This window comes from Marinococcus sp. LNHM3E3-2.2, from assembly GCF_056034385.1.
The window spans coordinates 57,672-115,342 of record NZ_JBQLIC010000007.1; the positions used below are offsets into that span (position 1 = coordinate 57,672).

55 protein-coding genes and 1 other annotated feature (2 of these 56 cut by a window edge) are annotated in these 57,671 nt (G+C 46.6%); of the genes, 12 read left to right on the forward strand and 43 right to left on the reverse strand.

The genetic code is table 11. The annotated features are described in order from the left end of the window. From ACTRXF_RS10675 to ACTRXF_RS10715, 9 genes are all read right to left on the reverse strand, one after another. A protein-coding gene (locus ACTRXF_RS10675) for an acetate/propionate family kinase (RefSeq protein ID WP_474261894.1) crosses the window boundary here: on the reverse strand, window positions 1-417 show its start. The gene continues 777 nt to the left of window position 1, outside the view; only the first 417 of its 1,194 coding nucleotides appear in the window; its start codon is at window positions 415-417; its stop codon lies beyond the left edge, outside the window. A gap of 29 nt (window positions 418-446) precedes the next feature. Continuing rightward, window positions 447-1,445 (reverse strand): class I SAM-dependent methyltransferase, encoded by a 999-nt coding sequence (locus tag ACTRXF_RS10680; protein WP_474261893.1) that lies wholly within the window; start codon window positions 1,443-1,445, stop codon window positions 447-449. Window positions 1,446-1,610: 165 nt separating this feature from the next. Next, on the reverse strand, window positions 1,611-2,111 hold the full coding sequence (gene tpx, locus ACTRXF_RS10685; protein ID WP_474261892.1) for a thiol peroxidase: 501 nt from the start codon (window positions 2,109-2,111) through the stop codon (window positions 1,611-1,613). Between the two features lie 31 nt (window positions 2,112-2,142). Then, complete coding sequence (locus tag ACTRXF_RS10690) at window positions 2,143-2,700, reverse strand: RDD family protein (RefSeq protein ID WP_474261891.1); 558 nt, start codon at window positions 2,698-2,700, stop codon at window positions 2,143-2,145. An 8-nt stretch (window positions 2,701-2,708) separates the two neighbouring features. Next, on the reverse strand, window positions 2,709-3,704 hold the full coding sequence (sppA, locus tag ACTRXF_RS10695; RefSeq protein ID WP_474261890.1) for a signal peptide peptidase SppA: 996 nt from the start codon (window positions 3,702-3,704) through the stop codon (window positions 2,709-2,711). Beyond that, complete coding sequence (locus ACTRXF_RS10700; protein WP_474261889.1) at window positions 3,704-5,332, reverse strand: amidohydrolase; 1,629 nt, start codon at window positions 5,330-5,332, stop codon at window positions 3,704-3,706. The genes sppA and ACTRXF_RS10700 overlap by 1 nt, the downstream gene beginning before the upstream one ends. 98 nt (window positions 5,333-5,430) lie before the next feature. Then, complete coding sequence (thiI, locus tag ACTRXF_RS10705; protein ID WP_474261888.1) at window positions 5,431-6,636, reverse strand: tRNA uracil 4-sulfurtransferase ThiI; 1,206 nt, start codon at window positions 6,634-6,636, stop codon at window positions 5,431-5,433. Continuing rightward, window positions 6,633-7,778, reverse strand: coding sequence for a cysteine desulfurase family protein (locus tag ACTRXF_RS10710; RefSeq protein WP_474261887.1), 1,146 nt, complete (start codon window positions 7,776-7,778; stop codon window positions 6,633-6,635). Before ACTRXF_RS10710 ends, thiI begins: the two co-directional genes overlap by 4 nt. A 78-nt stretch (window positions 7,779-7,856) precedes the next feature. Then, window positions 7,857-9,566, reverse strand: coding sequence for a septation ring formation regulator EzrA (locus tag ACTRXF_RS10715; protein WP_474261886.1), 1,710 nt, complete (start codon window positions 9,564-9,566; stop codon window positions 7,857-7,859). A gap of 267 nt (window positions 9,567-9,833) precedes the next feature. Here ACTRXF_RS10715 and hisJ point away from each other — a divergent pair, with 267 nt between their 5' ends. The 3 genes from hisJ to rpsD all read left to right on the forward strand — a co-directional run bounded on the left by hisJ (window position 9,834) and on the right by rpsD (window position 12,111). After that, window positions 9,834-10,652, forward strand: a complete 819-nt coding sequence (gene hisJ / locus ACTRXF_RS10720) for a histidinol-phosphatase HisJ (protein WP_474261885.1) — start codon at window positions 9,834-9,836, stop codon at window positions 10,650-10,652. A gap of 16 nt (window positions 10,653-10,668) precedes the next feature. Beyond that, window positions 10,669-11,175: a GAF domain-containing protein gene (locus ACTRXF_RS10725; protein ID WP_474261884.1), complete on the forward strand. Its 507-nt coding sequence runs from the start codon at window positions 10,669-10,671 to the stop codon at window positions 11,173-11,175. A 333-nt stretch (window positions 11,176-11,508) separates the two neighbouring features. Next, window positions 11,509-12,111 (forward strand): 30S ribosomal protein S4, encoded by a 603-nt coding sequence (rpsD, locus tag ACTRXF_RS10730; protein ID WP_022793076.1) that lies wholly within the window; start codon window positions 11,509-11,511, stop codon window positions 12,109-12,111. 70 nt (window positions 12,112-12,181) lie between these two features. Here rpsD and tyrS read toward each other — a convergent pair whose 3' ends face one another. After that, window positions 12,182-13,459, reverse strand: a complete 1,278-nt coding sequence (tyrS, locus tag ACTRXF_RS10735; protein ID WP_474261883.1) for a tyrosine--tRNA ligase — start codon at window positions 13,457-13,459, stop codon at window positions 12,182-12,184. A gap of 88 nt (window positions 13,460-13,547) precedes the next feature. Beyond that, window positions 13,548-13,770 (reverse strand) — a binding site (T-box leader). A 113-nt stretch (window positions 13,771-13,883) separates the two neighbouring features. Here tyrS and ACTRXF_RS10740 point away from each other — a divergent pair. Beyond that, on the forward strand, window positions 13,884-17,480 hold the full coding sequence (locus ACTRXF_RS10740; RefSeq protein WP_474279101.1) for a transglycosylase domain-containing protein: 3,597 nt from the start codon (window positions 13,884-13,886) through the stop codon (window positions 17,478-17,480). A gap of 35 nt (window positions 17,481-17,515) precedes the next feature. Here ACTRXF_RS10740 and ACTRXF_RS10745 read toward each other — a convergent pair whose 3' ends face one another. Beyond that, on the reverse strand, window positions 17,516-17,674 hold the full coding sequence (locus tag ACTRXF_RS10745) for a hypothetical protein (RefSeq protein ID WP_176967740.1): 159 nt from the start codon (window positions 17,672-17,674) through the stop codon (window positions 17,516-17,518). A gap of 110 nt (window positions 17,675-17,784) precedes the next feature. After that, window positions 17,785-19,503 carry an acetate--CoA ligase gene (acsA, locus tag ACTRXF_RS10750; protein WP_319631057.1) on the reverse strand — a complete coding sequence of 573 codons (1,719 nt, stop codon included), beginning with the start codon at window positions 19,501-19,503 and terminating at the stop codon, window positions 17,785-17,787. 173 nt (window positions 19,504-19,676) lie between these two features. Here acsA and ACTRXF_RS10755 point away from each other — a divergent pair, with 173 nt between their 5' ends. Genes ACTRXF_RS10755 through ACTRXF_RS10765 form a run of 3 tightly spaced genes read left to right on the forward strand, consistent with a single transcriptional unit; the run spans window position 19,677 to window position 22,147 of the window. Beyond that, the gene (locus ACTRXF_RS10755; protein WP_322526385.1) at window positions 19,677-20,309 is read left to right on the forward strand and encodes a GNAT family N-acetyltransferase; all 633 of its coding nucleotides are present in this window, start codon (window positions 19,677-19,679) and stop codon (window positions 20,307-20,309) included. A gap of 33 nt (window positions 20,310-20,342) precedes the next feature. Then, complete coding sequence (locus ACTRXF_RS10760) at window positions 20,343-20,984, forward strand: acetoin utilization AcuB family protein (RefSeq protein WP_474263003.1); 642 nt, start codon at window positions 20,343-20,345, stop codon at window positions 20,982-20,984. Beyond that, the gene (locus ACTRXF_RS10765) at window positions 20,981-22,147 is read left to right on the forward strand and encodes an acetoin utilization protein AcuC (protein WP_474262997.1); all 1,167 of its coding nucleotides are present in this window, start codon (window positions 20,981-20,983) and stop codon (window positions 22,145-22,147) included. The genes ACTRXF_RS10760 and ACTRXF_RS10765 overlap by 4 nt, the downstream gene beginning before the upstream one ends. A 38-nt stretch (window positions 22,148-22,185) precedes the next feature. On the opposite strand, the gene ccpA is transcribed toward ACTRXF_RS10765, so the two are convergent. The 14 genes from ccpA to ACTRXF_RS10835 all read right to left on the reverse strand — a co-directional run bounded on the left by ccpA (window position 22,186) and on the right by ACTRXF_RS10835 (window position 36,598). Further along, window positions 22,186-23,196: a catabolite control protein A gene (ccpA, locus tag ACTRXF_RS10770; RefSeq protein WP_474262995.1), complete on the reverse strand. Its 1,011-nt coding sequence runs from the start codon at window positions 23,194-23,196 to the stop codon at window positions 22,186-22,188. A gap of 338 nt (window positions 23,197-23,534) precedes the next feature. Continuing rightward, the gene (locus ACTRXF_RS10775) at window positions 23,535-24,611 is read right to left on the reverse strand and encodes a bifunctional 3-deoxy-7-phosphoheptulonate synthase/chorismate mutase (RefSeq protein WP_022795222.1); all 1,077 of its coding nucleotides are present in this window, start codon (window positions 24,609-24,611) and stop codon (window positions 23,535-23,537) included. 205 nt (window positions 24,612-24,816) lie between these two features. Continuing rightward, window positions 24,817-25,248, reverse strand: a complete 432-nt coding sequence (locus ACTRXF_RS10780) for a YtxH domain-containing protein (protein WP_474262993.1) — start codon at window positions 25,246-25,248, stop codon at window positions 24,817-24,819. Between the two features lie 16 nt (window positions 25,249-25,264). Then, window positions 25,265-25,678 (reverse strand): DUF948 domain-containing protein, encoded by a 414-nt coding sequence (locus tag ACTRXF_RS10785; RefSeq protein ID WP_022795220.1) that lies wholly within the window; start codon window positions 25,676-25,678, stop codon window positions 25,265-25,267. A 210-nt stretch (window positions 25,679-25,888) separates the two neighbouring features. Continuing rightward, window positions 25,889-27,199, reverse strand: coding sequence for a UDP-N-acetylmuramate--L-alanine ligase (gene murC, locus ACTRXF_RS10790; RefSeq protein WP_474262991.1), 1,311 nt, complete (start codon window positions 27,197-27,199; stop codon window positions 25,889-25,891). 180 nt (window positions 27,200-27,379) lie between these two features. Then, on the reverse strand, window positions 27,380-28,021 hold the full coding sequence (locus tag ACTRXF_RS10795) for a hypothetical protein (protein WP_474262989.1): 642 nt from the start codon (window positions 28,019-28,021) through the stop codon (window positions 27,380-27,382). Window positions 28,022-28,046: 25 nt separating this feature from the next. Next, window positions 28,047-29,147, reverse strand: a complete 1,101-nt coding sequence (locus tag ACTRXF_RS10800) for a nicotinate phosphoribosyltransferase (RefSeq protein WP_474262987.1) — start codon at window positions 29,145-29,147, stop codon at window positions 28,047-28,049. 106 nt (window positions 29,148-29,253) lie between these two features. Then, window positions 29,254-31,842 carry a DNA translocase FtsK gene (locus ACTRXF_RS10805; RefSeq protein WP_474262985.1) on the reverse strand — a complete coding sequence of 863 codons (2,589 nt, stop codon included), beginning with the start codon at window positions 31,840-31,842 and terminating at the stop codon, window positions 29,254-29,256. 99 nt (window positions 31,843-31,941) lie between these two features. After that, window positions 31,942-32,580 carry a YtpR family tRNA-binding protein gene (ytpR, locus tag ACTRXF_RS10810; protein WP_474262982.1) on the reverse strand — a complete coding sequence of 213 codons (639 nt, stop codon included), beginning with the start codon at window positions 32,578-32,580 and terminating at the stop codon, window positions 31,942-31,944. Window positions 32,581-32,643: 63 nt separating this feature from the next. After that, on the reverse strand, window positions 32,644-33,444 hold the full coding sequence (locus ACTRXF_RS10815) for a DUF1444 family protein (protein ID WP_474262980.1): 801 nt from the start codon (window positions 33,442-33,444) through the stop codon (window positions 32,644-32,646). Window positions 33,445-33,566: 122 nt separating this feature from the next. Then, window positions 33,567-33,902: a thioredoxin family protein gene (locus tag ACTRXF_RS10820; RefSeq protein ID WP_091616835.1), complete on the reverse strand. Its 336-nt coding sequence runs from the start codon at window positions 33,900-33,902 to the stop codon at window positions 33,567-33,569. 37 nt (window positions 33,903-33,939) lie between these two features. After that, window positions 33,940-34,950, reverse strand: coding sequence for a PTS sugar transporter subunit IIC (locus tag ACTRXF_RS10825; protein ID WP_474262978.1), 1,011 nt, complete (start codon window positions 34,948-34,950; stop codon window positions 33,940-33,942). 197 nt (window positions 34,951-35,147) lie between these two features. Further along, window positions 35,148-35,522: a DUF84 family protein gene (locus ACTRXF_RS10830; RefSeq protein WP_474279103.1), complete on the reverse strand. Its 375-nt coding sequence runs from the start codon at window positions 35,520-35,522 to the stop codon at window positions 35,148-35,150. 2 nt (window positions 35,523-35,524) lie between these two features. Continuing rightward, entirely contained in the window at window positions 35,525-36,598 is a 1,074-nt protein-coding gene (locus ACTRXF_RS10835; RefSeq protein WP_474262974.1) for a M42 family metallopeptidase, read from the reverse strand. 153 nt (window positions 36,599-36,751) lie between these two features. Here ACTRXF_RS10835 and ACTRXF_RS10840 point away from each other — a divergent pair, with 153 nt between their 5' ends. Further along, window positions 36,752-37,057: a PepSY domain-containing protein gene (locus ACTRXF_RS10840; protein ID WP_298785361.1), complete on the forward strand. Its 306-nt coding sequence runs from the start codon at window positions 36,752-36,754 to the stop codon at window positions 37,055-37,057. A gap of 101 nt (window positions 37,058-37,158) precedes the next feature. On the opposite strand, the gene ACTRXF_RS10845 is transcribed toward ACTRXF_RS10840, so the two are convergent. The 6 genes from ACTRXF_RS10845 to ACTRXF_RS10870 all read right to left on the reverse strand — a co-directional run bounded on the left by ACTRXF_RS10845 (window position 37,159) and on the right by ACTRXF_RS10870 (window position 43,603). Then, window positions 37,159-39,171, reverse strand: coding sequence for a PTS fructose transporter subunit IIABC (locus ACTRXF_RS10845; protein ID WP_474279105.1), 2,013 nt, complete (start codon window positions 39,169-39,171; stop codon window positions 37,159-37,161). Between the two features lie 13 nt (window positions 39,172-39,184). Continuing rightward, window positions 39,185-40,123 (reverse strand): 1-phosphofructokinase, encoded by a 939-nt coding sequence (gene pfkB, locus ACTRXF_RS10850; protein WP_474262970.1) that lies wholly within the window; start codon window positions 40,121-40,123, stop codon window positions 39,185-39,187. Beyond that, entirely contained in the window at window positions 40,120-40,875 is a 756-nt protein-coding gene (locus ACTRXF_RS10855) for a DeoR/GlpR family DNA-binding transcription regulator (protein ID WP_474262968.1), read from the reverse strand. Before ACTRXF_RS10855 ends, pfkB begins: the two co-directional genes overlap by 4 nt. Before the next feature lie 260 nt (window positions 40,876-41,135). Then, complete coding sequence (locus ACTRXF_RS10860; protein ID WP_474262966.1) at window positions 41,136-41,993, reverse strand: YtnP family quorum-quenching lactonase; 858 nt, start codon at window positions 41,991-41,993, stop codon at window positions 41,136-41,138. A gap of 46 nt (window positions 41,994-42,039) precedes the next feature. After that, window positions 42,040-42,681, reverse strand: coding sequence for a tRNA (guanosine(46)-N7)-methyltransferase TrmB (gene trmB, locus ACTRXF_RS10865; protein WP_474262964.1), 642 nt, complete (start codon window positions 42,679-42,681; stop codon window positions 42,040-42,042). 85 nt (window positions 42,682-42,766) lie between these two features. Then, on the reverse strand, window positions 42,767-43,603 hold the full coding sequence (locus ACTRXF_RS10870; RefSeq protein ID WP_474262962.1) for a phosphotransferase: 837 nt from the start codon (window positions 43,601-43,603) through the stop codon (window positions 42,767-42,769). A gap of 345 nt (window positions 43,604-43,948) precedes the next feature. Here ACTRXF_RS10870 and purU point away from each other — a divergent pair, with 345 nt between their 5' ends. Then, window positions 43,949-44,818 carry a formyltetrahydrofolate deformylase gene (gene purU / locus ACTRXF_RS10875; protein ID WP_322526208.1) on the forward strand — a complete coding sequence of 290 codons (870 nt, stop codon included), beginning with the start codon at window positions 43,949-43,951 and terminating at the stop codon, window positions 44,816-44,818. A 7-nt stretch (window positions 44,819-44,825) separates the two neighbouring features. On the opposite strand, the gene ACTRXF_RS10880 is transcribed toward purU, so the two are convergent. The 4 genes from ACTRXF_RS10880 to thpR all read right to left on the reverse strand — a co-directional run bounded on the left by ACTRXF_RS10880 (window position 44,826) and on the right by thpR (window position 47,464). Further along, complete coding sequence (locus ACTRXF_RS10880) at window positions 44,826-45,749, reverse strand: hypothetical protein (RefSeq protein ID WP_474262960.1); 924 nt, start codon at window positions 45,747-45,749, stop codon at window positions 44,826-44,828. Window positions 45,750-45,854: 105 nt separating this feature from the next. Next, window positions 45,855-46,544, reverse strand: coding sequence for an LrgB family protein (locus ACTRXF_RS10885; protein ID WP_474262958.1), 690 nt, complete (start codon window positions 46,542-46,544; stop codon window positions 45,855-45,857). Continuing rightward, on the reverse strand, window positions 46,537-46,905 hold the full coding sequence (locus ACTRXF_RS10890; RefSeq protein ID WP_474262956.1) for a CidA/LrgA family protein: 369 nt from the start codon (window positions 46,903-46,905) through the stop codon (window positions 46,537-46,539). Before ACTRXF_RS10890 ends, ACTRXF_RS10885 begins: the two co-directional genes overlap by 8 nt. 16 nt (window positions 46,906-46,921) lie before the next feature. Continuing rightward, complete coding sequence (thpR, locus tag ACTRXF_RS10895; RefSeq protein ID WP_474262954.1) at window positions 46,922-47,464, reverse strand: RNA 2',3'-cyclic phosphodiesterase; 543 nt, start codon at window positions 47,462-47,464, stop codon at window positions 46,922-46,924. 103 nt (window positions 47,465-47,567) lie between these two features. Between thpR and cysK the strand changes: the two genes are divergently transcribed. Together cysK and ACTRXF_RS10905 are read left to right on the forward strand one after the other, a co-directional pair. Continuing rightward, entirely contained in the window at window positions 47,568-48,503 is a 936-nt protein-coding gene (gene cysK, locus ACTRXF_RS10900; protein ID WP_474262952.1) for a cysteine synthase A, read from the forward strand. Window positions 48,504-48,931: 428 nt separating this feature from the next. Further along, a complete protein-coding gene (locus ACTRXF_RS10905) occupies window positions 48,932-49,150 on the forward strand; it encodes a DeoR family transcriptional regulator (RefSeq protein ID WP_091616630.1) in 219 nt (72 codons plus the stop codon). Between the two features lie 48 nt (window positions 49,151-49,198). Here the strand turns inward: ACTRXF_RS10905 and ACTRXF_RS10910 are convergent, their stop codons facing one another. The 6 genes from ACTRXF_RS10910 to ACTRXF_RS10935 all read right to left on the reverse strand — a co-directional run bounded on the left by ACTRXF_RS10910 (window position 49,199) and on the right by ACTRXF_RS10935 (window position 55,586). Beyond that, window positions 49,199-50,650: a xylulokinase gene (locus ACTRXF_RS10910; protein WP_474262950.1), complete on the reverse strand. Its 1,452-nt coding sequence runs from the start codon at window positions 50,648-50,650 to the stop codon at window positions 49,199-49,201. After that, a complete protein-coding gene (locus ACTRXF_RS10915) occupies window positions 50,640-51,386 on the reverse strand; it encodes a pseudouridine synthase (protein WP_474262948.1) in 747 nt (248 codons plus the stop codon). Before ACTRXF_RS10915 ends, ACTRXF_RS10910 begins: the two co-directional genes overlap by 11 nt. Then, window positions 51,373-52,050: a hypothetical protein gene (locus ACTRXF_RS10920; protein WP_474262946.1), complete on the reverse strand. Its 678-nt coding sequence runs from the start codon at window positions 52,048-52,050 to the stop codon at window positions 51,373-51,375. The genes ACTRXF_RS10915 and ACTRXF_RS10920 overlap by 14 nt, the downstream gene beginning before the upstream one ends. Before the next feature lie 106 nt (window positions 52,051-52,156). After that, window positions 52,157-53,308, reverse strand: coding sequence for a putative lipid II flippase FtsW (gene ftsW, locus ACTRXF_RS10925; protein ID WP_474262944.1), 1,152 nt, complete (start codon window positions 53,306-53,308; stop codon window positions 52,157-52,159). A gap of 121 nt (window positions 53,309-53,429) precedes the next feature. After that, complete coding sequence (locus ACTRXF_RS10930) at window positions 53,430-55,034, reverse strand: putative polysaccharide biosynthesis protein (protein ID WP_474262942.1); 1,605 nt, start codon at window positions 55,032-55,034, stop codon at window positions 53,430-53,432. 147 nt (window positions 55,035-55,181) lie between these two features. Further along, window positions 55,182-55,586 carry a secondary thiamine-phosphate synthase enzyme YjbQ gene (locus ACTRXF_RS10935; protein WP_474262940.1) on the reverse strand — a complete coding sequence of 135 codons (405 nt, stop codon included), beginning with the start codon at window positions 55,584-55,586 and terminating at the stop codon, window positions 55,182-55,184. A 131-nt stretch (window positions 55,587-55,717) separates the two neighbouring features. Here ACTRXF_RS10935 and ACTRXF_RS10940 point away from each other — a divergent pair, with 131 nt between their 5' ends. Then, window positions 55,718-57,013 carry a BaiN/RdsA family NAD(P)/FAD-dependent oxidoreductase gene (locus tag ACTRXF_RS10940; protein WP_474262938.1) on the forward strand — a complete coding sequence of 432 codons (1,296 nt, stop codon included), beginning with the start codon at window positions 55,718-55,720 and terminating at the stop codon, window positions 57,011-57,013. A gap of 22 nt (window positions 57,014-57,035) precedes the next feature. Here the strand turns inward: ACTRXF_RS10940 and leuS are convergent, their stop codons facing one another. Then, on the reverse strand, window positions 57,036-57,671 hold the final stretch of the coding sequence (gene leuS / locus ACTRXF_RS10945; RefSeq protein WP_474262936.1) for a leucine--tRNA ligase. The gene runs 1,785 nt beyond the window's last position; the window shows 636 of its 2,421 coding nt (coding positions 1,786-2,421); its start codon lies beyond the right edge, outside the window; it ends in the stop codon at window positions 57,036-57,038.

The following is a 57,671-nucleotide window of genomic DNA, read 5'->3' on the forward strand; positions in this document are numbered from 1 at the left end:
AACATCCGGGAGAATATCACGAAACGCTTTAATGCCGACAATGTTAGCTGGGTTATGCAGCGGAGCAAGCTCGCTTACATTTTCCAGTTCGCTGAGTACCTGGTCTGTAATCAATACAGAATCAGAGAATGCTTCGCCCCCGTGAACTACCCGGTGGCCTACTCCTTCAATGTCATTAACATCGGTAATGACATTGTACTTTGTTAACGAATCCAACAGGGCTTTTACAGCCTCTTCGTGGTTTTGCAGCGAAGGATATTCTGTTTTCTTTTCTCCCTGTACCTCTACGGTAATAAAAGGAGTCTCCAGACCGATCCGTTCCACGACCCCTTTAGTAATAATTGTTTCTTCAGGCATTTGCAGCAGTTGGAATTTCAGCGAGGAGCTCCCCGCATTAATAGCAATAATGGTAGACATTCGTTCTCCACTCCTAATAATTACTCTCTTTATTTATTGATAAACCCTTCTTGCACAAACCAGTCGTTGATCCGCTTCATCATATCCTGGAGCGCTTCCTGGCGGCTGAATGATGGCAGCTCTGCCAATAGCGCCTGCCCCGGCTGTTTTACATCAGGACTTTTCTTTTGGAGCATCCATATGCTTTTCGATGCTTCTTTGGCCTGAAACATCGTTTCCGGCAGCTGAAGAAGACCGAGCGTATGCGCATGTCTTTTTACATATGCCTGAAGCTCCGCTGCTTTTTCATCTTCAAACAGGTTGTTTGGAATGAGAAGCACCATAAAACCACCCGGTTTCAGCCGGTTCATCATGCCCTCCACAAGCAAATGATGCACATAGGATTGTCCGTCCGTGCTTCCGAGCTGGTACAATTCGGCAATTTGATTTTTCGGATAGTAGCCGACCGGAAGATCGCTCATGACCACATCCGGATCTGCCGCACCGAATTGTTCGATACTGTCCTGATGGAACAGCTGAACAGCATGCTCCTGCAGATTCGCCAGCGTATAGGCAATTTTAATTAACGTTTCGTCAACCTCCGAACCGTACGCCTCGATATTTTTTTCTGACAGCTGGTTTAATACGGCTGATAAAAGATTACCTGTTCCTACAGCCGGATCCGCAATAACAAATTCATTACGGCCATTCATCAGCTTGTCTACTAAATAACCCATGAAAATAGCAACAGCGTCCGGTGTAATAGCGTGATGCTGCTGCACGGACTGCTTCATTCCTTTAATCAGGGCGAGCTGAAACGCTTTGCGAATATCCTCCTGCTCCATCGCTTCAGGCATCTTTTCTTCCAGGCTTTGCTCCAAACGGTCTTTTTCTTCTGCAGATATGCGCTGCACCACCGTCCCCTGAAAGATATCCTCCCCGGCTTCGGCTATCGCTTCCAAATACGTTATACTCAGTTCCTGCTGTATCGTTTTCGTAAGGTCATCCAGCAATTCAAAAAGCTGTTCAACCGGTGTCGTTTCGTCCATGACACGCCCTCCTTCTGCAGCGTAATGCTTCACCACTCTCACTTTACAATACGTCAGTATAGCAGATGTGCTCTTTAAAGAGAAGTAATGAAAACGGAAAAACCCGATTACTTTCCAGCCTTGCACACACAATAAATGACGCCTTTGCAGGCGCCATTTTCTTCATTAGTGTGTATTGTTGGCTGCGTTGATTGCCGCTTCATAATCAGGATGGTTCGTTCCTTCTGAAACAATTTCCTTATAGGAAACCTTTCCTTCGCTGTCTACGACGATCACTGAACGGGCAAGCAGTCTCATTTCATCCATTACCAGACCAAACTGTTTGCCAAAGTCCAGGTCTTTATGGTCGGAAAGTACATGGACATTTTCAATTCCTTCTGCTGCACACCAGCGCCGCTGTGCAAAAGGAAGATCGCAGCTGATAGTCCATACTTCCACATTTTCAAGCGAAGCAGCTTCTTCGTTGAATTTCCGTGTCTGCTGTGAGCAGACACCTGTATCAATAGATGGCACTACACTGATTAGCCTTACTTTGCCTGAGGCATCACTTAGTGATACCGGGCTCATATCATTTGCAAGTACAGTGAAATCGGGAGCGTATTCTCCGGATTCGACTTTGTCTCCCACGAGTGTCACCGGTTTTTCTTTAAACGTTACTGCTGTCATCTTACTCCTCCTTCACTTTTTGTTCCGGGCATCATTTTCTTGTATGAATGACCCTCGTATCCGCAATCATATCATGAATACCAGCCTTTTGTGGTGTAAAGGCTACTACGATATATGCCAGATTTGTAATAACCAGGCTGCGGTAGGCAAACCGTAGAACGATTTCCCTGAAAATGATATCGGACCATTTTAGCTTTTCCCGGTTCACCCGGACTACTCTCAAACCGAAAATCATTTTACCAAGCGTCTGCCCATAAAATTTTGTCATCAGTAAAAAATATCCATAGGTGATCACTGCGTTAAAGACGGCATACAATGTGATGAATCCCCAGATTTCTCCTTGTCCCGTAAAATAGAAAGGAGAGAGAAGGAGCCCGTTTAAGGAAAAAAGTATAATCAGATCAGTAAGGTACGCCCAAAAGCGCATCCAAAACCCTGCGAATAGTTCTTCCTTCGTTTCATTTCTTTCATTGGCATTTTGCTTATCTGCTGAGCCGGACAGAGAGCCAGCATTCTCGTTGTTTCCTTCCGGCACTGTTTGTTCCACTTTCTTAGGGTCTTCCGGATAGCCGCCATTTGTGGTCATCATTATCCCTCCTATCCTTCATACAAATACATTGGCCGCGGACTGTCGCTTCCGACTGACTTCAGCAGTTCCTGGAGTCCCAGCAGCTTCTCATCAGAAATGAACAATCCCTGGACGGAATTTTGCAGAAGCGACTGCCAGCTAAATCCCTCCGAAGTGTAGCGCTCTACAGTAGCGTCTCCGAGTTCAAGATCTTCTTCCATCATTGCAATAGTGTCTTCTGAAGTCCCAAGTTCATCGATCAGTCCATTTTCTTCCGCCTGCTCACCCGTATAAATACGGCCATCAGCTAAATCCCTTGCCTCGTCTTCACTAAATCCTCTTCCATCTATTACAACCTGCAGAAAATCTTCATACATGTCGTCGACGATGCCCTGCATGATTTCCCGATCTTCTTCTGTCATTTCTTCCGTAGGAGATCCCATGTCTTTAAACTCTCCGCTCGTTATGTTCACGCCTTCAATGCCCAGGTTTTCAGCCAGCTCGGAGTAGTTCAGGGAAGACATAATCACGCCTATCGAACCGGTAATAGTCGCTGAATGGGCAACTATTTTATCCGCTGGGGCTGCGAGGTAGTAGCCGCCGGAAGCAGCCGTATTACCCATCGAAACATATACAGGTTTATTCTCTTCCTCCTGTACTTCGACGACGGCGTCGTGGATTTCATCACTTTCAACCACACCTCCACCAGGGCTGTTTACATTAATAATAATACCGTCTACATCTGCGCTCGACCCGGCTTCTTCGAGATTACTCAGAAATTCATCATGGTTGTAGCCTTCCCCGGAGAAAGCACCGGAGCCGCCCGAGGATTGAATGGTGCCTTCTACATCAAGCATTGCTATCCGGCTGTCTGAAGAGCCCTCTTTCACTATGTCCTCCTGATTCTGCTGATTTTGCGCTTGGTTCGAAACTGTATTCCACAAGGAAAAAGCTGTCTGGGCGCCAAGCGAAACGATAAGAAGCACCGCTGCCGCTAATAAAGCAAACCACCTTTTTGCATTCATCATAATTCCTCCGCTTCAATATTAATTTTGATTCTGCTCTCCTCGGGCATGAACACGACTTCTTCCCCTACCACGGTCGCTTCCACCTCGGCTGTTAAAATCTCTTCCGGCTTTATTTGAAAAAGATCCTTCCTGAGCACCGTGAAGTCCGCTTTATACCCGGGAGCAATTCTCCCCAGATCGTGTTCACGGCTGATCGCTCTGGCACTGCCTCCAGTATAAAGCTCCACGGCTTCAAAAGGAGTTAGTTTTTCTTCCGGCATATAGCCGTTGTGCATCTCCCCCGGGTTTTTCCGGGCGACAGCCGCATAAATTCCGGTTCTCGGGTCTACAGATTCAATAGGAGCGTCTGAGCTCCCCGCGCAGATGATTCCCTGATCGAGGAGTGTTTTCCAGGCGAAGGAATAACGAAGCCTTTCTCTGCCGAGACGCTCTTCGACCCACGGGAAATCCGAAAGCACAAACCGGGGCTGCAGATCGAGTGCTACCGGCAGCGCCTTCAGCCGTTCCACCAAATCTTCCCTCGCAATTTGGACGTGAATAATCCGGTCCCGCACCCCTTCTGGCACCGGCCAGGCTTCTAAAGCATCTATCACATATTCCAAAGCTAAATCGCCAATAGCGTGAACAGCCACCGGCATATTTTCTTTTCTGGCTTCTGCCACGAGCTGTTTCAGTTCTTCTCTCGAATGGATAGCAACACCCGCTGTTTCAGGGGCATCATTGTAGGGATGGCTGAGAAGGGCGGTACGTCCCCCCAGTGCTCCATCTGCAAATATTTTCATAGCGCCGAGTTCCAGACCTTCATCAAGAAGACCGTACGTATGACCCTGCTGTATAAAGTCCGGAAACACTTCATGATGCACGAGAAGATGCGCCCGAAATGAAGTGGCGGCCAAAATATTTCTGAATGTGTTCAATGTCCTCGTAAACCCGCCGTAGTAATTAAGATCTTCCGTATGTCCGCCAGTCAGTCCGCATTGATGCATATGACTCACCGCTTTTCCAAGTGCCTCCTGTAGATACTCCTCGGACACCTCTGGAATTTCATTTTTTACTAAGTCGGCAGCCTGGTCGAGCAAATAGCCTGTAGGCTCCCCATTCCTTGATTTAACAATGATGCCGCCCTCCGGGTCCGGAGTATCTTTATCGATACCTGCAGCATCGAGGGCACGTGTGTTAACCAATGCGGCGTGTCGGCATATCCGTGTCAGCAGCAATGGATGAGCGGGCACTAAATCATCAAGCTCCTCCCGGTGGAAAATTTTCCGGTCCGGGAAATTGTTTTCGTTCCATCCTTCCCCAATGACCCATTCACCTGCGGGCACTTCTTTTGTTTTCTCTTTAATCAGTGCAGCCATTTCTTCTGCAGAGGTGCACTCTGACAGATCCAGCTGGATCATCGTTTCCCCCAGCCCGATCATATGTAAATGACTGTCTGTAAAACCAGGGTACATCGCGCTTCCGTTTAAATCCACCCGGCGGACAGCAGCATTTTGCAGTTCTTTTTCTATCTCTGCGAGCACTCCTGCTTTTTCAATCGTCCCCTCCGAGGTTAAAACTGCCTCGACCTTTTCTTTTTCTTTTTTCATCGTATAAATATTTCCGTTATACCAAAGTGTTTTCACAGCATTAACCGCCTCTCCTTTTTACGGACGACTTCCCGTTTTGTTTCAACTCTTCCGAAATTCCATTTTATACCACTTGCACAAATGAAAAAAGCTCTTTAGAGAAGGTCTTCAAACTCTTCATTTCCACTTTTTGCATTAGATACAGAAATCACTTTCGTTTCAGCTATCGCTTCTTTAAACAATTCCTCTTTATCCAGACGTTTTTCATATTTATAGACTAAACCAATTTTGGGTTTAGTGGCAGGACTGGCCGGTTGAAACACAGTACAGCAATCTTCATACGGTCGCACAGAAATATCATAGGTGCCTATACGCTTAGCGATGCTGATAATTTCTTCTTTGTCCATGGCAATCAGCGGCCGAAGCACCGGTACACTCGTGACTTCGTTGATAACGTTCATACTTTCAAGCGTCTGGGAAGCTACCTGTCCCAGGCTTTCGCCATTTACTACTGCCTTGGCGTCTTCCTTCTCCGCTATTTTGGTTACTATTTCAAGCATCGCTCTTCGTGTAATCGTCATCGTATGGTCATCGGGCACCCTGTTTCGGATAGCTTCCTGAACACGGGTAAATGGTACCACATGAAGATTGATACTCCCTCCAAACTGACTGAGAACCCGGGCGATATCTTCCACTTTTTGTTTCGCCCGCTCATTTGTATAAGGCGGGCTGTGAAAGTGAACTGCCTCAATCGTTACTCCACGCTTCATGGCTAAATATGCAGCGGTCGGACTGTCTATGCCTCCGGAAAGCATACTGACTACTTTTCCGCCAGTGCCTGTCGGCAGTCCCCCCGCCCCGTTAATACGTCCGCAGCTTACATAGGCCCCCTGCTCGCGAACATCAATTTCCACGGTTACTTCTGGATTCTTCACGTCCACCCCGACGCCTTCGGTATGATGGAGAATATAACTTCCGACGCTTGGAGCGAGCTTCGTGGAATGAATAGGAAAGTCTTTATTGGACCTTCTTGCTTCCACCTTAAACGTAGTTTTTCTATCCTTATATTCCGAAAACATTTGATAGGCCGTCTGCTGGATCTCCTCTTCCGATAAATCCGCTTTTCTCGCATAGCTGATGGAGGAAATTCCAAACACCGGCTTCACCGCTTTAATGACTTCTTCAGCAGGTTCCCCCAGCAGATTAATCGCAATACGTCCATAGGTGCGCCGTACTTCACAGTGAGGGAAATCCTTTACCGCGTGATCAATGTTTTCTCTTAACTGCCGTTCGAATTCTTTTCGGTTTTTTCCTTTTAAAGCAAGTTCACCAAAGCGAATTAATAAATATTCTTCTCTCATTGCTGTTCCTCCATAACCTTTTTCAACTGTGGCAGCACTTCTTCACAGATGCTGCATAAATGAGCGGCTTCCTCTTTCATTGTATCTGCAGAGAAACTTACCCTCACAGCACTTTCTGCAAGTTTCCGCTCTCCCGTAGCAGCTAAAACGACGGCAGATGGCTCCGAGTTTTTAGAAGCACATGCTGTTTTAGTGGAAATTGAAACTCCCCTCTCCGCGAGCGCTTCAACGAGTACTTCCGGTTTTATTCCGGGGAAGGAAATATTTAATATGAACGGAGATCCCCCGGAAAAAGGAGAGTTAATCACTCCACCGCTTTCCTGCAGCCGTGACGCGGTCCACAATTTGATTTCTTCAATTCTGCTGCTGTTTGCAGCATAGCTTTCTTTTGCCAGACGAAGTGCTTTGGCCATAGCTGCAGCACCTGCTGTATTCTCTGTTCCTGAACGGACCCCGCTTTCCTGACCGCCCCCGTGTATTAAAGGCTCAAGCACCGTTCTTGGATGCTTATACAACAGTCCCGCACCTTTCAATCCATGGAATTTATGAGCGGATACCGTAACAAAATCCAGGCCCGCTTTTTCAATATTTAATGGAATTTTGGCCGCACCCTGTACGTAATCCGTATGAAAATAAATATCAGTGCGGGAAGAGAGTATTTCTCCAATCGCCTCAACAGGCTGTATTGCACCGGTTTCACTGTTTGTATGACCGATCGTAACAAGGATAGTATCCGGCTCCAATGCCTTAGTCAAATCCTCTGTAACTATACGGCCGTCCCTGCCAACCGGCAGATATGTTACCCGATACCCTTTTTCTTCTAAGTGGACACAGGTTTCCATTACTGATGGATGTTCCACAGCCGTTGTTATAATATGACGACCAAGATTTTTTCTCGCCTCTGCGACTCCTTTTAATACCATATTATTTCCTTCCGTACCACCGCTCGTAAAAAAGCAGCGCTCCGGTTCCACGTTTAACTCCCGGGCGATCTGGCTTCTCGCAGATTCAAGCAGGCGTTCAGCTTCACCGCCCTTATGGTGAAATGAAGAAGGGTTGGCAAAATAACTTTCGGACGCTTTCCTGTATGCACTCAGCACTTCCTCGTATGGCTGGGTGGTCGCGCTGTTATCAAAATACATTTTCAAATTCCTCCCAGCATTCACTAATATCATAAAAAAGAAGCCTGAGTTCAGGCTTCTTAACTATTTGCTTGTCGATTATGCTTCTGTCAGCTGCATGTCAGACTCCTGCAGAACTTCTGTTACAAAACGGTCATCCATTTTCCGCACAGATGATGAAGCCACCTGCAGGGCATGCTCATACTGGCCTTTGCGAAAAGCACTTTCTGCTTCTTTCAGGCTTTGATCGAGTTCAGCCTCTTTGCTCCGGTATAAATTTCCTCGCTGGATGATACGTTCAGTCATCAACGCCTGCTCTTCCATACGCCGAAGCATTGTGGAAACAGTGCGCACACTCTCTTCTGCCTGAGCTACCGTTTCACGCACCTGCGACATTTCAAGTGGCGTTTCAGAAAGGGCCGCAGCGGCATGGGCAATTTTATCATCCGCTGATTCTTTTTCATTCAAAAGTATTGGCGGAAGCTTAGGCAGCCTTGTACGCTGCATTCTCATTTCTTCGATGCGGTTCTGGCGTTTCAGCTCTTCGAGCGTTTCCATTGCCTGTGTTTCATCTTTTCGGAGTACGCCGAGCTGGTTCTCAGCTTCCAGAATTCCCGACTCAACTTCTTCCTGTTTCTCAAGAATTTGCTTTAGTTCCATTTCAATATGCGTAAAGGAATGTTCTTTGTTTTCTTTTTGCTCCTGCAATTGTAATACGCTCTTTCTAATTCCATCAACCTGTCGTTTTGATGAAGCAATCAAATGGTCTGTTTCCGATGGAATCCGATAGTTGGCTTCGATAAATTCTTTTTCCACTAACAGCGTCTGCATCCTCGTGGATAACTGTTCTCTGCCTTCATGAACCTGAGGCAGCAGACGTTCGACCTCGGCACGGGCTTCCACTTCTTCTTCAAGAATGCGGTACACTTCTTCATTGTAGGCATCCATTTCAGTAAGGCGTTCTGCAACCCCGTCAAGGTCCAGATTTTCAATCCGCGTCTGCAGTTGTTCAGCTTCTGCTTCGTTTTCGTTCAGTCGTTGTTCAAATGCAAAAGCATCCATGGGGTATCCCTGCTCTTCCATTTCATACAGCCCGGCGCGCAGGGATTTCCATTCTTCCGGCAGACGCCGCCGTACTTTTGCAAGCATATCAGGGACGGCATAGAGCGATGCTTCTTCACGTTCCAAATCTTCATCGAGCTTCTCTCTGAGCTGTTTGGCTTCAGATTGATTCCCCTGCTCCACCGCTTCATAAAAAGCTTCAAAAGAAGACTGGAGGTCACGCATGTGCTGGTCAAAAAGCGGGGCTGTCTTGCCGAGCGTGTGCCAGTTCTGAGAAACAAACCGTTTTATATCTTCATATTTCTGTTCCGACTCTTCAATGCCGCGACGGTTATCAGATTCATTATGTACCAGCTCTTCTATTTCCAGAAATATATTGCTGATCTCCTCTTCGATACTGGCGAGCTGCGTATCTACAGCAGCAGCGATTTCTGAAGCCTGACTAAACTTGTACTTGTCTGCTTTTTCTTCCGCATCATAAAGAGCCTTTTCAATATCAGGCAGATGCTTGCCCACAATTTCGTCCCAGTCCTTGCGCCATGATTCAAACTTTTCTTCTGTTTCTCCCGACATTGTCATGCCCTTGACCCGCGCAATCTCTTCAGCTACAGGCTGGTCCGCCATATTTGCCCTTGCATCCTCCAGGCGGTCTACTTCCCGGTAAATGCGTCTGCGTCCCCATGCTCCGTATATGACAAACGCGGCGATAATGATAACCAGAACTATAATTACAATTGTTGTCGCCAAATTCCTCACTCCAGTTTTCCCCGCTGTGCATCCTTGTTTTCAATAATTTACACGTTATGGGTTACTTATACTTATCTCATACTTTATGTGCACGAATGTACTCAAAATATTTTTTCAACTATGTTTGCTCTAACTTATGATAACATGTAAACGCAGTGATTGTTATATGACGATAAAGAAAATTTCGAGAAAATCCATTTTCCTTATTTCTTAATTTCGTCAACCGTATTTTAATAATATTTTCCACAAAACAAGGAGTTTATACCTATGACAATTACTCGTGACGGCCATATTCACTCCCCCTTCTGTCCGCATGGAAGCAGAGACTCGTTTCACGACTATATTGAGGCTTGTATCAAAAACGGAATAAAAACGATCAGTTTCACCGAGCACGCTCCTCTTCCTAAGGGTTTTACAGATCCTGTGCCGGATAAAGACAGTGCCATGCCGCTTGCGCAGCTCGATCAGTATCTCCATGATTTAAATGACCTTCAGTCAGAATACCATAGCGATATTTCCATTAAAAAAGGACTCGAAGTGGATTTTATTGAAGGATTTGAGAAAAATACAGAACAGTTTATGAACACGTACGGTCCTGAGCTCGAGGATTGCATTCTTTCCTCTCACTTCATTAAAATAAACAGTGAATATATATGTATAGATTTTTCACCTGATCACTTTGACCGCTACGTCCGTCTAAGCGGATCACCGCAAAAAGCGGCGGAATTGTACTATAGTGCCGTTCTCCGCTCTGCTCAGACTCACCTTGGAAAATACGCACCGAACAGGATCGGGCATATGACGCTTATTCGAAAGTTTCATAAAAATTACGAATATGATTTTCTTGATCAAAATGCTATTGAAGCTATTTTGCAGGAGGTTAAATCCAGAGGGTTTGAACTTGATGTGAACGGTGCCGGTACAATCAAAGAACGGTGCCTCGAGCCGTACCCGCATCCCTCGGTAATACAATCAGCATTAAAGATGGGGATACCGCTTGTATACGGCTCCGATGCCCACGCCTCTTCGGGACTGCTCGCAGGCAGTAACGATATTTCAGCTCTTGCAGGGGAGCAACTACGATAATGAAAGAGGGATCTTCATGTCTTTTCAACCAGTTTCTTATGACTCATCTTTAGAGAAAAGCTACCATACATTATGTCAGCAGGCGAAAGCATTATTTTCAGACGAAAACAGCCAAACCGCCAACTTGGCCAACGCCTCCGCTTTGCTTAATCAATTTTTGACCGACGTAAACTGGGTCGGCTTCTATATTTGGAACGATACAGAAAATGAACTGGTTCTCGGTCCATTCCAGGGGCTGCCTGCCTGTAACCGCATCACCCCTGGCAAAGGGGTCTGCGGTACGGCTTATGAGAAAAAGCAGACGGTTCGCGTGGAGGATGTGCACGCCTTTCCGGGCCATATCGCATGTGATGCTGCCAGCCAGTCAGAAATAGTTGTTCCGTTGTTCACCCCTGAGGGGAAGGTGTACGGCGTGCTCGACATTGACAGCCCTGTACTGAACCGCTTTTCTGAACAGGAAGAGTCTTTCCTTCGTCAGTTTGCCGATGAAATTGAACACGGGCTGTTTTCAGCTAAAACGTAACCTTCTCCAGTTCGCTGTCCTGCCAGGCAAGCTTAAATTATGCTTGCCTGGCTTCTTTATTTCCTCCGGAAATTTTCCATTAATTTTATTTAAATCTTACCGGTCTAAACATATTGACTTGCCATCAGCCAGAAGTTATAATGACGGTTGTGTAAAAGACAGCCTGGGCAAGCCTTGCATGTGCTTTCCATTTTGCTCCTTGCTTTCAGCAAGGTGTGTTGCGTAACCCCTAGCTGTCGGGGCGAAGACATACGAGGGCAAAATGAGCATGACGGGAGATTCGCCAACAGTGTTTTTATACCAAAATTTGTTTTAATAGAGGAGGATGCCATTATGGCACGCTATACAGGTCCAACCTGGAAAAAGTCCCGCCGCTTCGGCATCTCTCTCAGTGGTACAGGAAAAGAACTCGAAAAACGTCCTTATCCGCCGGGAGAGCATGGTCCAACGCAGCGCAGAAAATTATCCGAATACGGTGTTCAGCTGCAGGAAAAACAGAAGCTTCGTTTCATGTACAACTTAAATGAGCGCCAATTCCTGCGCACATTTAACATCGCCGGCAAATTGCCTGGTGTACACGGCGAAAACTTCCTGATTCTGCTTGAATCCCGTCTCGATAACCTTGTTTATCGTCTCGGTCTTTCCCGCACCCGCCGCGGTGCACGCCAGCTGGTCAACCATGGCCACATCACTGTAGACGGTAATCGTGTAGATATCCCGTCTTACCGCGTAGAGCCAGGAAAAACCATCAGTGTTCGTGAAAAATCCCGCAACATGAGCGCTATCCAGGACGCACTTGAAGCTAATTCTTTCGTTCCGGAATATCTCACGTTTGATGCTGACAACCTTCAGGGCACGTACAGTCGTTACCCTGAACGTTCTGAGCTTCCTGCGGAAATTTCCGAAGCACTAATCGTTGAGTACTACTCTCGTTAATAGTAAAAATCCCGTGCAGATATCGATCTGCACGGGATTTTTATGTTTGTCCGGCTTTTTTCAGCCGGTTTTATCCATTGTTTTTTAAAATCAGAAAATATTTCTTTTTACCTCTGCGCATAATGATAAATTGATCGTCAATTAAATCATTGTTCCCTACAGTTTTGTCTGTACTCTGTTCTCTTTCACCATTAATATACACAGCACCGTTCTGTACATCTTCCCTGGCCTGTCGTTTTGAACCTGCTATTCCCGCTTGAACTAAAAGATCCACCAGGTTTTGTTCTTCTGCTTCCATCGTGTACGATGGTACATCTTTGAAACCCTGGGCTATTTCATCTGCTGTCAGTGCTGTCAGCTCGCCTCCGCCAAAAAGAGCTTTCGTAATGTTTTCAGCCTGATTCAGTGCTTCCCCGCCGTGGACAAACGAAGTGATTTCCTGTGCCAGCCTCCGGTGGGCTTCTCTTTTTTCAGGCACTGTTTGCATCTTTTCTTCAAGCTCTTTCATTTCTTCATGATCAATAAACGTGAAGTAGCGTATAAACTTTAATACATCACGATCATCCGTATTAAGCAGGAATTGATACATTTCGTATGGAGATGTTTTCTCAGGATCGAGCCATATCGCGTAGCCGGCTGTTTTTCCAAATTTCGTGCCGTCGGCTTTGGTTACTAACGGGATTGTCATACCGTAAGCAGGGGATTTTTCCTCGTCTTCATATTCAAGACGACGAATCAGCTCTAAACCGGCAGTAATATTGCCCCATTGATCGCTGCCGCCGATTTGAAGCGTACACTGGTGATTTTTGTAGAGGTAGTAAAAATCAATTGACTGCATTATCTGGTAGCTGAATTCCGTAAAAGAAATGCCTTCCTGAATACGGGATTCCACCGATTCTTTCGCAAGCATATAATTGACACTGAAATGCTTCCCAAAGTCTCTAAGGAAGCTGATGAGAGTCATGCTTCCAAGCCAGTCATGGTTGTTTACTATTTCTGCACCATACGCCCCGTCAAAATCGAGATATTTTTCAAGCTGAGTGCGGATTTTTTGTGAAAAACCTTCCACAATCTCTGGTTCATTCAGGGAGCGTTCTGCGTTTCTCCCGCTCGGATCCCCAATCATTCCTGTGCCACCGCCTACAAGAGCAATTGGCTGATGCCCGTGCAGCTGCATCCGGCGCATTAAAATAATAGTCAGCAGATGACCAATATGAAGACTGTCTCCCGTAGGATCGAATCCACAGTAAAAACGGAGCTGACCGTTGTTTAACTGATTCTTAAGTCCCTCTCTTTCTGTTACCTGATTCACAAGTCCTCTTTCTTCTAATTCCTCCCAAATGCCCATAACTTTCCCCTTTCTGGTTTAAAAACGCACTAAACTTGGATATATAAGTGTAGGTACATAAAAAAGTCCCTCTTCGCTTCGAAAAACGAAAAGGGACGATGATGACCGCGGTACCACCCTTGTTGGAAGCATGAGCTTCCCGGCTTCATGTTGATAACGATGCATTACACCGTTTCAGACCTTTTTTAATCAAAGATCTGAAAGGAGCTCTGGATGTGTAATTCGCCAAAGGCTGCAGTTCGACTTTCAGCTAACGTCGACTCTCTGTGACTGTAGGTCCTATGGTTACTTTCATCCTTCATAGCTGTATGTTATAGTTTGTTTTCAAGTTTGCACTTCTTTTATTTTTAGCACAAGACTTTCAACACTGTCAATGTATGAATCCAAAGACAAAGCTACATAGAGAAGGGAGATCGTAATAATTATGGGGCGTCACGACCAAACAAGCTCTAGAAACACCTTACGCGTTGTTGGTCTTTCATTTCTCACCCTGTTTATTGTTTTTATTTTAGCTTTTTTATTTATTGGGTCAATCGGTGCAGGCTTTTTCGCTTCCTTGGTTAAAGGACAGGAAGCTTACACGGAGGAAGAAATGCAGGAATCAATATATAGCTATGCCGAGAACAGCACCGTCCATTTTGCCAGCGGAGAGGAACTGGGAGAGCTGCCTTCAGAATTGGAGAGACAGCGTGTAGAACTCGATAACGTTTCAACCAACCTGCAGGACGCATTTTTGTCAACAGAGGATAGGGCTTTTTATGATCACAACGGAATTAATCCCCAGTCATTAATGCGCGCTACATACCAGGAGGTAACGAACTCTTCCACTCAAACGGGAGGGTCAACTTTAACCCAGCAGATCGTTAAAAACCAGCTGTTGACCAGAGAAGTATCCTTTGAAAGAAAAGCGAAAGAAGTCGCTTTGGCGATGAGAATGGAAACGTACTTTTCGAAAGATGAAATATTTCAGGCTTATATGAATATCGTTCCATTCGGCCGTAATGCCAATGGGGAAAATATCGCAGGGGCCCAGGCAGCCGCCCAGGGAATATTTGGCGTTGACGCCTCTGAACTGAACGTGGCCCAGTCCGCCTACATTGCCGGACTCCCGCAAAACCCTTACACCTACACTCCATTTGAAAGTAACGGGGAAATAAAAGACGACCTCTCTCAAGGGCTGAACAGGAAAGATGAAGTCTTAAACAATATGCTCGAAGTAGAGTCCATTTCCCAGGAAGAATATGATGAAGCAATGGATTACGATATTCGCGACAACCTTGCTGAACCAAAAGAAGAAGTAGCACAGGAATACCCTTATTTGATTAATGAAGCTCAGCGCAGAGCTACAAGGATTATGCGCGAAGAAATGCTTGCCGAAGACGACGTTCAATTAGAAAATTTATCAGACGAAGAGCGTCAGGAAACCATTCAGCAATATAACCAGGAAGCAGGCCGGGAAGTTGCTGAAGGCGGGTATGATATTGAACTGACGGTTCACAAAGACACCTATGACGCTATGCAGGAAGCTGTAGATGGCAACGACTACTTTGGCCCCGATAAAGAGGGCGAAGCAGAGCAGGTCGGCGGTATGATGATTGAAAATAACAGCGGTGCTATTTTAAGCTTCGTCGGAGGTCGTGATTTTGAAACAAGTTCATTAAACTACGCTACCCAGACGCGCAGGCAGAACGGCTCAACCATGAAACCGCTGCTTGATTATGGCCCCGCCATTGAAGAAGGCCTTCTGCATCCCGGACAGACGCTGCTCGATATTCCTACCGAATACGGAGGAGACGATGACGAGCTCAATAACTTTGACGGAGAGTATGAAGGCTTTATCGACGCCAGAAGTGCTTTAGCCGAATCACGAAACATACCGGCAGTACGGGTGTTTGACATGCTGGACGAATCGACCAGAGAAGAAGCTCTTAATGATCTTGGTATGGGCAATGTGGTCGAAAACGGCATTTCTTCTTCCACTGCCATCGGCGGACTCAGCCGCGGCGTAAGTGTAGAACAAAATACAAGCGCGTTTACGACCTTTCCTGCCGGAGGAGAACATCATGAACCTTACATGGTAGCTTCTATTACCGACAGTACAGACGAAGCTGTTTTCGAACATGAAGAAGAATCCACCAATCCTTTTTCGGAGCAGACCAGCTTCCTTATTACAGATATTCTTCGTGACGTATTAGGATCAGACGGTACTGCAAGCTCTCTTCCCGATCGTCTGAATATTGACGGTGACTGGGCCGGAAAGACAGGTACGACAAATAATCAGATCGACTCCTGGTTCGTCGGCTATAATCCCAACGTAACCTTCGGCCTGTGGCTTGGGTATAATGAACAGATTGGCATTGAAGATGCGCAGGGGCTCTCTTATTCGCAGAGAACTCAGCAGATTTGGGCCGATATTATGAATGCCGCTTCCGACACGGAGGACGATTTAATCGGGACTGGGGACACATTCTCTGAACCGGATGGCATATCTACAGAAGAAATATGCGGCCTCTCCGGTCAACAGCCTACCGATTTGTGTGAAGAAGCAGATCTGGTGAATGAAGATATTCTCAATGAAGAATTCGCTCCTACTGAAGAGGATGACAGTCTCGAAGAAATTGAATATGTAACCATCGACGGAGATCGTTACCCTGGGTACGATGATACTCCTTCTGAATTTATGGAAGATGGCATTTCTTTAAATGACGAATACCTTTTGGACGGCGATGAAGAAGAGATTCAGGAGTATCTGCCGGACGATTGGGATAATATTGTTCCAGATGAAGATGCTCCTGAAAATAACAGGGACCCTTCCCGTGTGACTGGAGTCTCTAATGATGGCGGAACCCTCACCTGGTCAGCCTCCGATGATAATGATGTGATCGGCTATCGTATCTTTAATGACGGCGACGAAGTTGACAATGTAATCGACCGGGAAACCACAGAATTTGATACTGATGGAAACGGCGAGTATACTGTCCGCGCCGTAGATACTCACGGCAGGGAATCAAATGATTCCAGCGGAGCTGACGTCAGCGGTTCGAATGGCGATGGCGACAATAACAGCAATGATAATTCTGACGACAACAATGACTCCGGCAATAACAATTCTGGAAGCAACGAAGACTCAGACAGCAGCGACTCAGAAAACAACAATAATGACTCGGGCAATGATGACGCTGAAGAAAATACCGGCAGTAATGGTTCTTCAAACAACGATAATGAAAATCAAAACTCTGAAGACCAGGACACAAGCGACAACTCCGGCAGTGATAATGAAGAAAACAGCACAGATGAAAATAACGAAAACGAAGGCGGGGATAATTCCTCTTCTGAAGATTCTTCCGGCGACAGCCCGGGGGAATCTGAGGATAACTCTTCGGAGCCATCAGGCAATGACAGCAATGATAGCTCCGATGAAAACACAAACGAATCGAATACGGCGGATGAAGCAGAAAATGACGGAAGTTCAACAGACGAAGAAGAATCCACTGAAGATAGCAGCAATGAAGACTCTTCCGCTCCTTCCGGAGACGGGGACGCTGAGGAAACCGAAGACTCCGGCGCCTCCACTGATGAAGAGGATTCCACTGAGGACTCCTCTTCTGCTCCTTCCGGGGACAGTGGCTCTGACGAAACCGAAGACTCCGGCGCTTCCACTGATGAAGAGGATTCCACTGAGGACTCCTCTTCTGCTCCTTCCGGGGACGGTGGCTCTGACGAAACCGAGGATTCCGGCGCCTCCACTGACGAAGAGGATTCCGCTGAGGACTCCTCTTCTGCTCCTTCCGGGGATGGTGGCTCTGACGAGACTGAAGACTCCGGCGCTTCCACTGACGAAGAGGATTCCGCTGAGGACTCCTCTTCTGCTCCTTCCGGGGACGGGGGTGCTGAGGATACCGGAGAGTCTGAGGCCTCGTCTACAAATGAAGAAGCCCCTGGCGAAAATTCTTCGCCAGAGACTTCAAGTGATACTGAAAATGAAACAGATGAAAGCAGTTCTTCCGAACAAGAAGAGTAGGGAAGTAAAAAGCCATTATGTATTGAAATTAAGAATTAAGCCATCTGGGCCAGTCCAATCCACACCAGTAATATTGCAATAGGCACTGAAACCATTCCTGCTGTCCGCAGAAAACGTCGATTTTCTTTACTTCCTTTAAATATTAAATAGAAACTTTCCAGTAAAATAATAATACCGATAATTAAAGCAACCAAGACCGCCTCGCCCCCTTTCTATTCTTTCTGTATATCATACCTGAAGGGTCATTAGAAATAAAGAAGCCTCCGTACATGATAAGTACGGAGGCTTCTTACATTTTCACACTCTAGTCTTCCATAGTAGAAAGATCACCAGTAGGTAGATCAAGCTCCCATGCTTTCAAGACACGGCGCATAATCTTACCACTTCTTGTTTTCGGAAGTGATTTACGGAATTCAATTTCTTTCGGCGCAACGTGACCAGCAAGTTCTTTTTTCACGAAGTTTTGAATTTCTTCCTTCAACTCGTCTGAAGCTTCATATCCTTCCCGCAGGGCTACAAATGCTTTAATGATTTCCCCGCGTACCGGGTCCGGCTTACCAATAACCCCTGCTTCACCTACAGCCGGGTGTTCAACCAGTTTGCTTTCTACTTCAAATGGTCCGACTCTTTCACCAGCAGTCATGATGACATCATCTACACGACCCTGGAACCAGAAGTAGCCATCTTCGTCCATATAAGCAGAGTCACCGGATACGTACCAGCCGTTCAATTCAAAATAGCTGTCAAATTTTTCTTTTCTATTCCAAATAGCTCTCATCATTGCCGGCCAGGTTGGCTTGATAGCCAGATTACCCATTCGGTTCGGCGGAAGCTCATTTCCCTGATCATCGACAATTGCACCGTAGACTCCTGGGATTGGTTTCCCCATGGACCCGGCTTTAATTGTCATTGCCGGGTAGTTACATATCATCATTGCACCTGTCTCTGTCATCCACCATGTGTCATGAATGCGGAGATTAAATGCTTTTTCACCCCAGCGTACCACTTCTGGATTTAACGGCTCCCCGACACTCAAAATGTGTCGCAGCGAAGAAAGATCATATTCTTTCACAAGCTCGTCCCCGGCGCTCATGAGCATCCGGAAAGCAGTTGGTGCACTATACCATACGGATACATTGTATCTATCCAGAGTATCATACCAGTCCTGTGCGCTGAAGCGGCCACCTCGCACCACGTTTGTTACGCCGGCAAGCCATGGACCGAATATACCGTAGGATGTGCCAGTTACCCAGCCAGGATCGGCTGTACACCAGTATACATCCCCGTCTTTCAAATCCAACACCCATTTCGCTGTCTGATAGTGCTGTATCATGGCATTGTGTACGTGATAAACGCCCTTAGGCTTTCCAGTAGACCCTGAAGTATAATGCAGGATCAGTCCGTCTTCACGGTCTACCCATTCCGGTTCAAAATCGCTGCCCGCCTGCTGAAGTCTTGCATCAAAATCCAAAAATCCGCCTTTTTCATCATCTACGCCTCCATGGATGAACACCGTTTCCAGATTTGGAAGATCATCAAACGGTACCCGTTCTACTAACTGAGGCGTTGTAACGAGTGCTTTTGCTTCGCTGTCTTCAAGACGGTCCCGGACAGCTCCTTCCATGAAGGCTTCAAACAATGGGCCAACGATAGCGCCCACTTTAATTGCACCTAGAAGAGCAAAGTAAAGTTCGGGAGAACGGGACATGAAAATGAAGACGCGGTCTCCTTTCTCAATACCTGCTTCTTTCATTACATTTGCTGCTTTGTTTGTGTATTTTTTCATATCCGCAAATGTATACTCCTCTTTGCGGCTTCCATCTAAATAATGAAGTGCTACCTGGTTTTGCTTATCAGGATTCTCAGCATGGCGATCAATTGCTTCGTATGCCATGTTTACCTTTCCTGTTTCGTGCCAAGAGAATTGTTTTTCGATTTCCGACCAGTCGAAGTTTTGTTTTGCTTCTTCGTAGTCTTGTAGGTTGTAATTTCCGTCAATTGGTGGAAGCGTTTGCACTTTCATTTGAAACATTCCCTTCTATCGATCTTAATTTGCACAAATTCATTATAATATAAGTTCATACATTGTTCAATTCTTTCATTTCTTAATATTCTCATTTCTTCCACCAATCTGAAGTAATTTTCTGATATGATAATAATGTAAGCAGTACCATAGGTGGATGAAGGATGGTGTACATGATTCACAAAAAGACCTATTATTCCAGGGAAATCGCATGGAACAACCACACTTTGCTCATGGAGGGCCCTGTTTCCGGTAAAACACTTCACGATTACGACTTTCATCCAGGCCTTACAGCGTTTCGTTCCCATGAAGAACAAAAAAAGGCATTGATTGGCATTGCTGATCTTCCTGAAGGGCGTATTAATATTGTCGCTGATGGCAAAACGATTGTCGGCTATGTCACATTTGTCTATCCGGATCCTTTAGAGCGCTGGTCGGAAGCCCGGCTGGACAGTCTCCTGGAGCTTGGGGCCATCGAAATAGCCAAAGAGTACAGGGGAGCTAAAATTGGCAAACGTCTGTTAGAGTTTTCTGTGCTCGATGATGCCATGGAAGACTATATTATCATTACCACAGAATACTACTGGCACTGGGATCTCAAATCGAGCGGCTTAACCGTATGGGAATATAGAAAGCTTATGGAAAAAATGATGAATGCCGGCGGGCTCGAATGGATGGCCACAGATGATCCTGAAATTTGCTCTCACCCCGCAAATTGTTTAATGGTAAGAATTGGCTCACGTGTATCAGATACCGATATTCAACAATTTGATAACGTTCGTTTTACTAATAAATTTATGTTTTAACCGCCTGCACAGAGGAGGAATGTTTGCTTGTTCGTGGAAGAAATTATGGTTAAAGACGTCATAACAATTGAACGAACCACGCTTATACGCACAGCTTTGGAGCTTTTGGAAAAACACCGCATCCGGCATATACCTGTGATTGACGAAAACCGTTATGTCGTTGGTATTGTAGCGGACAGGGATATCCGCGATGCCAGCCCTTCCATTTTTCAGCCCGGCGATGATAAAAAAGAATTGGAACAGCCCGTTTCCACAATTATGACTTTTCCCGTCGTTACCATCATGTCCTATGATCTGATGGCTGATGCTGCAGTAGTCTTATACGAGAACGATATCAGCGCTCTACCTGTCGTTTCCTCAGATGATAAACTGGTCGGCATACTGACTGAAACCAACGTTCTGCATACGTTAGTAAAAATGACAGGAGCCAATCAGCCGTCCTCCCAGATAGATGTTGTTGTTCCTAATTTATCCGGACAGCTGGCAGAATTATCATTGATTTTTAAAGAAAAAGGAACAAACGTTATCAGTGTACTGCTCTTTCCACACAATGAAATTGATAAGCAGGTGCTCAGCTTCCGGGTGCAGACAATGGATCCCCGAAGACTGATTGCTGCTATTGAAGAAAAAGGGTACACCGTACAATGGCCGAGAATGCCGGAGCCAGGATCATGACAATGAATCACGCTCTCGTTTATTCTCCGGATATGCCGCAGTACAAATTTAATGACGATCATCCTTTCAGCCCCCTCCGTCAGCAAATTACCTTTGATCTGCTATTGGAAATAGGGGCAATCAATGACAATCAGCTTATTCCGTCACGGATGGCAACGGACGAAGAAATAATGCTTGTACACGACCAACATTATGTGGAGGCGGTTAAAGCCGCCGGAAAAGGCGAGCTTAGTATTGGCGTTGCAAATAACTATGGCCTCGGAACAGAAGATACACCTATTTTTGACCATATGCATGAAGCTTCTGCCACGCTTGTCGGTGGTACTCTTCAGGCTGTTGAAACGGTTCTCTCAGGTAAAGCAACTCATGCTTTCCACCTTGGCGGAGGCCTGCATCATGGCTTTCAGGGAAAGGCTTCGGGCTTTTGTGTATATAATGACAGCTCCATTGCCATTGAATACGCACGTAAACACTTCGGTGCACGCGTTTTATATGTTGATACCGATGCCCACCACGGAGATGGAGTCCAGTTTTCTTTTTACGAGGAACCAGATGTCTGCACACTGTCGATTCATGAAACAGGAAGATACCTGTTCCCAGGTACCGGCAGCGTTGGTGAGAAAGGCGCAGGACAGGGCTACGGCACTTCCATTAATATACCAGTGGACGCCTTTACAGAGGATGACTCTTTTCTTCATTGCTATGAAACAGCATTGCGGGAAGCAGCCGAGTTTTTCAAACCGGACGTCATTTTTACACTTAACGGAGCAGACGCGCACTATTTCGACCCACTCACTCATCTCTCCTTAAGCATTGAATCATACAAGGCCATTCCTGCTATCGCTCATCAAGTAGCCCATGAATACTGCGGTGGCAGATGGATTGCAGTAGGCGGCGGGGGCTACGACATGTGGAGAGTCGTACCAAGAGCCTGGGCGGCCGTGTGGCTTGAAATGAGTGAGCAGACCCAATTATACGAACAAAACTGTCCAGAAGAATGGCGGAGCCGCTGGGGAACAAATGCGCCTATTGAGCTTCCAACCAAATGGCAGGATCCGGAGCAAATGTATGCTCCGATCCCAAGACGACCGGAAATTGAAGAAAAAAATATACGTTCATTAGAAAAAGCTCTTTTTCATATTAGAAATGAAAAAAGGCCGTGATTATAAGAAAAGTAAGGGAAGCAGCCAGGCTGCTTCCCTTATTTTTCGGGGATAGTCGTTGATTGTCTGTACTCCAGACGGTGTGGAAGGACTACAGTGCTTTCATCCACTTCCTCTTTGTTCATAAACTTCGTCAAAAGCCGCATGGAAACTGCCCCGATATCATACATCGGCTGTACTACGGTCGTTAATGTCGGCCTTACCATTGTCGCAAGACGTGTATTGTCAAAGCCGATGACATTTACCTGATCCGGTACGCTGAAGCCATCATCCTGAAGCCCGTGAATAACACCGAGAGCCATTTCGTCTGTAGAAGCAAAAATCGCAGTTGGAGGGTTTTCAAGCTTCATCAGGGACTGGGCAGCCCGTAGTCCGGAATCATATGAATAATCTCCTACTGTTACTAATTCCTCCTCAAAAGTAATATTGTTTTTATTCAGAGCTTCCTTATATCCGCTGAATTTTTTATATCCATTTACCGGATCCTCAAGAGAGCCGGAAACCATACCGATCCTCTGATGGCCGCCTTCGATCAGTTCTTCTACAGCGTCAAAAGCAGCATCTGCATAATCAATATTTACTGAAGGTACTTCCTTATTTTCATCAACTGTCGCAGCCAGAACGATCGGCACCGGGGAGTGCTTGAACTGTTCCACATGCTCCTCAGTAATTTCGCCGCCCATAAATACAATCCCATCCACCTGTTTTTCAAGCAGCGTATTAATCAGATTAATTTCGCGGTCTTTATTCTGGTCGGAGTTGCTCAGGATGATATTGTATTTATACATCATCGCAATGTCTTCAATCCCCCGGGCCAGTTCGGCAAAGAAAATGCTTGATATATCCGGAATAATTACACCGACAGTGGTCGTTTTTTTGCTTGCAAGACCACGTGCTACAGCGTTTGGACGGTAACCGAGCCCTTCAATGGCATCCAGCACCTTTTTTCTTGTAGCTGGCTTCACGTTTGGATTGCCGTTCACTACACGCGAGACGGTCGCCATTGAAACGCCAGCCTCTCTTGCTACATCATAAATTGTTGTATTCACTAGTAATCCTCCTTCAAGTCCCTTTCATCCACTTCTTAACAGATGATGCTATCATATAATAATGGTTATCGCCTCTGCAATTCATTTATGAAAACTTTTCATGACTTCCTGTCAGCAGGATATATTCAAGGTTGTTCTGTTCTTCACAATCACAGATTTTCCAATCATACCATATTAAACACAAAACGTCTTTATTCTTGATTTGGCTTGTTTTCAATTGTTTTCATTTTACTATGTTTTCATGCTTATTTTCAAGAAAACGCTATCAAATAATTTAAATTAATCAGCAGGACTTATCACATAAAAAAGCACAGGACGCCCTGTGCTTTTGTACTGAATTATGATTTGTATAATCCGGAAGCCCGTAAAGAATCCAGGAACGATTCAAATTGAGCAAGATCCATTTGCTGAGCGGAATCAGAAAGAGCAACAGCTGGATCAGGGTGTACTTCAGCCATGACTGCATCTGCACCGATAGCAAATGCTGCACGTGCTGTTGGTTCAAGCAGATCTCTTCTGCCCGTAGAGTGTGTCACATCCACCATTACTGGAAGGTGTGTTTCTTTTTTCAGAATTGGTACTGCAGAAATATCGAGGGTGTTTCTCGTTGCTTTTTCGTACGTACGGATGCCACGTTCGCAAAGAATAATATTTTCATTCCCTTTAGCCAGAATGTATTCAGCACCTTTAATCAATTCATCGATAGTCGAAGACATGCCGCGTTTCATTAAGACAGGTTTGTCTACGCCGCCCACTTCTTTTAACAGTTCAAAGTTTTGGGAGTTTCTCGCACCGACCTGAATAACGTCGAGGTAATCCAGTGACATCTCTACATCCTGCGGGCTCACAATTTCGCTGATCACTACCATATCCAGTTCATCAGCTACACGGCGCAGAATTTCAAGGCCTTCTTTGCCAAGTCCCTGGAAATCGTACGGGGAAGTTCTCGGCTTGAATGCCCCGCCGCGCAGAAGGCGAATGCCCTGGCTTTTCATGAATTTAGCTACTTCATATACCTGTTCGTAGCTTTCTACGGAACAAGGACCTGCAACAAGACGCTGAGAACCGTCTCCGATTTTCTCACCCTTCAGGTCAACAATTGTATCTTCAGGCTTTTTCTTCCGGGATACCAGCAGTTCTTTACGATTATCGTCCTCCTGAAGCTCAAGGCCTGCCTGGAAGATTTGTTTGAAAATATGCTGAACCGTAGAAGTGTAGAAAGGCCCTTCATTATGTTCTGCAATATGATCAAGCATATGGCGCTCACGTACCGGATCGAACCGCTTCTGTCCAGACTTGCTTTTTACGTCCCCGATTTCCCGGACCAAGCGTCCACGTTCATTAATCAGTTCCAATAGCTTTACGTTCACATCATCCAATTGTTCTCTCAGGGCATCTAACTGTTCGTTACTCATACTCTCCACTCCTTCAGTCAATTACTTATCTTTTCGATTACGCCCCATTATAAACGAAGAATTCTGTTCTGTCAGCCCTTTTTTCTTTATTTCTTAAACGCTTTTAAGTGTTAAAGTATTTTTACCTTTAGAATAAGCTTTACGTCTATATTTAATTAAAAAAACATATTAAAAACCGCTGCGTTTGACGCAACGGCCTTAACTTTTACGTATTATTGCTGTTATTTTCTGTTGAATCTTTATGCAGATCGCGTACATCTTTTTTTACATCTTCTGCCGCTGCTTCTTCACTTTCATCAATACGTTCATTAAGTTCTTTGGCCAGCTCTTCAGCAGACTTTTCCTCGTTTTCTCCCGAGCTTCCTTTCACTCTTTCATATAAATGAGAAGACTGGGCAGAAACATTTTTGGCCAGCTCGCTGGACTTATCTTTAGCGCGATTTGCCCAATCACTGCCTTTTTCGTACGCCTCGGAAGTTAATCCGCTTGATTTCTGTTTTACTGACTGGGTGCCTTCAGAAAGATCCTGGCGCCATTCTTCCCCGGACTTTGGAGTAAGAAGCAGCGCTGTTGACGCCCCTACAATACTTCCTATAATCGTGCCAATAATAAAGTCTTTTGTGTTGTATGAAGCCATTCTTTATCGTCCCCTTTTATTTTGTCCGTTTTTTCCAGCGGGCATACAAATCAATAAAGGCATTCCCCCACTGAATCACCTGGGTGACCTGCTCTGATTGTTTTGAAGAATAATTGGAAACGGAATCGGCTACACGGCGGAATGAGTGGTTAACATTGTCCACCGATTCCCCGACATTTTGCAGCGACCCTACAAAACCATTAATACTTTCTGTTTTGGTCTGCACGTCTTCCATAATAGTATTAGAACGGTTAAGCATAGCCTCTGATTCCCTGGTAATGCCCTGTACCTGCTGCTCTACTTGTTCCATTGTATTCCCTACGCGCTCCATCATTGTGGTAGCTGTCTTCAGCGTTTTCACGAGGAAAATAATTAGAACGGCAAAAGCGATCGCTGCAATCAGCGCGCTTATGTATCCTAAAATAGCCATATCACAATACACCTCCTGTCGCCATTTTACCACTATTTGTTTGGTTTGAAACTCCATTCTTCATAGAGGTTCTTTCTATCCCACTGTTCCCTTTCCCGGTAAAAAGTATGCCTCTTGGATGAAAAAACAATCACCTGGATGCCGGTTCATCCTCTTTTTTGATAGTAATACCAAAAAAACGGAAAGCTTTTGCTTCCCGTCCTTTCAATTTTACTGTTTGGAGGATTCAAGGTGAGCTTCATAGGCACTTTGAAACTTTTGAATGTCTCCGGCTCCCATAAATAAAAGCACAGCATCATTATGCGTTTCAAGCACCTGGATACCGTCCTCCTGAATTATTCTTGCTCCAGGAATACGCTGTTTTAAATCATCTATGCTTAAGCTTCCATCCTTTTCCCTGGCTGAGCCGAAAATATCGCAAAGGTAAACGTAGTCTGCCATCTGCAGACTGTCTGCGAAATCATCAAGAAAAGCCTTGGTTCTTGAAAACGTATGCGGCTGAAAAACAGCTGCTACCGAACGGCTAGGGTACTTTTGTTTCGCTGACTCAATGGTGGCACGGATCTCCGTAGGGTGATGGGCATAATCATCAATCAACACCTGAGACCCGGAGATTTTTTCTGTAAACCGGCGTTTTACCCCGCTGAAAGAAGCCAGCTGTTCACGGATAATAGAAGCGGGCACTTCTTCATAGTGGCAGATGGCAATAACGGCGAGCGCGTTTAAAATATGATGATTGCCATAGCCCGGAATAGTAAACCTGCCAAAACGGTCCCCGCGGATTTGTACATCAAAGCTGGTGCCGTTTTCGTCTACTAATATGTTTTCTGCATTAAAGTCATGCTTTCCTTCAATACCGTAATAAACAATTGGTACCGGAGCGTGCAGCTTTTGAAGATGCTCATCGTCACCGCAGGCTACAATACCCTTTTTTACTTTTTGAGCCATTTCATTAAATGCCTGCACGACATCGTCCACATCAGAAAAATAGTCCGGGTGATCAAAATCGATATTTGTCATGATGGCGTAATCAGGTACATAGTTTAAAAAATGACGACGGTATTCACAGGCTTCAAACGTAAAAAAGCGGCTGTTTTCCATACCCTTTCCTGTGCCGTCACCAATCAAGTATGAGGTCGGCTTATACGCCTCGAGCACATGGGCTAAAAGACCGGTGGTGGTCGTTTTGCCGTGAGAGCCTGCCACTGCTATCGATGTAAAATTCTGAAGAAATTCTCCTAAAAACTGAGGGTATGAATGAACTTCCAGTCCTGACTGTTTTGCCTTTTTCACTTCTTCGTGTGTATCACCATAAGCTGCTGAAGCAACTACTGTCTGGCCTTCCTGGATGTTATCAGCCTGAAAAGGAAGAATAGAGATATTTTTCTTTTCAAGAGGCTGCTGGGTAAAAAACGTTTTTTCAACATCTGAGCCCTGTACAGTGTGATTCATATCGTGCAGAATCTGGGCAAGAGCACTCATACCGGATCCTTTAATTCCAATAAAATGATAATTAGACATATTGTCTTCCTCCGTTCTTTCAAAAAACCTTGCCGCCGAAACGCACAGGTGAAAGAGATCGTTTTTCATGGTGTGTATCATATGTAAACATACTTGTCTTATTATAGCAAAAACCTTTAGTTCCTCCAATGGAACGACTTGAATTGGGCAGAAAAGCCTGAATCCCGTCTTCGTTTCAGGTTAAAAACTAACAGACGGGAGCGCAAACTGCAGCCAGGAGGCCCCTTTTTCTTTATGCCATCTAATGTGTTCTTCCCTTTGGTAAGCTTTTTCCGCCTCAAGCATAAGTGCCTGAAAACCTTCGGCATCAACCCGAAGCGGTACTGCCTGTCCCAGACGGGTGTCCTCAAAGCCTACACGTGCTGTCCGAACAAGCCAGATGGAGGATACAGCCGGCTCCAAAGCAGCGTCCTGCTGCACCCGGTTTGAAAATTCCTGCCTCCCTACTGCCCTAACCCAGTAGTTTTTTTCATTCAATTCCACCGGCATCCAGGAAGCTGTTAACAGCAGACCCCCGAGCTGGAGATCCATGCGGGTCCTCTCAGTCAGCGTTTGCTTTAAGAACATATCAAATAAATGCGTTCCGATGATAGTCACATAGTCATATGAAAACCATTCCTCAAACAGCATGTCCCACGGTTTCTTTTCCACCTGGTCCACCGCGATCCCGGTCTGTTCGGCAAAAAGATGCTTGGCACGCACCTTTTCACGCAGGTTCGTATTTTCTTCTTTCCAGGCTTTAAATGCTGCAAGCAGGCTTTCGAGGCACCGGTCCGCTTCCGCCTGCCGGCGCTGTCGATGCCTTTGTATATCCGAACGCACGGCCAAGAACTCCTTTCCGGGAAAATTAATACTCTACGAGCTCCATTCGATTATTAGGGCGGTATTTCCGCCCCGCTTTAGCTTCATGTTTTCCATTTAGCAATACATTGTCTCCCGTAAAACCGATATGGATTTTTAATAAACTGCTGCCAATACCATAAATATCAACAGGAACGTCTTTTGCTTCATATTCCTCAATACGGGCCGCGTTGAAACCACCACTTACCATTATTTTAACATGCTGAAATCCTTCTTCGTCCAACACTCTACGTAAGGCAAAAATCAGTTCGGGATTGGCGCCGGTAGGATTAAAAGAGCCAAGCACCTCCGGATGCCGGCAGAAATATTGATCCACCATACTGCCTGACGTATCGAGACGCACTGTCTGGAGCTCCCTGCCGAATTCCCTGGCAACCTTCAAAGAGTCGGTAATAACATCATTATTGTAATCCACCAGTGCTACGAGTTCATCTTCAGGGAATGTTTCTTTGTACGCGCGTGTCGCCTGAATAATGTCTCCCTCGAAGAGCTGGAGAAGGGCGTGCGGCATCGTGCCCATCCCCTTTTTGCCCCACCATTCACTCATCGCGTGAGTCGCCTGAGCCTTGGAGCCTCCAATAAAAGCACTGTACCCATCTCCTGCCTGCTGCGTGAAATGATCATCCCGGTCTCCCATAAAAATTACGGGCTTTTTTCTTCCGGAAATTTTTGCCGCATTCACGACATTAAAGACATTTGTAGCAACAGATGTACGCCTCGCAAGTATACCGTCGATCAGGCCTTCAAGGAAGCCGAAATCCTGGTACTTTCCTTCCACGGTCATTACCGTTTCATACGGTTCGATTTTGTTGCCGTCTTCAAGGGCATGAATAACAAGTTCTCCCGGATTGGAGGAGAAGGTTTTCACTAAAGCCACCGCTTCATCCACTCCGCATAAAACGGCGTGATCCTTTTGAAAAAACTGCATCAGCACACGTTCTTCCGGCTTGTATTTTTCCGCGATTTTTTTGGTCTTCAAAAAGTATACTGCGGAGAACCAGCCTTCCTTTACCCGTTCGTCGAATTTAAAGGTTTCGTTTGTTAATCGTTTTTGTTTTCCTTGCAGTTTGAGTTCAATCTCTTTCATAACAGCTGCTCCTTAACCTATGTATCAGAATAAGAGCCCGTGATTTTCCACGGGCTGCTTGTTTTTATTCTATTTATCATATAAAACCTTCCACGGGAAAGCAAGCCTATACCGACTGTTCCCACTCCTGCCGGGTTACTAATACATTCCTCGGCTTGCTTCCTCTCGCCTCTGAAACAATACCGCGGTTTTCCATCGTATCGATCAGCTTGGCCGCGCGATTATACCCTAAAGAAAAACGGCGCTGCAGCTGGGAGGCGGAAGCCTGCTTCTGATCAATAACGAATTCACACGCATTATCATAGAGGGGATCCTGATGCTCTTCTTTTTCGAGGTGCTTCTGCAGCTCCTCTTTTTGGAACTGATAAACAGGTTTTTTCTGTTCTTTTACAAAGTCTGTCACGGCATCTATTTCTTCATCTGTTACAAATGTTCCCTGGACACGGGTTGGTTTGGATGCTCCGTTCGGATAGAAAAGCATGTCGCCCTTGCCAATTAACCGCTCAGCGCCTCCCCCGTCCAAAATAGTCCGTGAGTCGACCTGGGAGGAGACAGAAAATGCTATTCTCGTTGGAATGTTTGCTTTAATAAGACCTGTAATGACGTCTACTGATGGACGCTGCGTCGCCACAAGCAGGTGCATGCCGCAGGCTCTTGCTTTCTGCGCAATACGGCAGATCGCATCCTCCACATCCTGGGGCGACACCATCATCAGGTCTGCCAGTTCATCAATTACAATGACAAGGTACGGCATTTTATCGGCATAGCGCCCCTGTTTTTCCATGCGCTCGTTATATTTTTTCATATCGCGCACGCCTTCGCTGGCCAGCCGCTCGTAGCGGTCTTCCATTTCCTGGACCGCCCATTTCAACGCTCCCGTGGCTTCCTTGGCATCGTTTATTACCGGTGTAATAAGGTGAGGAACCTCCCGGTACGAAGCAAGCTCCACCATTTTAGGATCGATCAGCATCCATTTGCACTCTTCCGGAGAAGATTTATACAACAAACTCAACAGAATGGAGTTGATGCAGACACTCTTTCCTGACCCCGTAGCACCTGCAATCAACCCGTGCGGCATGTTTTGCAGATCAGCTATGACAGGGTTGCCGCCGATGTCGAGACCCATGGCTACTGAGAGCGGCGATTGATGATTTTTAAATACGTCCCGGCGGAGAATTTCCCGTAAAAATACCGGTGCAGATGTCGGATTGGGCACTTCAATACCAATAGCATTCTTTCCCGGGATAGGGGCTTCCATTCTTAAATCTTTCGCCGCGAGCGCCATTTTAATATCATCTGTCAGGTTAGTCACTTTTGTCACTTTTACTCCCGGCGCCGGCTGGACTTCAAACCTTGTCACCGACGGTCCTTTTGTAATCTGGGAAACCTTTGCATCCACATGAAAGTTTTTCAACGTAGTTTCAAGCTGTTCTTTCTGCTCTTCAAGCTCACTCTCGTCCTCATCTTCTTTTTTAGGAGGAATATTGAGCAGCTGAAGTGATGGCAGCCGGTATCCATTTTGTTTTGGCTGCTGCTGAACGGAACGCTTATCTTTAGGATACATCATGACATTAAAAGGGGTAGATGTGGACGTCCGTTTGCTGCCATTTTGTTTTTTCGCCGGCGCTTTCGGCTTTTCTTTCACTGATGAAGGCGAAGGAGTTTTCAGCTCTGTTTTCGGTTCCTTTTTATTCACGGGCAGTTCGCTTTTTTCCGGTGCTGGCACAGGCTTGTTTTCTACTGCTGCCGGTTTTATTTCCTGCGCGTCTTCTGTGACAGGCTCCGGAGGACTTTCTTCTTTCCAATGGATGGAAGCCGTCTGAGGAGCCTGCTCTTGTTCCGGCACCTCTTCTTCGACGGGGTCTTTACCTGCTTCTTCCTCCGGTACTATTTCAAACGAAGTGCCTGAGGGAAACAGATCAGAGTCTTTTTTTTCTTCTGACTCAGGTTCGTTCTCCGATATACTGTTCTCTGCTTCCTGGCTTTTTGTTTCCGAGTCCCATTTCCCGCTTCTCTGTGCCCTGCTGATTTCCATAAAGCGGTCGGTATCTTCCTGCAGAATGGAAGGTGCCTTCCGCTTTCGTCCCGCTTCTTTCTCTTCGACCTGCTTCGTTACGGAGGAAGGCCTTCTGTCTCCCGCGCGGATTGAATTCAGGAAAGCGATATCCTCCCGAATCTGTTCCTGCACAGATGTTTCCTTTCTGTTTTCCGCCTCCGGATCTCTTAAATTACCCGGATGCAGGTCGGCCTGCTGATATCCAAATATAGGGGAAGGGATACTGCCTGCTTCAAAGTTTTTTCCCCGAAAATAGCCGGACTCCTCTGTTCCGGCCTTTTTTTCTCCTCTGGACTCAGAACGTTTAGAGTTTTTTCCGCTGCGTTCCTGTTCGGTTTCCCCGCGGTCGTGTCCAGCTGTGCGCGATTCAGCAGAGGCTCCCGAGAGCTTTGCTGCGCTCGGCCGGTCAGGGGCTCGGGCGCTGCTTTTTTGTTGTTGTGCTTCCTCATAGCTTTTAGGATAAACGTTAAACATTTTCACCGGCTCAGATTCCTGATACGTCATTCTCGCTATGTATGGAGGAGGATCCTCTCCGGAGCGCTTTATACGATTTTCACGGTTGCTGTCCTCTGGCTGTTCTTCATCGTTAAAAAGAAAATGCTGCATTCTTTTCATCCATTGTTGAAAGGATGACGGCATTTTCAACCCCTCCTTTTCTTACCGGGCCTTTTTGAGTTTAATTTTCTGTACCTGCACAAGAAAAACCCCTAGCACGACTAGCGGTTTTTCATTCACTTACTACACGGAGGCCGAAACCGGGCGTTCGTGATACTGCTTATAAAAGTCCTGTCCTGTTTCATACGCATCACCGAGAACGAGGATACCTTTTTCTGTCTGCTTTTCCGGCAGGGCAAGCTCAGACACCGAGCAGATCATGCCAGTAGAAGTCACACCGCGCAGCTTCGATTTTTTTATTTTCATTCCTGACGGCATCACTGCCCCCGGTACTGCTACAGCCACCTTTTGACCTTTATCCACATTCGGGGCCCCGCAGACAATCTGAAGCGTGTCCTCTCCTGTATCCACCTGGCAGACGCTCAATTTATCTGCGTCCGGATGCTGTTTTTTCTCGTTTACATAGCCCACCACAAATTCGGACTGGGCCGGCACCTCAAGCGAAATATCTATATTGTTTTCCTTCAGGGCTTTATTAATGAGCTGGATATGACCTGCATCCGCTGCTATTCTGCCTGTTCCTTTAATTTCTCCGTAGGAGGAGGCATTAAAAATATGATAGCCTGCTGTTTCTTTCGTTGTAGCATGGGTGAGCACGGCCACATCTCCGTGTTTTACCGTTTCACGCTGCTTTGAGTTTATTGGTTTTAATGAGATGAGAAGTACATCCCCGATTCCTTTGGGATTATAAAAAATATTCATTCGTTGTGGCTCCTTTTCGCTAACTTAACTTTTATTGTATCACAGCTTGAACGCTCCCGCGAATCAGGTTTTAGGGCGTTTTTTAGCTAAAATAAAGATCGGTTCGAATTCTCCGTTTTCATACATAAACGGAAGAGCCGTAATCGGTACCCTGCCATCATTAAAAAAGCGGAAAGCCATCTGCCCGAGTACATCGTAGCCGTTATCGTTTGTGATATCTGCAATAATAAAGACGTCGTTATGGGGAACTGCTACTGCCATATCCCCCTGCACATCTTCAGCCACACTCTGCAGTAGAGCTTCGTTTAATATGCGGCTTGCGTCATAGCCGTCATTTGTATTAATAAAATAAAACGTGTTTCCTGCAACCGTATCTTTTTTCATCGGAACTTCCAGCTTTTTTAAATTGCTCTGGGCAGCCCGGCGGATACTTTCCGTTTCCATTTGTTCGGCTTCGAGCGTTTCCTTTTCGATCAATGAATACGCTTCTCCCATATCAAGGGCGTAAAAAATTCTTGTTTCCGCTGTATGGTCGTCCCATACGAGCTCCTTCCCGTCCTTCGTCTCGGTTGGAAAAGAAGTCGAACGTATTACTGGATAAATATATTGTTCCTGACCGGAAAGGGAAACATCACGTTCCATGGCACGAAATGAGGTATCGATATAATGCACAACCTCCTCCACGGCCTTTTCTCCTTCACGTTCATATTTTGCTGCCCATTTGCTTAAATCCAGATCAACTCCGGTTTTCAGCTGCTTGTGCTCGACCCGCAGGGAGCTTTGTTCATCATCATATTTAAACGTACGGGAATTGTCGTCTTTCAGTCGTTCCCGCAGTATGCGCTGTAGCTTTCGTACTTCCATTCTTAATCGCTCCTCTTGAACATTCTTAATTCCATCGTAACATGTGCAAAGGTGTACTCCCACATTCGTGCTTACTGTCAAAAAAAAAGACTGTCCCTTTTTAGGGACAGCCCTTTTCAACTTTATGAATCAGCGTTGACTTTTTCCAGTGATTCATTCAGAAAATGCTGTACTTCTTCCGGTGTCTTCCGCTGCTTGCTTACAAAGCGGTGCACTTCTTCCCCGTTATGAAAAGCAAGAAAACTCGGTATGCCCATCACTCCATAATCAATGCACACATCCATAAGCTCGTCACGGTCCGCTTTGTAGAACGTAAACTGATCATACTGCTGTTCGATTTCCGGCATCGCCGGGTCAATATACGTGCAATCCGGACACCAGCCGGCGGAGAACATAATCACTGTATTGCCATTATCAATAGCTTGATTGAAAGATTCCTGGGTAGTTAAATTTTCCATTGTTTTGCCTCCTTTAAATTAATGCATACAGAAAAGGTCATCCTTCCCGTATCTTCATATCCCCCATTCTAATCCAATTTCGTTTGCGCATCCACTCTGACAAACCGAGACTGATTAACGCGGGGGCAGCGATATGAAGCAGCAGGACTGCACCGAGCACTTCAAAAGAAAACCCCATCGTCTGGAAAGTCATAATCTGGCCTACCAGACCACTCGTGCCCATGCCTGCACCTGCTGCATTATTTTCCATCATAAAGACCATTGTGGAAAAAGGGGCAACGGCCATACCGGCAAGGGTCGGCGGAATCAAAATGAGCGGCCGCCTCACAACGTTTGGAACCTGAAGCATCGATGTACCAATGCCCAGCGCGGCAAGGCCGGAAAATTTATTCTCCCGAAAGCTGCTGGCTGCAAAACCAACCATTTGTGCTGCACACCCAACAGTAGCTGCTCCTGCTGCAATACCGTTCAAATCAAGAATAATGGCAATAGCGGCGCTTGAAATCGGCGCTGTCAGGGCAAGACCCATCAATCCGGCAACTAAAATGCCCATAATAAGCGGCTGTCGTTCCGTGGCCCATACGATCACATCTCCAAACCCTGTCATAAACGACTGAATACCGGGGCCGAGAAGCTGAGCTATTCCATAGCCGGCAATAATCGTCACAAGCGGCGTTACTATAATGTCCAGACGTGTTTCTTTAGATATCAGCTTACCCAGCTCCACGGAAACGAGAGCTGCGATAAAAGCTCCTGCCGGTCCCCCGAGCTCCGCTCCGGCTGCACCCGTAGCTACTGCGGAAAAAACAACCAGCGGCGGTGCCTGCAGGCCATATGCCACCGCTACACCGATCGCCGGCCCCATTAATGAAATCGCAAGCGTACCCATGTTTTCAAAAAAAGTAATACCGAGCTGCTGACCGATAGTCTGAATGATTAAACCAATAATTAAAGACGCAAACAAGCCAAGCGCCATGTAGCTCAAAGCTGTAACTCCATATGTCTTTACACTTAAATTTACACCCTTTTTCAAAAAAAATGAACGCATCCACTCTCTCCTTTTCTTTTATTCCATTGTACCCATATTTTAATTTAATGAAAAGGCGCTGTTTAAAACCGGCGCCCCGTTTGATATATCCACTGGCCATAAAGCAGAGAGACTATATGATGAAATAATGCAGTACGGTCCACCTGGCCGGCAGTTAAAATACCTACAGCACCTTCATTTTGATGGACATTTTCCAACTATGTATAGTGGTCCACTGCCGTTTTTAATTCCACTCCATTGTGAACCATAACAGCAATACGTTCCGGAAGCAGTACACGAGCCCCGCCCGCCGTCCATACAGCGGCTCCATCCGTGAGTGCTCCCCAGCTGCACAAATATATATCCTTTCCTTCGGGCTGAACGCCGCCTTCAAGACCTATACCGATATCAGCAGATTTTTGTGCGTGCCATGCCCGGTTTACAGCGCCTTCTCTTGTTTCCTGATCAGAAAATGGCTGGTCATTTACTCCTGAAACAGCAGACATGCCCGCCACAGAAAAGTCCGGACTCAATACCTGGCGGACAGCCGCCAACTTTACAGCATTTTCTGAACCCACCATTACTTTTCTCAACTTCAGACTCCTTTATGAATCATATCGAGTGCCTGTTGGTCCGTAGTTCGTACAAGCTTCGTCAGCAGTTCCTTTGCTGCAGCATAATCATCCACATGCAGCAGTGAAGCAGAAGTGTGAATATAGCGGGAGCATACACCGATAACGGCAGATGGAATACCTTCATTGGCCATATGCACACGGCCGGCGTCTGTCCCTCCCTGGGAAATAAAGTACTGGTAGGGAATACTGTTACTTTCTGCTGTGTCGAGAACAAAGTCCCTCATGCCGCGGTGAGTAATCATCGTCTGGTCAAATATGCGCAGCAGCGCACCTTTACCCAGCTGTCCGAAGGCATCCTTCCCACCTGTGGAGTCATTCGCCGGACTTGCATCCAGCGCGTAAAAAATATCCGGCTGAATCATTTGGGCAGCCGTCTGCCCTCCACGCAGTCCTACTTCCTCCTGCACTGTAGCACCTGCATACAGCGTGTTCGGAAGGTTTTCATCCTGGATTTCTTTCATCAGTTCGAGTACCAGTCCAACCCCGTACCGATTGTCCCAGGCCTTCGCCATAATTTTTTTCTCATCCGCCATTGGAGTGAATGGACACACCGGAGATATTGGCATTCCCGGGCGCACGCCCAGCTCTTCTGCATGCTCACGGCTGTCGGCCCCAATATCAATAAACATTTTATTTAACGGCATAGGCTTTTCACGCTGCTCCGGTTCAAGCAGGTGTGGAGGTGTGGAGCCGATCACCCCCGGCACGCTGCCTTCCTCTGTATAAATCTGCACACGCTGTGCCAGCAGAACCTGGCTCCACCAGCCGCCAAGCGTCTGAAACCGGATCATTCCGTTTTCGTCAATGGATTTGACCATAAAACCAACTTCATCCATGTGACCGGCTACCATAACCTTCGGTCCTTTCTGGTCGCTGCGCTTTACTCCAAACAAACTGCCGAGCCGGTCCTGCACGATTTCGTCACTTACCGGTTCAAGCTCTTTTTTCATATATGTACGAATCTTATGTTCAAATCCCGGGACCGCCGGTGTCTCTGTTAGATACTTAAACATGTCGAGTGTTTCCTGCTTCATAGAATACCCCTTTCGATTATCAAGCTTTGCCTAATTTTCATTTTATCGGACGAGTCACGTTTTTACCACTATTGAAAACGGGTATGTATTTGGATATACGCAATATTTGCGGTATACTGGTTAAATAAGAAATGGAAAGGCAGGGACATAATAATGAGTACAAAGAATATTCTTATTGGAGTAGGTCTTGGTGTTGCTTTGGGGATTTTGGTTAAGCAGTTCACAAAGAAAGATGAGATTTCTCCGGAAAAAGCGCTGAAGACAGTAAAAGAAAACGTGCAGGATCACCTCCCAGTTAACGGCTCCTGGATTCATATGACGCCGGAAACGTACAAAAAAGACGACCTGGAATACAAGGTTTACCGTGGCGGCCTTTCGAGCACCAATCAGGGTGAGACCCGTCAATTAGACTTTATTGTAGATGCTGAAACTGGCACTATTTTGGAACTAAGCTCTTAACTCAACATAGCCCCCGGCCCTTTTAAAGGGCCGGGGGCTTTTAATTTCCGCCTGAACAAAAAAGAGAGGCCGCATTGCTGGCGGCCTCTCTTTTATATTAGTTACGATGCTTCTTTTTTCTCTTTGGAGTCCTTGTAATCCTGCACTTCGTTTTTCGACTGCTCCAGCGGCTTCTTCAAAATAGCCAGCATAATCATCGTCACGAGCGATCCGATCAGAATAGCCAGGAAGTATAGGAAGACCCCACCACCCTGTACAGCGTTCAGGAAGAACACGAGGAAACCTCCGTGCGGCGCAAGCAGTTCTACGTTGAACAGCATCGCCAGACCGCCTGCTACTGCAGAACCGGTAATAATGGAAGGAATAACACGAAGCGGATCCGCTGCTGCAAATGGAATAGCACCTTCAGTAATGAAGAACGACCCAAGGGCATAGTTTGTATACCCAGCTGAACGCTGCTCTTTTGGAAAACGGTTCTTAAAGAACGTAACCGCAAGTGCGATACCAAGAGGCGGCACCATTCCGCCAGCCATTACAGCTGCGTGCGGGGCGTAAATCCCCTGTCCAATTAAGGCTACACCGACGGTAAAGGCCGCTTTGTTGAACGGTCCACCCATATCGATTGCCATCATGCCGCCAAGCAGAATACCAAGGAGCACCAGGTTGCTTGTACCAAGACCGGTGATCCAGTCCTGGAGAGCAGTGTTAAGAAATGCGATTGGCGTAATAAACACGTAGTACATCAGGAGACCGGTTATCAGGATATTAATAACTGGATAGAACAAAATCGTTTTAATACCATCGAGTACCTGTGGAAGCCCTGCCATTGCTTTTTTCACGCCGAGAGCGACATAGCCGCCGAGGAAACCGGCAATAATACCGCCAAGGAAACCAGCTGTTGCATCTTCAGACCCCGGAATACCCTGTGTGGCCATAAAGCCACCGACCATTGCCGGCATGAAACCAGGACGATCTGCGATGCTCATACCGATAAAGCCGGCAAGTACTGCTACGAACAATCCAAAGGCATACTGTCCGCCTATCGCGTTCAAGGCCTGGGCAAATCCATTAAACTGGTCACTTTCCGGATCTGCTGAGTTAATTCCCCAGAAGAATGAAATAGCGATAAGAATCCCGCCGCCGATAACAAATGGCAGCATGTTCGAAACCCCGTTCATCAAGTGGCGGTAAATAGCATTACCAACTGCTTTTGCTCCGCCACCGCCGCCGGCAGAAGCCGGTTCTTCATCCGACGAAGAGCTTCTTCCGGAGTCCCGGTATTTCGAAAATTCCCCATTTACGGCCTGGTTAATTAACTGTTCCGGTTTACGGATTCCGTCCGTAACTTTCGTGGATAAAAGCGGTTTGCCATCAAAGCGTTCCATTTCAATTTTCGTATCGGAAGCTACGATAATCGCTTCCGCATTTGCGATTTCTTCAGAGGTAAGACGGTTTTTAACCCCACCGGAACCGTTTGTTTCCACTTTAATGGAGACACCGAGCTCTTTTGCCTTGTCCTTAAGTGCGTCTGCTGCCATATACGTGTGAGCGATACCAGTCGGGCAGCCGGTCACTGCAAGAATTCTCGGCGTACTGTTGTCTCCGGCAGCCTGAGCTGAAGAAGCTTCTGATTCTTCTTCCTCATCGCTTCCAAGCTTGTCTCTTTCTTTTGCATCCACAGCCGCCATGATCTCGTCTTCAGATTCTGCATTCAGCAGATCCTGTCGGAAGTTTTCATCCATTAACAGCGTAGACAAACGGGACAGTGTAGTTAAATGTGCTTCGTTCGCCCCTTCTGTCGCTGCAATCATGAAAAACAGATGTGCCGGCTGGCCGTCCAGTGATTCGTAATCCGCGCCTGCCTGTGAACGTCCGAATGCGATGGCCGGCGTATCCACAGCACTTGTTTTTGCGTGAGGAATGGCGATGCCTTCACCAATGCCGGTAGAGCTCTCTGATTCTCTTTTTTCAATTGCTTCTTTAAAAGCATGCCGGTCATTTAAACGGCCGGCAGTGTCAAGCTTGTTTACCAGTTCATCAATCACTCCGGCTTTGTCTGTCGAAGAGAGAGACAAAAGCACGGTATCTCTTTTTAATAGATCAGTAATTTTCATTCTGCTCACCCCTTTAAGCTTGATTAGTTTCTTCGCTCTCCAGCGAACGAATCGTTATTTTTTGACTTAGTTCTTCTACTTCTTCTTTCGTACAGAATGTTTCAGAAAACGCTGTAGCACTTCCGGAGGCTACTGCTTTGTTAAGCACCTGATCCGGAATTAGACGTTCCGTGATTCCGGCAGCGAAGCCAGCCACCAGGGAGTCACCTGCCCCAACGGAGTTCACGGCTTTCTGTTTTGGCACGGAAGCATGGAGAGTCTGGGATTTATTAATATATACAGCCCCTTCTCCTGCCATCGATATAACCACATGCTCAATATCGAAATCCTCCAGAAGCTTTCGGCCATACACCGCAGCATCTTCCACGCTGTTTACTTCAACTTCGTACAATTCTGCCAGTTCAAGATGATTCGGCTTAACGAAATAAGGCCGGCCTTTCAACGCCTCGCCGAGCGCTTCTCCGCTCGTGTCCAAGTATACCCGGACTCCTTTGTTTTTCACCCGTTCCATCATATCCAGATAAATGGTGTGAGGAAGAGAAGAAGGAACGCTTCCCGCGAGTATTAATTCGTCTTCCTCCGTAAGCACATCCAGCTTCTGGTATAGCGCTTCCACATCCTCTTGTGTGACACCCGGGGAAGCGCCATTAATTTCTGACTCCTGACCGCCTCGGATTTTCACGTTAATTCTTGTGTCCTCTTCCACCTGTACAAAATCCGTTTGGATCTTTTCTTTTTCCAGGCTTTCTTCAATATACCGACCGGTAAAACCGCCTACAAAACCGAGCGCAGTGGACTGCTGTCCAAGTCTTTGCAGCACTCTTGAGACGTTAATACCTTTGCCGCCTGGATATTTCAAATCATTTTTCGAACGGTGGATGCTCCCTGGAATGAACTCTTCCAGCTCTATTACATAATCGATCGCCGGGTTCAGCGTTACTGTGTATATCATGTACTCACGACCTTCACATCTGTGTATTTCTTCAAGTTTGTCCGTTCATCGTCCCGCAGTCTGTCCGACGTAATAACTTCCGCTAAAGCGAGTTCACCAATGTTTGCAAACGTGATAGAACCAACCTTCGAATGATCCGCCAGCACATAGCTCCTTTCCGCAAGGTCGAGCGCTGTCCGCTTAACCACTGCTTCATCCGGATCCGGGGTTGTATACCCGTGAACGGGATGAACGCCGTTAATGCCGAGAAAGCAGGCATCAAAACAAAATTCCCTCAATGCCTCTATAGCTTTAATTCCTACCAGTGCCCCTGTTCCCTGCTTGCCTTTACCTCCGATGACATACGTTTCAATGCCTCTTTCAAGCAAAAGCGGTACATGGGGGATGCCATTGGTCACTACGACAAGATCCCGGTCCGCCAAATAAGGAATCATCTCCAGGGTCGTCGTTCCGGCGTCTAAAAAAAGGCATTCTCCAGGTTCAAGCAGGGATGCTGCAGCTTCTGCAATCTTTTTCTTTTCCCATTGGTTTACGCTGCTCTTTTCTGCGATAGTTGGTTCATTCCGGCGGCGCCTTGAGAGAGAAGCTCCTCCGTGGATACGTTTAATCTGCTCATCAGATTCCAGTTTGGATAAATCTCTTCGAACCGTTGCTTCTGAAGCACCTGTTAATTCCACCAGTTCATGAATGGAGGCAGTATCTTTAGTTTTTAAAATCTCGATGATTGTTTCCCTGCGCTCCGTGTGAAGCATCCTCTTCTCTCTCCCTTCCGGCTCCGCCGTATAAGCAACAGGCATCTGCGAAAGCTGTGATCGTTTTCTGCGTCTGCTTGTTTGATTAACTTCATTGTACACGCTTACTTAATCATAATCAATCAATTTTATTCAAAAACAATCAATTATTTTTGTTTTTTGATTGAAAATGACATTTTCACCCTTTGAAACCGTCACATATTTTCAAACGAAAAAAGCACGCCTCTTTTTTCAGAGACGTGCTTGAAGGTATACAAATGTTATCCGCTTCCATTCAGCTTTTCCCGGGTCACTGCTTCGATTACCTCTCCCGATGGATTAAACTTTAAAGCGCGGTACAGTTCATCGTGGTAGAACGTAAACCATGCCTGGCGCTGACAGCCCCAGTTCATGTAGTGCTCTTTCATGTACACGGAGTCCATCGGATAGTCATCATAAGCTGTCACCCAGAGAACATTCTGATGGGCATGCGTTGGCATATTGTCAGCCATGTGAATCAGCGTGCTGCTTTCATCCTCAATCAGGATAATGCTCATTCCGGCGCTGTGTCCGCCTGTATGAACCATCCTTATATTTTCGGTAAGCTGCAGCTCTGACTCAAACGTCTCCACCTGGTGGGCCACCGGCTTCCAGTTTTTTTCCCAATACGTGTTCTCTGAACGGATGTTTGGATTTTTCATTTCCTCCCATTCCGTTTCCGAGACATGAATGACCGCATTTCGAAATACCGGAACGCTCTGCCCCTGTTCTTCCCGGGCAAGCCCCGAGGCATGGTCAAAATGCATATGCGTCATCAGTACAGCGTCAATATCCGAGGCGTAAAGATTCATTCTTCTCAGACTCTGCTCGACATTTGATTCTTCCGTTACGCCGTAGTTCCGCTGCTGCTTTTTGCTGAGCCGGCCGTTGCCAAGGCCTGCGTCGACCAGTATGTTTCTGCCCTCTCCCTGAATAAGCAGCGGGTCGGTAGGCATCGGCACCTGATTGTTATCATTCACCGGGTACTTTTTGGACCAGAGGGGTTTTGGCACCACCCCGAACACGGCGCCCCCATCCATGTTGGTTACTCCGCCTTCAAGCCATGTAATTGTATAATTACCTATGGTTAACTGATTCATGACAGCAGTGCCTCCTTTTCATAAAAGAAAGCGCCTATCGAACACATTACGGTCTCACCGCTTCTGTAAAGTAAATAGGCTCTCCCTTCGCGTAAAACTTCTCTTCATATTCTGTCATCACGTTTCCTTCGGCTTCTTCACTTTCATGGAGGTTAAGACGCACTTTCCTCAGGGCAAAACCAAAGGTGGAAAGAGAAGAAAGGGAGTATTCAAACAGCCCCTGATTGTCAGTTTTCATCTGGACTGTGCCCCCAGGCACCAGGATCTGCTTATACAGCTCCAGAAAATCAGGGTGAGTCAGCCGCCGTTTTTCATGGCGTTTTTTCGGCCAGGGGTCGGTAAAGTTAATATAAATAGCTGCCACCGAGGAAGGCTCAAAGTAATCCATTACATGGCGAACATCCCCGTGAATGAACGCAAGATTCGCCGGCTGCTTGAATAAAGCACGCTGCACCCCTGTTGCAAGAACACTTTCATACATTTCCATCCCGATAAAATTAATGTCCGGATGCTTGATACTGTTGTCGCTTAAGTATTTCCCTTTGCCCGTACCTACTTCTAAATGAATAGGCTGCTCGTTTTCAAATCTTTTTTGCCAGTCTTTATTCACCTGTTCCGCTGTTGTGACCACCAGTTCCGGGTGTTCCTGTAAAAACTCGTGAGCCCACGGCTTATGACGGAGTCTCATCGTACTTTTCCCTCTTTCTTCATATAATAACTATATATTTAACATATAAAATCCGCTGAAAACGCAGTGACGTTCCAGCGGATTTTTATATTTGCAATGAGTCCCGGTCCAACACAGCTTCAAGCTGTTCTTTATAAAACTCTGCTTCTTTTATCCGGTTCGTAAGTATTGCCTGCTGGGCGTGGTCAAGCAGGTGGCTGATAATCTGCCAGCGCATCCGTCTTTGTAAATGGGGGGTTAAAGGAAGACCGTATCCCTGAAGCCAGTCGTCCCATTCCTCTTTTGGAATGTATTCATACAGGATAAGGGCCAGGTCGAGCGCCGGGTCGCTGACGGTGGCATTGTCCCAGTCCACTAAATACAAATCTCCGTTGGCATCAAACATCCAATTATTATGGTTCATATCACCGTGACAGACCACGAGACGGGGAGGCTGGACTTCACCCGATGTCCCTGCAAGTTCTTCGAGAGCCGCTGCCATTGAAGTTGTAATATACGGAAGCTGCTCCTGCTGCTCTCTTAATACAGCGATTGTCGCTTCCGGCGTGCGGGCATGGTTTCCTATTCTCTTAAACATATCCAGCAGTTCGCTCGACGAATGAATTTTGGATAGCAGCTGAGCCACACGTGTATTATCCATATCGCCGCCTGTTAATTCGCGGCCGTCAACCCAGCGCTGGGCGGTAATTACGTCACCGTTAGCCTGGCGCTTTGTCCAAAGCAGTTTAGGCACTATTCCTTCTGCCGAAAGCACAGCAAGAAATGGAGAAGAATTTCTTTTCAGAAATAACACTTGTTCCCCGGCACGCGCGAGGTACGCTTCTCCTGAAGAGCCACCGGCTGGTTCAATCGTCCATCCGTCTCCCATCAGCAGTTCCAATACTTTCACCTTCGATCTATCATAGTGGTCTGAATATTTCATAGCCGATCCTTTTTAACAATATTTTATTCCCATGCTTGTCTTATTTTATTTAATTGTATGTATAAAATACCCTCTATGAAATGATCTCCTCTACTTCTCGTGCGGGTAAAAGTGTTTCTGTTTACGTTTTTAATTTTACAGCGAATCGTTCTTAATAATAGCAAACATTGAATTTATAAGTCAATCGACCAAAATACTTGTGACCGACCTCTCAGATGCTCTTCTTCCGAATATCTTCTATTTAATCCCGCTTCGTAACTTCCCCTTTTTTTCCATCATTCAGAGTGGTATAGTAATTCCGTTCATTATTACATGACAACTGCTTATCTGAAGGAGGACGTTACTATGTCAGACCGCTCATTCGGTAATGGCCGGCTGCTGATTACCTGCCCGGACCAGCCGGGGATTGTAGCCGCTATATCTGATTTCCTGCACCAGCATGGTGCTAATATTATTCATTCTGCCCAGCATACAAATGATCCGGAGGGCGGACGTTTTTTTATGAGAATCGTCTTCTCCATTTCTCCGTATCCGGACAAATTTTACCAGGTAAAAGAAGAGTTTCTTCCTATCGCTGAACATTTTGGCATGGAATGGTCTTTAGAGCGCGAAGACCGCAAAAAAAGTGTTGCGATTTTCATCTCAAAAGAAGACCACTGTTTAACAGAATTATTGTGGAGATGGCGTTCCGGAGAACTTCCTATTCATATCAGCTGCGTTATCAGTAACCATACGACGCTGAAAAATGTGGTCGAAAGCTATGAAATTCCTTTTTATCACATACCCATAGAGAAAAACGCTAAGCCGGAAGCAGAAAATAAAATACTGCGTACACTTGAGCAGTATCCGATTGATTTCCTTGTCCTGGCCCGTTACATGCAAATACTGTCGCCGGATTTTGTCGCTCACTACCCGGCAAAAATAATTAATATCCATCACTCATTTCTTCCCGCCTTTATCGGAGCGAATCCTTACAGGCAGGCTTTCGAGCGTGGCGTAAAGCTAATAGGGGCTACTGCCCATTACGTGACCAACGACCTGGATGAAGGGCCGATTATTGAACAGGACGTACTTCGGGTTAATCACCAGTACAATGCCAACGATTTAAAAATTACCGGGCGCAATGCTGAAAAAATTGCGCTGGCAAGGGCCGTTACCTGGCATGCAGAAGACCGCGTTATAGTCGATGACAATAAAACGATTGTTTTTCGATAGTCCCTTCTTATTCGTCATACTCGCCCGGGGAGTAGATTTCGCTCCGGAGTACAGAAACGGTCGCAGTCTGCTCCATCAGCGCATCAGCAGAAAACAGCTGCCGGTTTTTCACCGGAGATGGATTGGTGATGCGCTTTTCCATCCATCGTTTGTACTCACGTTTGTCTGCTGTATGAGCATATAAAATTTCACGATTATCAATGATCGAAGCGGGAGAAACAACCGTCGCCTGAGCGGGGAAGGTGGTCCCCGCTTGTTTTAATACGGCTTCCACTACATTCATTGTTCTTTTCAAGGCAAGCACCGGGCTGACAAAGGTATGCTGGTTCTGGTTCACATACTCCTTCCAGAATCTGCTGTCTGCCGGCTCGAATACACTATACATTGTGCCTTCTAAAATGTGTATAACGTCTATTCCGACAGGACCGATGATTGTAATAGCGCCCTCCATGGTGGTCTGCTTTGTATGGAATACTGGATAATACATAACAAAATACGTATCGGGGAGCTCCCGGAGCAGGGTGCGCAGGCGATAGTCATATTTCAATTTCGGATCCATCATCGAAATTTCGGAAATGGTGGAGGAAGCCCATTCCAATTGGATCAAAAACCAGTTATCGTAAAAAATATCCTTCAGTTCCTCGAGCGTTTTTCCTTTAAAAAACAAATAGGCATCCTTTTCGTTTATTTCCACCTCTTCTTCATTTTCATGCTTCCACCACTTTAAGCGGTTCACTGCTTTTCCCATTCGGTTGTTTTTCTCCAGCGGCTCCTCCTCCGGTGCCTTTGGGGCCGATTTGTTTGCGATCATCCAATCTGTTTTCATTCGCTTCCAGTATGCCTGCTTCGCTGATAAAAATTCCGCATTTTGATGTAGAAAATGATGTTCATAACGCGAAGCGTAATCTTTCATTTTTATTAATTGAGCCATTCAACTCTCCCTTCTCCCCGTCGCAGCATTTTTACGGCATTTGCGCAAAAAACTGCGGAACTCCGCTTTTAATATAATATCGTCATCGTCTGAGTATTATTCACGTTAAAGGAATAAATTACCTGCCAATGGAGCCAAAAAGGCAACAATAACAGCGCTGACTGTCATGGCTACCGAACTGACAGCTCCTTCTGTTTCACTGTTTTCAAGCGACTTGGCTGTTCCTATTGCATGAGCGGCACTGCCCATACCTATTCCTTTAGCGACCGGGTCCGTCACGCCAATCACCTCCATCACCCTCGCGTGAACAACTACCCCGCCAATGCCCGCTACCATAACAAACATTGCCGCTAAAGGCGCATCGCCACCGAGTGTCGTTGTGATATCCATTGCTACCGGTGTCGTGACCGACTTAGGCAGTACCGCTGCCACCCATTCTTTTGACGCGCCAGCTGCCGCTGTAAACACAAGCCCGGAAATAATACCTATAACTGCTCCTGTCCCGATGCCGCTGAGAATTGGGAGCAGATACCTTTTTAACAGGTGCCTTTGTTGATAAAGCGGACAGGCAAGCGCCACTACTGCCGGCCCAAGCAGTGATTCTATCCACTGGCCTCCGTTCATGTAGACACTGTACGGAATTCTAGAAACCAATAAGAACAATATGATAACAATAGTACCGGTAACGATTGGAAGCATCAGTGGAACAGGAAACCACCGGTACGTCCTTTTAGAAGCAGCGTACACTGCTATCGTTCCCGCAATGGCCGCTGCTGCTGTCCACCATTCACTCACGAGACCTCTCTCCTTTTTTCAATAAATACTGTGTCACCCACGAGCCTGTTCCCATCACAAGAAGCGTACTGATAAACACAGCGGCTACCAGTCCGGCTCCAAGCAGCGAAAACAGCTCTCCATGCACCACCAGCCCGGCAGTCACAGGCAAAAAAAGCAGGGGCATATTCCCAAGCAGCAGTCCGGACCCATCCTGAAGCCACTTTGGAGTAGCTGCCGTAAAAACAAAAACCGCAAGCAGCAGCAGCATGCCAATAATACTTCCGGGGATCGGAAGCTGCAGCACATCCTGGACCCAGGTGCCCATCCAGTAAAATACATATAAAACTACTATGTGAATTACAATTCTAACTAAACGCATATGGTCCCCTCTTTTACTAAGTCAATTCCGCCCAATGTACTGTTTCATATTTTACACTCCGTCCTGGATGAATGCGATAAAGGTGAAGGTGAGCAGCCTCGAAAAATATAGTTTCCGGAAGCGGCACCGCCGGCCATGCGAATTCGAGTTCTTTAATCCGCTTTTTGGCCAGGGTCATATGAGGACGATACGGACGCTGCCCGGTCTTCATTCCCATACCATTCAATTGAGTTTTCCATTCTTTATATAAAGAAAACAGGCCCTCTTCTGCCTCTACCCTTGTATATAAAACGTTCTCCCGCCCTTTTGGACCGAAGGAATCCACGCCATTGAGACTGAGTCCGGGCTGGCACGGTAATTTCACTTCATTCATCTTTTTTTCAATGGTGCCCACCTCTTCCGGGGAAAGCTGTCCAAAAAAGTGGAGCGTAATGTGAAAATCCTGGGGATGTACCCACTGCTTAAAAGGCAGATCGTTTTTTACCTGGGAACTCCAATTTCCCCATACGGATCTCGCCTTCTCTGGAACCGGCAGGCCAAGAAAATAATGATTATCCATTGATTTCTCTCCCTTCCTTGCATCAAAGCTGTTATGAACGAATAAGCGCTGTAAATGTGTTAGAATATACGAATGAATGATAGGAAAAGGATGTGTAACAATCATGCGTGTAGCAAATAATATGTCAGAACTAGTCGGCGATACGCCTTTAGTTAAATTAAACCGTCTTCCGGATACCGGGGGAGCAGACGTATACTTGAAGCTTGAATTTCAAAACCCGAGCGGAAGCGTGAAGGACCGGGCCGCAAAAAATATGCTGAAGCAGGCCGAAGAAGAAGGAAAAATCAACGAAAATACTACTATTATAGAACCGACTTCAGGAAATACCGGTATTGGCCTTGCTATGAACGCCGCTGCGCGGGGCTACCGGGCAATACTGGTTATGCCGGACACGATGTCCCAGGAAAGAATTAACCTGTTGAAGGCTTACGGGGCAGAAGTAGAACTCACGCCGGGTGATAAGAAAATGCCCGGGGCCATTGCCCGTGCTCATGAGCTTGTAGAGACAATTGCTGACAGCTTCATGCCTATGCAGTTTGAAAACGAAGCCAACTCGGATGCCCACCGGGAAAGTACAGCACTTGAAATTGAAGAAGCGATGAAAGAAATCGGCAAACCGCTGGCTGGCTTCGTTGCCGCATCCGGTACGGGAGGCACTGTAACAGGAACCGGGGAAAAATTAAAAGAGCTGTACCCCGACGTTCAAATTCACGTAGTGGAACCATTTGGCTCTCCGGTTCTTTCCGGCGGAAAGCCCGGGCCCCATAAGCTTGTCGGCACCAGTCCAGGGTTTATACCGCCAATTTTGAATCAGGATATATATGACCACATTTACAAAATTACCGATGAAGATGCCTATAAAACTACAAGAGCTCTCGCCGGCCAGGAAGGTATTTTGGTCGGCCCCTCTTCAGGTGCTGCCTGCTTTGCTGCCATGGAAACAGCCAAACAGATGTCACCGGATCAGGTTGTCGTTGCCATTGCCTGCGATACCGGCGAACGGTATTTATCCACTGACCTTTTCCGATTCGATGACTAAAATATCTTTACTCAAGGCGCCTTTACACAAAAAGGTGTCTTTTTTTACATAATTTTTACATTTGTCTTTCTGTGAAATAAAGCAGGCGGTTTTCTCGATCGTTCTGCTTTTTGAAGATCAATAGCGTACAATCCTGCATATTATTCGTCATTTCATTTGCTTTTTATTTTCATTCGCAGATGAATGGAGCAGTTTTTTGACAAAAATTTTGCGATATATAAATAAATAGTATAAACTATTAATTACAGGGACGCTTACAAAATATTTTGAATACTCTCATCCTACCCGCTGCTGAGTTTCTTTTCAGAAGGTTTTACAGAGCAGCTGACGCAGAAACAGTCGAAGCCATCAAATATAATTCCTACTTACGTGCGCAGTCCCGGGCATGTCTTCAAGTGCCATAAATTCATTGGCTAAGGAGTGGTTTTTTGAGAACGTCCACCGACCGAATGATAACCCGTATTAAGTCTATCTATCTCTATATTAAAAAGAGAGGAACGGTGACCACCGGGGAATTGGTTGACGAATTCGGAATTACACAGCGCACTATTCAGCGTGACCTGAACGTGCTCGAATACAATGAATTGGTCAGCAGCCCTTCCAGAGGGGCCTGGACGACGACTGCCCGAAAAGTAAAAGCTTCCTGAAATGATTATATCTGTGCCTGGCGCCGGAATTAAATTTCCGGCGCTTTTTCACGTATCAAAAAGCCCCCGCATTCTTCCGGCTGCTTCGGTGAAAAGACGTTCCTTCTGCTCTAATTCTTCTTTTTTCGATACGTCAGGGGCGACAATAATTTCTTCTTCATCTATACTCTGCACAGCTCTCGCTGCCTTCTCCCACGAGCATGTATGAATCGCTCTAACGCCGCATGCAGCCGCTCCAAATGAAGCAAGACGCTCCTGTTCAGAACTCACCTGCACCCTGCACTGAAAAACATCTGCCACTGTCTGGCGAAAAGCTCTGCTTTTAGTGCCGCCGCCAACAAGAAAGAGTGTCGAGGAAGTAAGCCCGGCCTGAACAAAGGTCTGCTTTAAAGAAAAAGCCAGACCTTCAAGCACCGCCCTGGCCATGTGTGTCTGCGTTACCTGACCGTCGATGCCGATAAATGCGCCCCTGGCTTTCTCATCAATTACCGGATTTCTTTCACCATTTAAATACGGGATAAACAAGAGCCGACCGGGCACAGAAACCGGTTCGGCCATCAGCTTTTCAAAGGCTTCGAAGTTGCCTCCGCACCACGTATGCACCGCCCATTGATGAACATTTCCCATGTTAAGCAGAGGCATGATTTTAATAAACCGGCCATGCTGAGGCGCAGCCAGATAAAATACACTGCCTTCTTCTGATACGGCCGGCGTATCGGCAGGTACCGCCGTCCAGCCTGTTGTTCCTGCGTACGCGTAGCCCTGGTCATTACCCGCATGAGCACTAGCAGCAAGAGTCACCGCGCCTCCGTCCCCGAGGCCGCAGTAAACAGGGGTTCCAGCTGGTATGCCCGTCTGACTGGCAGCTTCCTTTAATACATAGCCTGCTGTTTCTTCGGGCTCCAGAAGAAGGGGAAGCTGGCTTCGGGAAATTCCGCTCCCTTCCCACAGCTTTTCTTCCCAAGCTCTTGTATGTATGTTCATCATTCCTGTCACAGTGCCGTTTACCGGATCGCAGACTGATGATCCCGTTAAATGGTAAATTAAATAATCCTTAGAACCAAAGAGTACCTGGTCCCACCGCTCTGGGGCTTCGTCCGCCAGCCACTTCATTAGAGGAGTGGTCGCTTTCCAGTCGTTTCCTGTAAACGCCGTCACAACGTCCGGAGGCAAATGCCTCTTTGTCAGTCCCCTGCTCCCTCTGGTATCAGAATAAAGAACCGCCGTTTCTGCTCTTCCATCTTTAAAAGGGATAAAGTCCTCCATCTGTCCCGTGCACACGACTCCATCAACGTCCAGGTTAATCCCCTTACTCTTCAGAGTACTGCATGCTTTTCTAAAGCTCTGCCACCAATCTGAGGGCTTCTGTTCGTAATTCCCTCCGTCGGTATATGTTTGGACAGGCTCTGATGCACTGCCTTCCACCTGGCCTCCGCAGTCCAGGACCATTACTTTTAAAGACGTCGTTCCCAGATCTGCACTCAGCAGTCTACAGCTCATCACTGCCCGCTCCCTCTGATTTTTCGCCGACGCTGTCCCGAAGCAGCTGAATTTCATCATCATTTAACTCCCGATACTCTCCCGGCAGTAGATCCTCGTCGAGTGACAGCTGTCCGAATGATTCTCTTTTTAAATAAACGACTTCATTGCCTACCGCCTCAAACATCCGTTTCACCTGGTGAAATTTCCCTTCGGTTACTTCCACATACACTTCCCGGTGGGTATCGGGCACTCTTCGCAGAACGGCAGGCTTACAAACATAGCCGTCATCAAGCTTTACACCCTTTTTGAAATGTTCAATATTCTTTTCTTCTATCGGCTGCTCGAGTACCGCCCGGTATATTTTTACCACCCCATGCTTCGGTGACGTAAGAAAATGGTTAAGCTTGCCGTCATTAGTCAGCAGAAGCAATCCTTCGGTGTCAATATCAAGTCTGCCCACTGGAAAAGGTTCTCTTACCGCGTCTTCCTGTTCCAAAATATCCAGAACCGTATCATGAACGCTGTCTTCTGTGGCGCTGATAACCCCTGCAGGCTTATGCATTAGAAAATAAACAAATTCGGTGTAGTGAATGTCCTCACCGAATACGCTGACCCGCTGCTCTTCAGGATCCACCTGAACCGCCCCGTTGTTCACCGGCGCCCCGTCGACAAAAACGCCCCCTTTTTTCAGCATTTTTTTTACTTCCTTGCGGGTGCCATAGCCTAGCTCCGCCAGTAATTTATCCATTCTCATGCCGATCACCTCTTTCCATCTGTTCGAGAATTCCTACAGCAAATCCTCCGTGCGAGCCGTTCATGTGAGCTTCAATAACTCCGGCCGGAATCTGACGGAGAACAGCCTTTTGGACTGTTTGTGATACATTCTGCTCCTGCAGCCGTTTTTCAAGATTCACTATCATCCGCAGCGTCTCTTCCACCGCTGCCTTATTTGCCGTTTCCACCTCCTGCTCGCTTCCCTCTATGACTGTGAATGCATCCCCGAGCCAGCTTTGGAGATATTTTCGGTCACTGCTTCTGGAGCTGTTAACGACAAAGACATTTTCTTCACTGCCGGCTGTGGCTCTTTCAGCGTGCCCTGCGAATTTGGCTGCGGCCTTACGTACATGGGCAGGCACTTCCACCTGCTCTGTGTAAAGCGACGTTGCCGGGATATATATAACAGTTCCCTCAGCCAGATACGGGCCGTGCCAGTAGATAAAATCTTTAATTCCATCCGGGGGCAGTGCTAAAAATATATAGGGATAACGGGGAAGCTCCAGCTCATCCACCCGTGAAATCTGCTTTGTTGTTTCTCTCATCCAGGCCTTTTCCCCGCCCCGGTACATCACAGAGACAGATAAAGGCTCACTTTTCACTGCTACAAGCTTCGCCAGTCTCCCGGCTCCCACTACTAACATTTTTGTTCCTCCAATACATTTCGATGAGTTTCCTTTAACACCTCAAAGCAGGTGCCCGTCCTCCAGTCTGAAAAAGAGACGTTGCTGTTAACAACGTCTCTTTACATTATGCGGAAGTTGGTTTATTGATCCCCTGATTCTGTACCCGGGCAAGCCGGTTGTTATTTCTGGAGATGTTTGCCAAAAGCCCAAGCATCGCCAGCGTTATCAACAAAGAGGAGCCTCCGTAGCTCAGAAGTGGAAATGGAAGGCCGGTAATCGGCATCATGCCCGCTACGGCTCCAGCATTAATAACAGCCTGGCTGAGAAGCTGAAAAACAATACCAAAAGCGAGAAGAGTGCCAAATTGTCCTTTAGCATTAAGCCCGATTTTTATGCCCCGCCAGGCGATAACACCCAACAGACCTACTACAAGCAGAACCCCGAAAATCCCGAGCTCTTCGGCAATGATAGGAATAATAAAGTCTGTGTGCGCCTCGGGAAGATAATTCATTTTTTGCACACTCTCTCCCAGTCCCACACCGAACAGCCCGCCATGGGCAATCGCAATGTAGCCCTGAATCAGCTGATAACTCCCTCCGCCTACAGCATCTGCATTCGCAAATGGGTCCATAAAGGATACCAGCCGGGCCAGGCGGTACGGTTCTGTCAGCGCAATATAAGCAAATAAAGCTGCAGCCACTCCTCCGAGCATAAACATATGCCGAAACTTTGCTCCTGATAAAAAGACAATTACAATTGTTGTCATCATCAGGGCCGCGGCTGTCCCGACGTCAGGCTGCATCACAATAAATCCAAGCAGCACAGCGACAACGACAAGCGGAGGCATGACCCCTTTCATAAACGAGTCAATATACTTTTGTTTTTGGGAATAAACCTGAGCCAGATAAATAATCAAACTCAATTTTACAAATTCCGCGGGCTGAATGTTTATCGGGCCAAAGCCGATCCAGCTTTTCGCCCCATTTACTTCATTACCTATTACAAGTACGAGCATAAGTAAAAAAATGGATAATCCTATCAATAAAGGCGTTGTTTTTTTCCACTTTTCATAAGGCACATGCATCATGAAAGCAAACACACCTACTCCTATAATAAAAAACATTATCTGCCGCTTAAGAAAAAAGGCCGCATCATCATAAGCCCTCATTCCGAGCGGAAAGCTTGCGCTGTACACCATAATGATGCCAAACAGTGTTAAGAGCGCGACCGCACCGATCAAGAGCCAGTCGTAATCTTTATATCTCCACGTTTTCATGTTTCACCTCTAATGCCGCGCTGTTTTTGGGCGGCTTGATGCGTTTGTCTCATTTCCATAAAGTGTATTAATTATATCACCATACCTGCCTGAACAAAAGATTAGAAAGCAGCAGTTTTATCTATGCCGAAAAGCGTTTTCCAAGTACTTTTTCCGCCAGGCCGCTTTTCATGGCAAGGGCCATAAACAGCACACCACCGACAACAACACTGATGATTTCCACCATAAATAAATCCACCCAGCCGCTTCCTGCAAATAAAACTTCCATGCCGTTTCTTGTAATTAAGACGCCAACGCCCATTACTGCAGATAGAAGAACTACTGTACCTGCCCGGCGCGAGACGCCTCCGAAATGAAAACCGGTAAACTTCGCAATCGCCCAGGCGTTAAATATTACTCCACATGTAAATCCAATAATCGTGCTGTAAATTCCACCGACCGGTCCAAGAAGCAAAAGAAGTACATACGCACTGATAATTTTCACCAGTAAACCCAGCAGCAGGGAGGCAATGGCATATTTCTGGCGGTTGATTCCCTGCAGCACTGCTGCACTCACCGAGAAAAGGGAGAAAACGATCGCCGCATACGCATAATGCTGCAGCACGTAGCTGCCTATTTCCAGTGACTCTGTTCCAAACAGCACACCAAATGTTGGCCTTGCAAGCAGCGACAGTCCAACCGCGGCAGGCACCGATAAAAACAAAATCACCTGGTACGTCTGCGTAATCTGGCGCTGAAGCAGATCCTGATCATTGCCTGTAAAGGATTTTGTGATGGTTGGGATAAGGGTGATTGACATTGCGGTGGCTATTGCTACCGGTATGAGAATCAGCTTATGTGAAGACCCTGCGAACGCTCCGTAGGCGGTCTGAATCTGCCCGGACGTCCAATCACCGGTCTGCTCCAACGCCCGGGTAAAGGTGAACATGTCCACCATCTGAAACAGTGGAATGGCCAGTCCGACGAGGGACAACGGCAGAGCGTACCGGATAAGTTCACTGTACATGCTTGTTAACGGAAGATCACTCGACACCGTGCTTCCAGCCTGTTCCCGCTGCAAAAAGCGCTGTCTTTTTTTCCAGTAAAAAATCAGTACGGCCATGCTGGCCAGCCCACCGACAAACGCACCGAAGGTGGCAAAGCCAATAGCTGTTCCAAGATTTCCATCGACAGCATACAGAATAAACAAAGCCATAGCCAAAATGAATACGATACGGACAACCTGCTCTATAACCTGGGAAACCGCTGTAGGCCCCATCGACTGGTGGCCCTGAAAAAACCCCCTCATGATTGCCATCGTCGGAATTATCATTAAAGCAAAGCTGACCATGCGGATCGTAAATACAATATCATCTGACGTAAAAGCTTCACTCGAATCAAATGATATTAAATTTACGATAAGCGGAGCACCGAAAAATAAAATAAGGAACGCGGCAATCCCGGTCAGAGTCATAAAAAAAAGACCCGACTTAAACAACCTTCGGCCTGTTTCAAAATCCCCCATCGCATTATATTTGGATACAAATTTTGACATAGCCATTGGTATCCCAAGCGTAGCTACACTAAGCATTAATGTGTACGGCTGGTAGCCGTATTGATAAAGCGCGATCCCCTGCTGGCCAACCATGGCTGCGAAAGGAAATATGTAAATCATTCCTAAAAATTTTGAAATAAACGTTGCTATGCTTAAAAGAAGCGTTCCCCGCAAAAATTTTGAATCAGACATTCTTATGTTCAGCTCCATCGTGTAATCGTCTTTTGCTTTCTATGCGAATTTTACCATACTATTTTCCATTCTGGCGTCCCTTTGCCTGAAAATTAATACCGGAGGCAAAAGAAAGCGCCCGTTCTGGATAAACGGGCGTGCTTTTTATTATACGTCACTTAATCCTTTAATATAAAACGTTCGCTTTCGAGGACCGTCAAATTCACAAAAATAGATGCCCTGCCATGTCCCCAGCACGAGCTCTCCCTGCTCTACAATGATCGTCTGCTGCGTCCCCACCGTACTTGCTTTTAAGTGTGAAGCAGAGTTTCCCTCGGCATGCCGATATTTTTCATGCTCCCAGGGATACACTTCATCGAGACGCATGAGCATATCACGCTGGACGTTTGGATCAGCGTTTTCATTTACAGTAATTCCGGCCGTCGTATGCGGGGAATAGACGATCACCGCCCCGTGGTCGAGCCCCTCCTCCTTCACATACGTACGGATCTTCTCGGTAACATCTATCATTTCTGCATGTTCATTTGTAGATAGTTCAAGCTTTCGCAGCATTGGAGCCGCCTCCTTTATCCTTGTGTAAAAATAAATTTTCTCTTATGATACAATACAGCTATTATAACCGATTACGAAGCATTTTAATCTTCATGAGCTATGCTTCGCACTCGTAAGGAGAGAATGAATAAATGACGAACGTCATTGTTATCGGCGGCGGCCCTGCAGGATTAATGGCCTCGGTTGCTGCCGCAGAGCACGGCGCCGATGTTACATTAATAGATAAGGGATCCAAGCTTGGAAGAAAGCTCGCCATTTCCGGCGGCGGCCGCTGCAACGTCACGAACCGCATGGAACGAAAAGAGCTGATCGAACACATTCCCGGTAACGGCAAATTTATGCACAGCCCGTTTTCCATCTTTGATAATGAAAATATTATCCGCTTTTTCGAAAATCTTGGTATCGACCTGAAGGAAGAAGACATGGGCCGAATGTTTCCTATTAACGATAAAGCTATTACTGTCGTAAATACGCTGCTTGAGGAAATGGAACGGCTCGGGGTCCAGACACGAACCAATACCAAAGTCGCTTCCATCGATTACGGCGATACCCAGGTCCAGGGGCTTTATTTAGAGGACGGCACCTACCTTCAGGCTGACCGCGTTATTATTGCTTCCGGAGGCAAGTCCGTGCCCAAAACCGGTTCCACTGGGGATGGCTATCCCTGGGCGGAGGCGGCCGGGCATACAATTACGGAGCTGTATCCGACGGAGGTGCCTATTACTTCTCCCGCCGCTTATATCCAGGACCGCACGCTTCAGGGAATTTCGCTTTCCGGCGTTGCCCTTACTGTTTACCGGCCGGGCGGCAAAGCTATTAAAACCCATACCGGTGACATGATTTTCACCCATTTTGGTGTTTCCGGACCAATCGGACTGAGATGCAGCCAGTATGTGGTGAAAGCCTTAAGAAAATACAAAGCTGATCAGATAGAGCTCAGCCTTTCCCTATATCCCGAGGAAAATCATGAATCCATGTTTCAGCGCCTTGTCTCGCTGAAAAAAACTCATGAAGCAAAAACGGTTAAAAATGCCCTGAAGGGTCTTACCACGGAACGACTGCTGATGTTTTTCCTGCAGGAAGCAGGTATTTCCAGCACCATGATCATCGGTGAGGCAGCGAATAAAAAACTGCGTGCCCTTGCTCTCTTTTTTACCGATTTTCGTTTTCCGGCAGATGGAACGCTTTCCATCGAAGAAGCATTTGTAACCGGCGGCGGGGTGTCCATCAAAGAAGTGTTTCCAAAACGGCTTGAATCCAGGCTGAAAAGCGGATTATTTTTCTGCGGGGAAATTTTAGACATTCACGGCTACACTGGCGGCTTTAACATCACCTGTGCCTTCTCCACCGGCTATATCGCTGGAAAATCGGCATCCGAGCAGCTAACTGCGCAATCCGAAACGCCTCCTTCCTATTCAAAAAGCTGACCGCTCATGCGGCCAGCTTTTTTTAATTAGCTACAATGTTTACAAGCTTCCCTGGAATGGCAATGACTTTTCGCACTGTCTTCCCTTCAAGCTCCTGCACAATCTTTTCCTGTTCCATGGCCGTTGATTCAAGGTCCTTCTCGTCAGCATCTCTTGGGACAACTGCTTTTGCCCGGAGCTTCCCGTTAACCTGAATGATTATTTCAACTTCCTCTTCAATAAGCATTTGCTCATCGTGTACTGGCCAGTTGCTTCGTGAAATCGAACGCTCCTCCCCGAGACGGCTCCACAGCTCTTCGGACAGGTGAGGAGCGATAGCGCTCAACAGCTGCAGAAACCCTTTTAATTCCTGTTTCGGCAGTGTCTCCTGCTTGTTCGCTTCGTTGACAAAGACCATCAGCTGACTGATACCGGTATTAAACCGCAGTTCAGTGAATTCTTCGGTGACCTTTTTCACCGTCTGATGATACGTACGTGCAAACGATTCCGATGCTTCCTCCTCCCGAATCTCCGGACGGATAGAGCCTTCGTCGGTTACAATTAAGCGCCAGACCCGGTCCAGGAAACGTCTCGCTCCGTCCAGGCCGCTGTTGGACCAGGCAATTGAAGCGTCAAGCGGGCCCATGAACATTTCATACAACCGCAGCGTATCTGCCCC

What these genes read in the sequence shown, in the direction of transcription:
- ACTRXF_RS10835 (WP_474262974.1), bottom strand. Translation starts at nt 36,598, where the DNA reads ATGAAGCAGGAAACACTCGACATGTTTAAGTATCTAACAGAGACACCG.
- tyrS (WP_474261883.1), bottom strand. Translation starts at nt 13,459, where the DNA reads ATGGGCATTTGGGAGGAATTAGAAGAAAGAGGACTTGTGAATCAGGTA.
- ACTRXF_RS10840 (WP_298785361.1), top strand. Translation starts at nt 36,752, where the DNA reads ATGAGTACAAAGAATATTCTTATTGGAGTAGGTCTTGGTGTTGCTTTG.
- murC (WP_474262991.1), bottom strand. Translation starts at nt 27,199, where the DNA reads ATGTCTAATTATCATTTTATTGGAATTAAAGGATCCGGTATGAGTGCT.
- ACTRXF_RS10740 (WP_474279101.1), top strand. Translation starts at nt 13,884, where the DNA reads ATGGGGCGTCACGACCAAACAAGCTCTAGAAACACCTTACGCGTTGTT.
- hisJ (WP_474261885.1), top strand. Translation starts at nt 9,834, where the DNA reads ATGACAATTACTCGTGACGGCCATATTCACTCCCCCTTCTGTCCGCAT.
- ACTRXF_RS10920 (WP_474262946.1), bottom strand. Translation starts at nt 52,050, where the DNA reads ATGTTAGTAGTGGGAGCCGGGAGACTGGCGAAGCTTGTAGCAGTGAAA.
- ACTRXF_RS10780 (WP_474262993.1), bottom strand. Translation starts at nt 25,248, where the DNA reads ATGGCTTCATACAACACAAAAGACTTTATTATTGGCACGATTATAGGA.
- ACTRXF_RS10825 (WP_474262978.1), bottom strand. Translation starts at nt 34,950, where the DNA reads ATGCGTTCATTTTTTTTGAAAAAGGGTGTAAATTTAAGTGTAAAGACA.
- ACTRXF_RS10680 (WP_474261893.1), bottom strand. Translation starts at nt 1,445, where the DNA reads ATGGACGAAACGACACCGGTTGAACAGCTTTTTGAATTGCTGGATGAC.
- ACTRXF_RS10710 (WP_474261887.1), bottom strand. Translation starts at nt 7,778, where the DNA reads ATGTATTTTGATAACAGCGCGACCACCCAGCCATACGAGGAAGTGCTG.
- ytpR (WP_474262982.1), bottom strand. Translation starts at nt 32,580, where the DNA reads ATGAATATTTTTTATAATCCCAAAGGAATCGGGGATGTACTTCTCATC.
- ACTRXF_RS10860 (WP_474262966.1), bottom strand. Translation starts at nt 41,993, where the DNA reads ATGAATCAGTTAACCATAGGTAATTATACAATTACATGGCTTGAAGGC.
- ftsW (WP_474262944.1), bottom strand. Translation starts at nt 53,308, where the DNA reads ATGAAAACGTGGAGATATAAAGATTACGACTGGCTCTTGATCGGTGCG.
- ACTRXF_RS10800 (WP_474262987.1), bottom strand. Translation starts at nt 29,147, where the DNA reads ATGAAAGAGATTGAACTCAAACTGCAAGGAAAACAAAAACGATTAACA.
- acsA (WP_319631057.1), bottom strand. Translation starts at nt 19,503, where the DNA reads ATGAAAGTGCAAACGCTTCCACCAATTGACGGAAATTACAACCTACAA.
- tpx (WP_474261892.1), bottom strand. Translation starts at nt 2,111, where the DNA reads ATGACAGCAGTAACGTTTAAAGAAAAACCGGTGACACTCGTGGGAGAC.
- ACTRXF_RS10805 (WP_474262985.1), bottom strand. Translation starts at nt 31,842, where the DNA reads ATGCCGTCATCCTTTCAACAATGGATGAAAAGAATGCAGCATTTTCTT.
- ACTRXF_RS10765 (WP_474262997.1), top strand. Translation starts at nt 20,981, where the DNA reads ATGACAATGAATCACGCTCTCGTTTATTCTCCGGATATGCCGCAGTAC.
- ACTRXF_RS10940 (WP_474262938.1), top strand. Translation starts at nt 55,718, where the DNA reads ATGACGAACGTCATTGTTATCGGCGGCGGCCCTGCAGGATTAATGGCC.
- thiI (WP_474261888.1), bottom strand. Translation starts at nt 6,636, where the DNA reads ATGAGAGAAGAATATTTATTAATTCGCTTTGGTGAACTTGCTTTAAAA.
- rpsD (WP_022793076.1), top strand. Translation starts at nt 11,509, where the DNA reads ATGGCACGCTATACAGGTCCAACCTGGAAAAAGTCCCGCCGCTTCGGC.
- ACTRXF_RS10910 (WP_474262950.1), bottom strand. Translation starts at nt 50,650, where the DNA reads ATGAGCTGTAGACTGCTGAGTGCAGATCTGGGAACGACGTCTTTAAAA.
- ACTRXF_RS10785 (WP_022795220.1), bottom strand. Translation starts at nt 25,678, where the DNA reads ATGGCTATTTTAGGATACATAAGCGCGCTGATTGCAGCGATCGCTTTT.
- ACTRXF_RS10890 (WP_474262956.1), bottom strand. Translation starts at nt 46,905, where the DNA reads ATGCGTTTAGTTAGAATTGTAATTCACATAGTAGTTTTATATGTATTT.
- ACTRXF_RS10930 (WP_474262942.1), bottom strand. Translation starts at nt 55,034, where the DNA reads ATGTCTGATTCAAAATTTTTGCGGGGAACGCTTCTTTTAAGCATAGCA.
- ACTRXF_RS10845 (WP_474279105.1), bottom strand. Translation starts at nt 39,171, where the DNA reads ATGAAAATTACTGATCTATTAAAAAGAGATACCGTGCTTTTGTCTCTC.
- trmB (WP_474262964.1), bottom strand. Translation starts at nt 42,681, where the DNA reads ATGAGACTCCGTCATAAGCCGTGGGCTCACGAGTTTTTACAGGAACAC.
- purU (WP_322526208.1), top strand. Translation starts at nt 43,949, where the DNA reads ATGTCAGACCGCTCATTCGGTAATGGCCGGCTGCTGATTACCTGCCCG.
- cysK (WP_474262952.1), top strand. Translation starts at nt 47,568, where the DNA reads ATGCGTGTAGCAAATAATATGTCAGAACTAGTCGGCGATACGCCTTTA.
- ACTRXF_RS10775 (WP_022795222.1), bottom strand. Translation starts at nt 24,611, where the DNA reads ATGAGTAACGAACAGTTAGATGCCCTGAGAGAACAATTGGATGATGTG.
- ACTRXF_RS10935 (WP_474262940.1), bottom strand. Translation starts at nt 55,586, where the DNA reads ATGCTGCGAAAGCTTGAACTATCTACAAATGAACATGCAGAAATGATA.
- ACTRXF_RS10815 (WP_474262980.1), bottom strand. Translation starts at nt 33,444, where the DNA reads ATGGAAGTACGAAAGCTACAGCGCATACTGCGGGAACGACTGAAAGAC.
- ACTRXF_RS10690 (WP_474261891.1), bottom strand. Translation starts at nt 2,700, where the DNA reads ATGATGACCACAAATGGCGGCTATCCGGAAGACCCTAAGAAAGTGGAA.
- sppA (WP_474261890.1), bottom strand. Translation starts at nt 3,704, where the DNA reads ATGAATGCAAAAAGGTGGTTTGCTTTATTAGCGGCAGCGGTGCTTCTT.
- ACTRXF_RS10755 (WP_322526385.1), top strand. Translation starts at nt 19,677, where the DNA reads ATGATTCACAAAAAGACCTATTATTCCAGGGAAATCGCATGGAACAAC.
- ACTRXF_RS10870 (WP_474262962.1), bottom strand. Translation starts at nt 43,603, where the DNA reads ATGAAATATTCAGACCACTATGATAGATCGAAGGTGAAAGTATTGGAA.
- ACTRXF_RS10855 (WP_474262968.1), bottom strand. Translation starts at nt 40,875, where the DNA reads ATGCTTCACACGGAGCGCAGGGAAACAATCATCGAGATTTTAAAAACT.
- ACTRXF_RS10880 (WP_474262960.1), bottom strand. Translation starts at nt 45,749, where the DNA reads ATGGCTCAATTAATAAAAATGAAAGATTACGCTTCGCGTTATGAACAT.
- thpR (WP_474262954.1), bottom strand. Translation starts at nt 47,464, where the DNA reads ATGGATAATCATTATTTTCTTGGCCTGCCGGTTCCAGAGAAGGCGAGA.
- ACTRXF_RS10820 (WP_091616835.1), bottom strand. Translation starts at nt 33,902, where the DNA reads ATGGAAAATTTAACTACCCAGGAATCTTTCAATCAAGCTATTGATAAT.
- pfkB (WP_474262970.1), bottom strand. Translation starts at nt 40,123, where the DNA reads ATGATATACACAGTAACGCTGAACCCGGCGATCGATTATGTAATAGAG.
- ACTRXF_RS10915 (WP_474262948.1), bottom strand. Translation starts at nt 51,386, where the DNA reads ATGAGAATGGATAAATTACTGGCGGAGCTAGGCTATGGCACCCGCAAG.
- ACTRXF_RS10725 (WP_474261884.1), top strand. Translation starts at nt 10,669, where the DNA reads ATGTCTTTTCAACCAGTTTCTTATGACTCATCTTTAGAGAAAAGCTAC.